The 57,671-nt window shown below is 44.8% G+C and carries 40 protein-coding genes and 1 pseudogene (2 of these 41 cut by a window edge); 33 read left to right on the top strand and 8 right to left on the bottom strand.

Annotated elements, in window-relative coordinates; genetic code table 11:
• The 6 genes from I2G42_RS07965 to I2G42_RS07940 form a co-directional block, all read left to right on the top strand.
• Window positions 1-242 carry the final stretch of a hypothetical protein gene (locus I2G42_RS07965; RefSeq protein WP_195530936.1) on the top strand. 1,009 nt of this gene lie to the left of the window's left edge, so 242 of the gene's 1,251 nt are visible here — the last part of the coding sequence; its start codon lies beyond the left edge, outside the window; its stop codon occupies window positions 240-242.
• A gap of 110 nt (window positions 243-352) precedes the next feature.
• The gene (locus I2G42_RS07960) at window positions 353-931 is read left to right on the top strand and encodes a YbjN domain-containing protein (protein WP_055226108.1); all 579 of its coding nucleotides are present in this window, start codon (window positions 353-355) and stop codon (window positions 929-931) included.
• 268 nt (window positions 932-1,199) lie between these two features.
• The gene (locus I2G42_RS07955) at window positions 1,200-1,451 is read left to right on the top strand and encodes a hypothetical protein (RefSeq protein WP_167622755.1); all 252 of its coding nucleotides are present in this window, start codon (window positions 1,200-1,202) and stop codon (window positions 1,449-1,451) included.
• A gap of 125 nt (window positions 1,452-1,576) precedes the next feature.
• The gene (locus I2G42_RS07950; protein WP_118595223.1) at window positions 1,577-2,281 is read left to right on the top strand and encodes an ABC transporter ATP-binding protein; all 705 of its coding nucleotides are present in this window, start codon (window positions 1,577-1,579) and stop codon (window positions 2,279-2,281) included.
• Window positions 2,282-2,288: 7 nt separating this feature from the next.
• Window positions 2,289-6,554, top strand: a complete 4,266-nt coding sequence (locus I2G42_RS07945; RefSeq protein WP_195530935.1) for an FtsX-like permease family protein — start codon at window positions 2,289-2,291, stop codon at window positions 6,552-6,554.
• Window positions 6,555-6,737: 183 nt separating this feature from the next.
• Entirely contained in the window at window positions 6,738-7,850 is a 1,113-nt protein-coding gene (locus I2G42_RS07940) for a Gfo/Idh/MocA family protein (RefSeq protein ID WP_022461249.1), read from the top strand.
• Window position 7,851: 1 nt separating this feature from the next.
• On the opposite strand, the gene I2G42_RS07935 is transcribed toward I2G42_RS07940, so the two are convergent.
• A complete protein-coding gene (locus I2G42_RS07935; protein WP_022461248.1) occupies window positions 7,852-8,724 on the bottom strand; it encodes an AraC family transcriptional regulator in 873 nt (290 codons plus the stop codon).
• Between the two features lie 252 nt (window positions 8,725-8,976).
• On the opposite strand from I2G42_RS07935, the gene I2G42_RS07930 reads away from it, so the two are divergent.
• Both I2G42_RS07930 and I2G42_RS07925 read left to right on the top strand, forming a co-directional pair.
• Window positions 8,977-11,001 carry a right-handed parallel beta-helix repeat-containing protein gene (locus tag I2G42_RS07930; RefSeq protein ID WP_195530934.1) on the top strand — a complete coding sequence of 675 codons (2,025 nt, stop codon included), beginning with the start codon at window positions 8,977-8,979 and terminating at the stop codon, window positions 10,999-11,001.
• 125 nt (window positions 11,002-11,126) lie between these two features.
• Window positions 11,127-13,115 carry a right-handed parallel beta-helix repeat-containing protein gene (locus I2G42_RS07925; protein ID WP_195530933.1) on the top strand — a complete coding sequence of 663 codons (1,989 nt, stop codon included), beginning with the start codon at window positions 11,127-11,129 and terminating at the stop codon, window positions 13,113-13,115.
• 86 nt (window positions 13,116-13,201) lie between these two features.
• Here I2G42_RS07925 and I2G42_RS07920 read toward each other — a convergent pair whose 3' ends face one another.
• Entirely contained in the window at window positions 13,202-14,398 is a 1,197-nt protein-coding gene (locus I2G42_RS07920) for a cation:proton antiporter (protein WP_022461245.1), read from the bottom strand.
• Window positions 14,399-14,655: 257 nt separating this feature from the next.
• On the opposite strand from I2G42_RS07920, the gene I2G42_RS07915 reads away from it, so the two are divergent.
• The 8 genes from I2G42_RS07915 to I2G42_RS07880 all read left to right on the top strand — a co-directional run bounded on the left by I2G42_RS07915 (window position 14,656) and on the right by I2G42_RS07880 (window position 25,841).
• The gene (locus tag I2G42_RS07915; RefSeq protein ID WP_195530932.1) at window positions 14,656-16,494 is read left to right on the top strand and encodes a six-hairpin glycosidase; all 1,839 of its coding nucleotides are present in this window, start codon (window positions 14,656-14,658) and stop codon (window positions 16,492-16,494) included.
• Window positions 16,495-16,930: 436 nt separating this feature from the next.
• Window positions 16,931-17,860, top strand: a complete 930-nt coding sequence (locus I2G42_RS07910; protein WP_055226130.1) for a calcium/sodium antiporter — start codon at window positions 16,931-16,933, stop codon at window positions 17,858-17,860.
• Between the two features lie 122 nt (window positions 17,861-17,982).
• Window positions 17,983-18,348 (top strand): BlaI/MecI/CopY family transcriptional regulator, encoded by a 366-nt coding sequence (locus tag I2G42_RS07905; protein ID WP_022461242.1) that lies wholly within the window; start codon window positions 17,983-17,985, stop codon window positions 18,346-18,348.
• A gap of 29 nt (window positions 18,349-18,377) precedes the next feature.
• On the top strand, window positions 18,378-19,592 hold the full coding sequence (locus tag I2G42_RS07900) for a M56 family metallopeptidase (RefSeq protein ID WP_195530931.1): 1,215 nt from the start codon (window positions 18,378-18,380) through the stop codon (window positions 19,590-19,592).
• A 109-nt stretch (window positions 19,593-19,701) separates the two neighbouring features.
• Entirely contained in the window at window positions 19,702-20,058 is a 357-nt protein-coding gene (locus I2G42_RS07895) for a hypothetical protein (protein WP_055220368.1), read from the top strand.
• A 90-nt stretch (window positions 20,059-20,148) separates the two neighbouring features.
• Window positions 20,149-21,417, top strand: coding sequence for an extracellular solute-binding protein (locus I2G42_RS07890; protein ID WP_055267228.1), 1,269 nt, complete (start codon window positions 20,149-20,151; stop codon window positions 21,415-21,417).
• Window positions 21,418-21,802: 385 nt separating this feature from the next.
• Window positions 21,803-23,596 carry a family 43 glycosylhydrolase gene (locus I2G42_RS07885; RefSeq protein WP_195530930.1) on the top strand — a complete coding sequence of 598 codons (1,794 nt, stop codon included), beginning with the start codon at window positions 21,803-21,805 and terminating at the stop codon, window positions 23,594-23,596.
• 91 nt (window positions 23,597-23,687) lie between these two features.
• A complete protein-coding gene (locus tag I2G42_RS07880; RefSeq protein ID WP_117813125.1) occupies window positions 23,688-25,841 on the top strand; it encodes a glycoside hydrolase family 3 N-terminal domain-containing protein in 2,154 nt (717 codons plus the stop codon).
• 298 nt (window positions 25,842-26,139) lie between these two features.
• Here I2G42_RS07880 and I2G42_RS16990 read toward each other — a convergent pair whose 3' ends face one another.
• Both I2G42_RS16990 and I2G42_RS07875 read right to left on the bottom strand, forming a co-directional pair.
• Window positions 26,140-26,433 (bottom strand): helix-turn-helix transcriptional regulator, encoded by a 294-nt coding sequence (locus I2G42_RS16990; RefSeq protein WP_416388228.1) that lies wholly within the window; start codon window positions 26,431-26,433, stop codon window positions 26,140-26,142.
• Window positions 26,434-26,440: 7 nt separating this feature from the next.
• Entirely contained in the window at window positions 26,441-27,019 is a 579-nt protein-coding gene (locus I2G42_RS07875; protein ID WP_117813121.1) for an AraC family ligand binding domain-containing protein, read from the bottom strand.
• Window positions 27,020-27,254: 235 nt separating this feature from the next.
• Between I2G42_RS07875 and I2G42_RS07870 the strand changes: the two genes are divergently transcribed.
• From I2G42_RS07870 to I2G42_RS07835, 9 genes and pseudogenes are all read left to right on the top strand, one after another.
• Window positions 27,255-28,607 carry an extracellular solute-binding protein gene (locus I2G42_RS07870; protein WP_117801810.1) on the top strand — a complete coding sequence of 451 codons (1,353 nt, stop codon included), beginning with the start codon at window positions 27,255-27,257 and terminating at the stop codon, window positions 28,605-28,607.
• Between the two features lie 91 nt (window positions 28,608-28,698).
• Window positions 28,699-29,634, top strand: a complete 936-nt coding sequence (locus I2G42_RS07865; RefSeq protein ID WP_195530929.1) for a carbohydrate ABC transporter permease — start codon at window positions 28,699-28,701, stop codon at window positions 29,632-29,634.
• A 14-nt stretch (window positions 29,635-29,648) separates the two neighbouring features.
• A complete protein-coding gene (locus tag I2G42_RS07860) occupies window positions 29,649-30,488 on the top strand; it encodes a carbohydrate ABC transporter permease (RefSeq protein WP_117801812.1) in 840 nt (279 codons plus the stop codon).
• Window positions 30,489-31,145: 657 nt separating this feature from the next.
• The gene (locus I2G42_RS07855) at window positions 31,146-33,914 is read left to right on the top strand and encodes a glycoside hydrolase family 31 protein (RefSeq protein WP_195530928.1); all 2,769 of its coding nucleotides are present in this window, start codon (window positions 31,146-31,148) and stop codon (window positions 33,912-33,914) included.
• A gap of 123 nt (window positions 33,915-34,037) precedes the next feature.
• Window positions 34,038-35,705, top strand: a complete 1,668-nt coding sequence (locus I2G42_RS07850) for a glycoside hydrolase family 66 protein (RefSeq protein ID WP_195530927.1) — start codon at window positions 34,038-34,040, stop codon at window positions 35,703-35,705.
• A gap of 38 nt (window positions 35,706-35,743) precedes the next feature.
• Window positions 35,744-37,084, top strand: a complete 1,341-nt coding sequence (locus I2G42_RS07845; protein ID WP_173813455.1) for an alpha-galactosidase — start codon at window positions 35,744-35,746, stop codon at window positions 37,082-37,084.
• A gap of 1 nt (window position 37,085) precedes the next feature.
• Window positions 37,086-37,427: pseudogene (locus I2G42_RS16985) on the top strand (alpha amylase N-terminal ig-like domain-containing protein); the annotation flags it as partial.
• Window positions 37,428-37,457: 30 nt separating this feature from the next.
• The gene (locus I2G42_RS07840; RefSeq protein ID WP_243277160.1) at window positions 37,458-38,795 is read left to right on the top strand and encodes a glycoside hydrolase family 13 protein; all 1,338 of its coding nucleotides are present in this window, start codon (window positions 37,458-37,460) and stop codon (window positions 38,793-38,795) included.
• 25 nt (window positions 38,796-38,820) lie between these two features.
• Entirely contained in the window at window positions 38,821-42,189 is a 3,369-nt protein-coding gene (locus I2G42_RS07835) for a glycoside hydrolase family 31 protein (protein WP_195530925.1), read from the top strand.
• 229 nt (window positions 42,190-42,418) lie between these two features.
• On the opposite strand, the gene I2G42_RS07830 is transcribed toward I2G42_RS07835, so the two are convergent.
• On the bottom strand, window positions 42,419-43,876 hold the full coding sequence (locus tag I2G42_RS07830) for an alpha-L-fucosidase (RefSeq protein WP_117801818.1): 1,458 nt from the start codon (window positions 43,874-43,876) through the stop codon (window positions 42,419-42,421).
• 434 nt (window positions 43,877-44,310) lie between these two features.
• Here I2G42_RS07830 and I2G42_RS07825 point away from each other — a divergent pair, with 434 nt between their 5' ends.
• From I2G42_RS07825 to I2G42_RS07815, 3 genes are all read left to right on the top strand, one after another.
• Window positions 44,311-45,303, top strand: a complete 993-nt coding sequence (locus I2G42_RS07825) for an energy-coupling factor ABC transporter permease (protein WP_055267214.1) — start codon at window positions 44,311-44,313, stop codon at window positions 45,301-45,303.
• 23 nt (window positions 45,304-45,326) lie between these two features.
• Window positions 45,327-46,097, top strand: a complete 771-nt coding sequence (gene cbiQ, locus I2G42_RS07820) for a cobalt ECF transporter T component CbiQ (protein WP_055267212.1) — start codon at window positions 45,327-45,329, stop codon at window positions 46,095-46,097.
• Between the two features lie 110 nt (window positions 46,098-46,207).
• A complete protein-coding gene (locus I2G42_RS07815; protein ID WP_195530924.1) occupies window positions 46,208-46,948 on the top strand; it encodes an energy-coupling factor ABC transporter ATP-binding protein in 741 nt (246 codons plus the stop codon).
• Between the two features lie 210 nt (window positions 46,949-47,158).
• Here I2G42_RS07815 and I2G42_RS07810 read toward each other — a convergent pair whose 3' ends face one another.
• Entirely contained in the window at window positions 47,159-48,499 is a 1,341-nt protein-coding gene (locus tag I2G42_RS07810) for an MATE family efflux transporter (RefSeq protein ID WP_195530923.1), read from the bottom strand.
• 225 nt (window positions 48,500-48,724) lie between these two features.
• On the opposite strand from I2G42_RS07810, the gene I2G42_RS07805 reads away from it, so the two are divergent.
• Together I2G42_RS07805 and I2G42_RS07800 are read left to right on the top strand one after the other, a co-directional pair.
• On the top strand, window positions 48,725-49,147 hold the full coding sequence (locus tag I2G42_RS07805; RefSeq protein ID WP_055226165.1) for a MarR family winged helix-turn-helix transcriptional regulator: 423 nt from the start codon (window positions 48,725-48,727) through the stop codon (window positions 49,145-49,147).
• Window positions 49,148-49,287: 140 nt separating this feature from the next.
• Window positions 49,288-50,049 (top strand): sulfite exporter TauE/SafE family protein, encoded by a 762-nt coding sequence (locus I2G42_RS07800; protein WP_117801823.1) that lies wholly within the window; start codon window positions 49,288-49,290, stop codon window positions 50,047-50,049.
• Window positions 50,050-50,336: 287 nt separating this feature from the next.
• Here the strand turns inward: I2G42_RS07800 and I2G42_RS07795 are convergent, their stop codons facing one another.
• Window positions 50,337-51,083: an SDR family NAD(P)-dependent oxidoreductase gene (locus tag I2G42_RS07795; protein ID WP_199696581.1), complete on the bottom strand. Its 747-nt coding sequence runs from the start codon at window positions 51,081-51,083 to the stop codon at window positions 50,337-50,339.
• Window positions 51,084-51,559: 476 nt separating this feature from the next.
• On the opposite strand from I2G42_RS07795, the gene I2G42_RS07790 reads away from it, so the two are divergent.
• The gene (locus I2G42_RS07790; protein ID WP_195530922.1) at window positions 51,560-52,597 is read left to right on the top strand and encodes a helix-turn-helix domain-containing protein; all 1,038 of its coding nucleotides are present in this window, start codon (window positions 51,560-51,562) and stop codon (window positions 52,595-52,597) included.
• A 7-nt stretch (window positions 52,598-52,604) separates the two neighbouring features.
• On the opposite strand, the gene I2G42_RS07785 is transcribed toward I2G42_RS07790, so the two are convergent.
• Window positions 52,605-53,750 carry a substrate-binding domain-containing protein gene (locus tag I2G42_RS07785; RefSeq protein ID WP_195530921.1) on the bottom strand — a complete coding sequence of 382 codons (1,146 nt, stop codon included), beginning with the start codon at window positions 53,748-53,750 and terminating at the stop codon, window positions 52,605-52,607.
• A gap of 301 nt (window positions 53,751-54,051) precedes the next feature.
• On the opposite strand from I2G42_RS07785, the gene I2G42_RS07780 reads away from it, so the two are divergent.
• Window positions 54,052-56,802: an alpha-mannosidase gene (locus I2G42_RS07780; protein ID WP_195530920.1), complete on the top strand. Its 2,751-nt coding sequence runs from the start codon at window positions 54,052-54,054 to the stop codon at window positions 56,800-56,802.
• Window positions 56,803-56,980: 178 nt separating this feature from the next.
• On the top strand, window positions 56,981-57,671 hold the start of the coding sequence (locus I2G42_RS07775; RefSeq protein ID WP_195530919.1) for a glycoside hydrolase family 36 protein. 1,520 nt of this gene lie beyond the right edge of the window; 691 of the gene's 2,211 nt are visible here — the first part of the coding sequence; its start codon is at window positions 56,981-56,983; its stop codon lies off the right edge, out of view.

The raw sequence follows: 57,671 nt of genomic DNA, 5'->3' as shown, positions 1-57,671 counted from the left end.
AACCGATGCCGAACGCGGTAAAACCGCCTGCATTGCTTTTTACTTTTCAAAGGGCTGTGAACTGGCAGATTCAAAGTGAGGAAAGGCTCAGAGTGAGAAGCGAGGATCTTTCTGCACGTCCGGGGATTTTTGGAAGGCAGTCAGATTATCTTGCTGTAAAAACAACGGCGAACAACAATATTTATTTCATTCATACAGCAGATTTCCTGAAGAATACGGGATATGGTCTGACGGTTGTCTGATATCAAAAATAAAAGCTGAAAACGGTTAAGGTTAGATTTTTATTTCTCTATATAAAGATGAGACGTCTCTTACAGGAAAAAAGCAACAGAAAGAAAAGGTGGGTAAACATATGAAAAAAAGTACATATTCCAATGAAATCGCAAAGGCTGTAGAACAGTTTCTGAAAGAAAAGAACTGGCATTTTGATTTTCTTGAAAAAGCAGGATTGTTCAAGTTTGATTTAAAAATAAGCAGTAAAATTCGTAAAATCAAGTATGTAATAGATGTTAAAAACGATGAACTGGTTGTTTACGGAATCTGCCCTGTTCATGCGGATGAGAAAGATGAGGAGATGATGGCTCAGATGAGCGAGTTTCTTCATAGAGCGAATTATGGTTTGAAAAATGGCTGTTTTGAGTTTGATTACGAGGATGGAGAAATCGGTTTCCGAAGTTATATTGATTGTGACGGCAGACTTCCGTCTGCAGAGAATGTGAAAAACAGCATTTATTGTACGGCTGCCATGTTTGAACAATATGGAGATGGGATTACGTCCATTGTTTTTGCCGATTACTTGGCGCAGGAAGCAATTGCAATGTGTGAGAAGCCGCTGGAAGAGCAGTTTTCAGATGATGAACTGGATGAGGCGGAATTGGGAGAGGCGTTCGCACGTCTGGTAGGCGGCCTGGGAGGAGTGGTTAAGATCTGAGAGGAGAGTGACAGAGGATGATGCGTTCTGGAAATATTTTTGAACGGGAAGGCGGCAGAGGGAATGGCATGAGAACCGTATCGGGAGTGACGATTGCTGTGATAATCTGTTCTCTGCTGTCAGGGATTGCAGCAATTGGAATTATTTTGAATTTTGAAGCGGTAACGGCCAGAATTGCCGTTTTTGTTGTCAGGCTGTTATCATCTGCGTTTCCTGTTTTGTTAGTTGTTATAGCAATTCTTTATTTGGCGGCACGGCTGCGGTGGAGATGGCACAGAGATTACAGGAGGTGGTGATCTGCATGGATTTTGGTACAGTGACAGTATGGACAGTGATTAAAAGATTTTTACTCGGATGGATTGCGGCCGGAGGTCTGCTGGTAATTGCCAGTTGTGTGAAGTACAGAGAATTTATCGTTACGGTATTTTTAAATAATACCTGGGCATGGATCAATGCACTGATGCCGGTGGTGATTATTCTGGTTGGGATAAGATGTATGATCAGGGCAGTATTGAAATAAAGGGGGGATGCCATTTATAAAAAAACAGTAAATTCGCCCACTTAGGACTAGCCGCCGCGGCTGTAGATTGATACAATAAAAGAAATAGGAAATATCGATTTTTTACATAGGAGGAACACGGCGGCATGGCGGGATATGTGAGTCTTCAGGATGTAACCAAGACCTATCAAATGGGTGAGATTACCATCAAGGCTGCGGATGGGATCAGCTTTGATGTGGAAAAGGGTGAGTTTGTGATTGTTGTTGGACCGAGCGGTGCGGGTAAGACGACGGTGCTGAATATTTTAGGCGGAATGGACACAGCGACTTCAGGAAAGGTGTTGGTGGACGGGGCGGAGATCAGTAAGTACCGCGGCAAGAAGCTGATCCAGTACCGGCGGGAGGATATTGGATTTGTTTTTCAGTTTTATAATCTGATGCAGAACCTGACGGCGCTCGAGAATGTGGAGCTGGCGATGCAGATTTGTAAGCATCCGCTGGATGCGTCGGAGGTGCTTGCGGAGGTTGGGCTGGAAGAGAGAATGAATAACTTCCCGGCGCAGCTTTCGGGCGGAGAGCAGCAGCGTGTGGCGATTGCGCGTGCGCTGGCGAAGAATCCGAAACTGCTGCTCTGCGATGAGCCGACCGGCGCGCTCGATTATGTGACGGGAAAAGCGATCTTAAAGCTGCTGCAGGATACCTGCCGGGAGAAGGGGATGACGGTCATTGTCATCACTCACAACTCGGCGCTGACACCGATGGCGGACCGCGTGATTAAAATCCGAAACGGAAAAGTGGCGGGCATGAAAACAAATGAGAACCCGACGCCGGTGGAAGAGATAGAATGGTAGGTGGACGATGAGAGCATTTCGAAAAGACTTTATCCGGGAAATCACAAAGAACAAGGGGCGGTTTCTGTCAGTCTTTTTCATCGTGCTTCTTGGCGCGGCGTTTTTCTCGGGCATTCGGTCGGCGGAAGGAGATATGAAGGTTTCGGCGGACCGGTATTATGATGAAGTAAATTATATGGATTTGAAAGTCCTTGGAACGCTGGGGCTGACAGACGATGATCTGGCGGATATCGCGAAGACGGACGGTGTGAAAGCGGTTTACGGCGGAAAGACGGTGGAAGTGCTGCATGACATCGGCGAGAGCGAGCAGGTTGTGAAACTGATTGCGCTGACGGACGGTGTGAATGAGCCGCGCGTGGTCGAGGGACGGATGCCGGAGAAAGAGGATGAAATTCTTGTTGATACGCAGTTTCTGAAAAGTTCCGGCTGTGAGATCGGAGATCAGGTAACGTTCACTTCCGGAACGGAGGATCCGCTCTCAGATTCGCTGACCGGGGATACGTTTACGATTGTTGGTTCGGCGACGCTCCCTTATTATATGGATCTGAACCGCGGAACGGGCTCGATTGGAAATGGAAGCATCAACAGTTTTGCACTGCTGCTTCCGGAGACATTTACCTCGGATCTCTATACAGAGATTTACGTCCAGGCGGACGGCGCACAGGAAGAGGCGAGCTACAGCGATGCATATGATGAGACGGTGAAGGCTGTACAGACGAAGATTGAAGCGCTCGAGGATGCGGCGTGCGACCGGCGGTATACGGCAGTCAAAACCGAAGGACAGGAAAAGATTGATGATGCAAAACAGCAGGTCGCTGATGCAGAGCAGAAATTAGCGGACGCAAAAACAGAGCTGGATGACGGTGCACAGCAGCTTGCCGACGCGAAAGTGACGATTGCGGACAAAGAGCAGGAACTTCTCGACGGCGAACAGACGTTAAAGGACAAAGAACAGGAGCTTCTTGACGGAAAGCAGACGATTGCTGAGAAAGAACAGGAACTCCTTGACGGAAAACAGACCATTGCAGACAAAGAGCAGGAACTTCTCAGTGCGAAAGCAACCATCGCCGACAAAGAGCAGGAACTGGCATCCGGCAAGGCAACGCTGAAAGATAAAGAGGCGGAACTTGCGAGCGGAAAAGCGACGCTGGAAGCAAAGGCGGCAGAGCTGGAAAGCGGAAAAGCGGAGCTGAATCAGAAAGCCGATGAACTTGCAAGTGGAAAAACCACACTTGAGGCAAAAGCGAAAGAACTTTCCGACGGAAAAGCACAGCTTGCAGAGAAAGAAACAGAACTGGCATCCGGCAAAAAAGAGTTAGAGGAAAAAATGACGCAGCTTTCGGCGGCAAAAACCGAACTGACTCGGAAGCAGACGGAGCTGAATACTGCAAAAGAGCAGCTTTCCGAAAAAGAAACGGAATTGAATATTGCAAAGGAGCAGCTTTCCGCTGCACGCGAGGAACTGGACAACAAGAAAGCAGAAACCGCTGCAGGACGCACACAGTATGAAGCGCAGAAGGCAGCGTATGAAGAACAGAAGAGTCAGTATGAGACAGCCAAGGATCAGTTAGCCCAGATTTCCAGGCAGCTTCCGATGGTGGAGGCTGCGCAGACAGAAGTGACTGGTCAGATCGAGGTGATTGAGGCTCAGCTTGACGGACTGACAGAGGAAGATGAAGCATATGTATCCCTGTTGGAACAGAAAACTGCGCTGGAAGCAAAGCAGACAGAGTTAGCACAGCAGCTTTTCACGATGCAGGAGCAGAAAACATTTCTGGAACAAAACATCGCAGCGTTTGAAGCAGCAAGCGCTGATGCGGAAGCCCGGCTTGCGGCTGCAGAAGCTCAGATTACCGACGCAGAAAGTCAGCTTGCCGCTGCAGATGCACAATTAACAGAAAAAGAGCAGGAATGCGCCGCAGGCGAGGCACAGATTGCTTCTGCAAAAGAAGAACTGGAAAGCGGCGAAGCTCAGATTACAGAGGCTCTTGCCCAGCTTCAGGATGGAGAAGCACAGGCAGAAGCTTATCAGAAACAGATTGAGAATGGCGAAGCCCAGCTTGCCTCTGCCAAAGCAGCGATTGCCGACGGAGAAGCTCAGATTGAGACGAACCGCAGTAAATTAAAAGACGGAGAAACTCAGCTTGCGGCTGCCAGAGCCCAGCTTGCTGATGGGGAACAGCAGATTGCATCGTACCGACAGACGATTCAGTCGGGTGAGGCCCAGCTTGCGGCTGCAAAGCAGACAATTTCCAGTGGAGAAAGTCAGCTCGCCGACGCGAAACAGACGATCGCCGACGGCGAAACCCAGTTAGCAGAAGCAAAGCAGACGATCGCCGATGGAGAAAGTCAGCTCGCCGAAGCAAAGCAGACGATTGCCGACGGTGAAACCCAGCTTGCCGACGCGAAACAGGAAATCGCCGACGGAAAAATCTCCCTTGCGGATGCGAAACAGGAAATTGCCGATAAAGAAAAAGAACTTGAGGACGGCAAAGCCGAATACGAAAAAGCAAAAGCCGACGCCGAACCAGAAATCGCAGATGCGAAGCAGGAAATTGCGGACGGTGAGAAAACACTCGCAGACCTGAAAAAACCAACGTGGTACGTCTGGGGACGGGATAAGGTAACGTCAACTGAGAGCTTCGGTCAGGATGCCGGCCGTATCTCGAATATCGGAAAATTCTTCCCGGTTATCTTCTTCCTCGTGGCTGCTCTCGTCAGCCTGACGACGATGACACGAATGATCGAGGAACAGCGTCAGCAGATCGGAACGTTAAAAGCCCTCGGCTATTCCGACGGCGTGATCGCCTTTAAATATTTCGCATACGCGATGCTCTCCACCGTATCCGGCGCTCTCGCGGGCGTGGTGGTTGGAGAAAAAATCCTGCCCTGGGTTATTATGAATGCCTACGGCATGCTGTATACCGGACTCCCGTATTACATGACCCCGCTGAATTGGGAGCAGGGAGGCCTTGCGATTCTGGCGAGTGCAGCCTGCACCGGCGTGGCGACGATCGCGGCATGCTACAAAGAACTCGCCGCAGGTCCGGCAGAGCTGATGCGGCCGGAAGCACCGAAAAACGGCAAACGGATTTTCCTGGAACGCATCGGCGTACTCTGGAAACATCTGAACTTTACGCAGAAATCAACCGTGCGGAATCTGGTGCGGTATAAAAAACGATTCTTCATGACCGTTATCGGAATCGGCGGATGCATGGGTCTGATCCTCGTCGGTTTCGGCCTTCAGGATTCCATCACCGCGATTGCGAAAAACCAGTTCGTCAGCCTCTTTACCTATCAGGCGAATGCTGTGCTGAATTCAGACGTGGATGAATCCGAAAAAGAAGCATTGCAGACCGATCTGGAAAACTACAGCGGCATCGATGAGCTGCTGGAAATGTACTGCCAGAACATCGAACTGCAGACCGACAAAAAGACCGTGGATGCAGTGCTTGAAGTGCCGAAAGAACTGACGAATTTCAATGACTTCTATGCCTTCCGAGACCGGAAAAGCGGAGAAGTTTACGAATTCCCGACCGACGGCGGCGCAGCCATCAGCGAAAAGACAGCAACGATGCTCGGCGTAAAAGCAGGCGACACGGTTCAGCTGAAAAAAGGCGACGATATTGTGGACGTAAAGATTTCGATCATCGTCGAAAACTACGTGCGCCATTACCTGTATCTGGCCCCGGATCTCTACGAGGAGCTGTTCGGCGGAGCGCCGGATTACAACCAGCTTCTGATGAAATATCAGGACACGTCGGGCAATTATGAGACAGCACTCGGAGAAAAAATCATGACGTACGACGGTGTAGCGGCAATCTCGTTCACATCCGACCTGATTGATCAGATTGACAACATGCTTCGTTCCCTCGACATCGTCATCGTGGTGCTGATCGTATCGGCGGGCCTGCTGGCGTTTGTGGTGCTGTACAACCTGAACAACATTAACATCACCGAACGACAGAGAGAGCTGGCAACGCTGAAAGTGCTCGGCTTCTTCGACGGCGAGGTGGCATCGTACGTGTACCGGGAAAACATGGTGCTGACACTGTTCGGCGTTATCGCGGGCATGGGAATTGGAACGTTTTTACATCATTGCGTAATTCAGACCGTCGAGGTCGATATGATGATGTTCGGACGAAACGTGTTCCCGCGGAGCTACGGCTGGAGCGCCCTGATTACCCTGGCGTTTGCTCTGTTCGTCAACTTTATGATGTTCTACCGGTTAAGAAAAATTGATATGATTGAATCACTGAAAAGCGTGGAGTAAACAACAGAAAAAGGCCGTCCGCGGTGATGCAGAGAATCTGCAGAAACCGTGGGCGGTTTTTTCATTTTGAAAGTGAAATATGAGCCGGAATGCTTGTTTTTTCAGACATTTCGTTGTATAAAAAAGATAAGGGTTTTTATCAGAACAGAATCAAAAAACAAAGAGTAAAGGGGATTTTTACAAATGGGAACAACAGAAACGAAAAAAATGAGAGTCGGCGTTGTCGGCTGCGGAGCGATCAGTGATATTTATCTGACGAACATGATTCATAACTTTGAGAATCTTGAGGTAGCAGCATGCTGCGCAGGCCATCTTGAACATGCGAAAAAGAAAGCAGAGCAGTATGGCATCAAGGGCTGTACCTACGAGGAAATTCTGGCAGACCCGTCGATTGAAATGGTAGTCATTCTGACACCGGCACCGACCCACGAGGGGCTGATCCGTCAGGCACTGGAAGCCGGAAAACACGTTTACACTGAAAAAACAATGACCCTCGCACCGGAAACGGCAGCGAAACTGATCGAGCTGGCAGAGGAGAAACATCTCTATCTCGGTTCCGCACCGGACACCTTCCTTGGATCGGCACTGCAGACCGCAAGAAAAGCGATCGACGACGGGCTGATCGGCGAGGTGACATCTTTCGAAGCATGCGCAAACCGCGATCTTGATTTGCTGGCGAGCATCTTCCGTTTTCTGCGGATGCCGGGAGGCGGTATCTGCTACGATTTCGGTGTTTATTATCTGACCGCCATCGTCAGCCTTTTCGGCCCGGTGGACCGTGTCGTTTCCTCCGTGCGCAACCTTGCGCCGAAGCGCGTCAATGTCGTCCCGGACAGCCCGGAATACGGCCAGGAATTTGACTACAGCAACGAGAGCCAGGCTTTCACGATTCTGGAAATGAAAAACGGCGTGACCGGCACATTCTGTGTCAATGGCGACAGCACCATCAACGATCAGGCGGTATTCACAATTTACGGCAAAAAAGGTATTTTAAAGCTGGTGGACCCGAACAATTTCGGCGGCGATATCGTCTACATTCCGGGCGTGAAGGACTGGACACAGCAGGCAGTTCCGGAAGTGCTGGATTATGGCTTTGCCTACAGCGAAAACAGCCGCGGCCTCGGTCCGTCCGAGATGGCAGAAGCAATTGCAGAGGGCAGACTAAACCGTGCGAATGCCAAAATGGCATATCACGTACTCGATACGATCGATCAGATTATGAAGAGTGCGGAAACGGGTGCATTTGAGAAGGTTCCATCCACCTGCGAAAGACCGGAGGCCATGCCGAATTCATAGCCTATTTCTGATAGGATTGCAGGTACATCTGACGGAAGTCGGTAGGGCTTACATTTTTTGATTTCAAAAAGACTCTGTTAAACGTAGAAATACTGTTAAAACCGGATTCGAGCGACACTTCGGTGATCGTGAGATCCGGTTTTTTTAACAGGTTTTCGGCGATATGGAGCCGTTCCCTGGTGACGAAATCCGTGAAGGAGAGGCCGGTGTATGCGCGGAACAGCTTGGAAAAATGGCAGCGGGAGAATCCGGCGACCTTTGATGCTTCTTCCAGGGAAACCGGTTCGGTGCAGTGACTCGAGATCCAGGTACATGCAGCAATCATCTGGCGGTGTACCTGTGCGGAATGGCCTGTTTTTTGCGGTGCGGCAGTTTCGGTCGGCACGGAGAGATTTTCGCCGAGCAGAATAAAAAACTGATACAGCAGAACGCATCCGCGCAGCTCGGAAAAACTGATACCGGAGAGGGAGAGCCTGCGCAGCTCTGTCAGAAATCCGCGGAGTTTTTCGATTTCCGGGAAGTTGTTCTGATTTAGAAGACGGATCTGATAAAAAAGATAAGCAACAGACTGGAAATCCACGCGTTTTTCCAGAAAATCTGCATCGAGTTGAAGCATGATCAGGCGATGTTCTCTGTTGATTGTGGAAACAGCGTGCAGCTCGCCGGGCCAGATAAAAAGAAGATCACCGGGCTTCAGCGGAAAGGTTTCTCCATTTACTTCATAGATAATGCCGTCATCCTGTGCAAGCACAATTTCAATATAGTGATGCCAGTGCAGACCGAAATAGGCGGGGACATGCGAAATAGAGATATCGTAAACATAGCTGTTAGCAAAATGATTGTTTTCGAAAAAAGAAGTCGAATCGTTTTTCATGGCAAAAGAATCCTCCGTATCTGATAAACGGTATTATACAACAGAAGAGAGAAAAAATATAGAAAAAATCGAAACATCTGGGCAATGATCGGCAATATATAAGTAGTGTTTTACTAGGATCTGTATTATGGTTAAGATATGAAAATTGTGAAGAACGGCAGAAATCGGAAAAAGAGTGATGTGATTTTGGCGAAAATTCACAAAAAACAATAAAAGTTTATGAAGAGTGAAGAAGTGAGAGGTAAGCGAAAAATGCAGATTTATGTAGATGGAAATGCTGTGCGAAGCGGAAATGGGCAGAAGGAATATCCATTTCGGACGATTTCCGAGGCGGCAAAAATTGCAAGGCCCGGCGACGAGGTGCTTGTAGCGCCTGGCGTATATCGGGAATATGTAGATCCGGCGAATGCGGGATGTGAGGATGCAAGAATTGTGTATCGTTCTGTGGAACCGGGAAAAGCTGTGATTACCGGTGCGGAAATTGTGGATAACTGGGAGCATTTGGAAGGTGATGTGTGGACAGCGCGCGTTTCGAACGGATTGTTTGGGGATTACAATCCATATACGACACTGGTCAGCGGTGACTGGTTTATCGCATCCTACACGGCACATACCGGAGAAGTGTATCTGAATGGAAAATCCATGTATGAGGTGACAAGTCTGGATCAGGTGAAAAAGCCGGAGATCTATAAAAAATCCTGGGATCAGGCATTCACGGTTTACACCTGGTATGTGGAGCAGGACGAAGAGAAGAATGAGACCGTTTTCTATGTGAATTTCCAGGGGAAAAACCCGAATGAGGAAACGGTGGAAATTAATGTGCGCGAGAATTGCTTTTATCCATCGAAGGAGGGCATCGGTTATATCACGCTGTCCGGCTTTGTTGTAAAACAGGCGGCAACCCAGTGGGCTCCGCCGACGGCATATCAGGAAGGAATGGTCGGCCCGCACTGGTCAAAGGGATGGATCATCGAGGATTGTGAGATTTCAGATTCGAAGTGCTCGGGCATTTCACTTGGAAAATACAGACAGCCGAACAATGACAATAAATGGCTCAAATGGAAATTCAAAGATGGTACACAGACGGAGCGTGACTGTATCTGCCAGGCGCAGCGGGAGGGATGGACAAAGGAAAACATCGGAAGCCACATCATCCGCCGGTGCAACATCCACGACTGTGGACAGACGGGTATTGTAGGCCACTTAGGCGGTGTGTTCTCGATTATTGAGGATAACCACATTCACCATATCAATAATAAACAGAACCTTGCGGGTGCGGAGATCGGCGGCATCAAGATGCATGCAGCAATCGATGTGATCATTCGAAGAAACCATTTCCATCACTGTACGAGAGGCCTCTGGCTCGACTGGCAGGCACAGGGCACACGTGTTACGCAGAACCTGTTCCATGACAATACGCTGCCGAACGAGGAAAATGCAAATCCAGAAGGTATGGACGGTATCGGCGAGGATATCTTTATTGAAATTTCCCACGGACCGACGCTGGTGGATAATAACGTACTGCTTTCGGACCGCGCTATGAAGCTGGCAACACAGGGTGTTGCGGTAGTACATAACCTGATCGCGGGATCGTTTACTGCTGTCGGCCGAGGTGTCAACAATGGCTCCGACAAGCTGCCGTCGCCGCGCTACACACCGTACCATGTGCCGCATCGCACGGAGATCAACGGATTTATGACAGTTCTTCACGGTGACTGCCGGTTCTACAATAATATCTTCATCCAGAAGCCGGTTCGTGCGGGAATGGAAGAAATCCGTAAACTGACCGGAGATAATGAGTGGGATGACGGAAATCTGACAGCAGGAACCGCACCGTACAGCGGATATCCGACATTGGAGGAGTACGTGGCAAGATTTGAGGGCTACTGCGGAATGGGCTCCGGAAAGTCGCCGGATCTGTATTACGAGAAGCTGCCGGTATGGCTTGGCGGCAACGTTTACTTCAATGGGGCGAAGCCGGCGGAGCAGGAACAGGACGCTGTAGTGGATACCGAGCATGAAATCACCATCGGTGTAAAAGAAGAGAACGGAAAATGGAAACTGGAGACCAATGTTTACGATTATCTGCCGCAGAATGCCTGTGCAGTGATCTCAACGGAGACGCTTGGCATGGCATTTGAGCCGGAACAGAAATATGAGAATCCGGATGGAACGCCGATCGTGTTCCGATATGACTACTTCGGAAACCGTCAGGGCATTCATCCGCTGCCGGGCCCGTTTGCATCAAAAGAGGCTGCGGAAGAAGCATTATCGTAAAGAAATTCTATAGACCCGCAAAAAAATAGCGTAAAAAATTCAGCGCCGCAGAGAGTGAATGATTGCGTCACAGCCTTTTTTGCAGTGTTTTCGGGTTTTACTATAACAAAAAGGAGTATAGAGAAATGATTTACTATGTCAATAATTCCGCTCCGAAGAATGGAAACGGAACAAAAGAGATGCCGTTCAAGTTCATCAACGATGCGGCAAAAATTGCAAAGGCAGGAGATGAAGTTCTGGTTGCACCTGGTATTTACCATGAATATGTTGATCCGGTCAACGGCGGAACCGAGAATGAAAGAATCATCTATAAGAGTGAGAAGCCGCTCGGCGCAAAGATCACCGGTGCGGAAACGATGAATGACTGGGAGCATTACAAAGATAATGTGTGGGTATGCCGTGTAGACAACGGAGTTTTTGGCAATTATAACCCATACACGACAATGGTCGGCGGTGACTGGTATTTTGCACCGGTGGTACGCCATACCGGCGCGGTTTATCTGAATGACCGCCAGTTATACGAGGCAGAGACGCTCGAGGAGTGTATCAAGGGCGAGGTTTATGCGCCGTCCTGGGAGCCGGAGTGGTCGGTTTACAAATGGTATACCGAGCAGGACAAAGAGAAAAATCAGACGGTCATCTACGCAAACTTCCAGGGTAAAAACCCGACGGAGGAAAAAGTAGAAATCAACGTGCGCCGGAACTGCTTTATGCCGTCGAAAACAGGCGTAAATTACATTACGTTCAGTGGATTTGATGTCAGCAAGGCAGCAACGACATGGGCGCCGCCGGCTGCTTATCAGGACGGTATGATCGGTCCGCACTGGTCGAAGGGATGGATTATTGAGGACTGTGAGGTCAGCAACAGCAAGTGCTGCGGTATTTCGCTCGGAAAATATTACGATCCGGAGAACGACCATTACTTTACCAGAAAACACGTAAAAAGCCCGACCCAGATGGAGCGTGATGCTGTGTGCCGCGGCCAGTATCACGGCTGGACGAAGGAGAACATCGGAAGCCATATCATCCGCCGCTGCCACATCCATCACTGTGAGCAGACCGGTATTGTCGGACGGATGGGCGGTGTGTTCAGTATTATCGAGGACAACCACATTCACAACATCAACAATATGCAGCAGCTTGGCGGAGCCGAGATTTCCGGTATCAAGATGCATGCAGCGATCGATGTTGTGATGAGAAGAAATCATATTCATCATTGCACGATGGGCATCTGGTGCGACTGGGAGGCACAGGGAACACGCCTGACCCAGAACCTGCTGCACGACAACTGCCCGCCGGAGGGAACACCAAAGGCAGAGGGCGCAATGATGAGTCAGGATATTTTCATCGAGGTTGGCCATGGTCCGACACTGATCGATAACAACATTATGCTCTCACCGGTCAGCGTTCGTATGGCGACCGATGGTATTGCCTGCGTACACAATCTGATGCTTGGCTCATTAACTGCAGTTGGCGGCGGAACAGGAGACCGTTACACGCCGTATCACATCCGTCACCGTACCGAGGTTGCCGGATTCATGACATTCCTGCATGGCGATGACCGGTTCTACAACAACATCTTTATCCAGAATTACCCGGTTGAGGAAACAGAAACGGTTGAGGACATGGGCTTCAAGATGGAGGATAACCAGGAGGTCGGAACGCATGTGTTCGACGAGTATCCGACCTATGACGAGTGGATCAGCCACTTTGAGCTGGACAAACCGGCCGACATGAGCAAGCTGGAGCCGTATCACAATAAATGTCATCTGCCGGTTTGGGTAAACGGAAACGCTTACTTTAACGGAGCAAAGGCGTGTGTGAATGAAAAAGAAAATCTTATGGATAACGAGAATCAGGTTAAGGTGGAACTTGTGGAAAAAGACGGCCACTATTCCATCAAGACGAACGTGTATGAGTTCCTGAAGGATTTCCGGACGGGAATTATCAACAGTGATATTTTAGGATACGCCTTCGAGCCGGAGCAGAGATTCGAAGATCCGGACGGAAGCACGATTATCTTCGATCAGGACTATCTTGGCGAGCACCGCGGCGTGGCAGCAATGCCGGGACCGTTTGCGGATGGAGCTGAGGCAGAGAAGATTCTGTGGTAGAAGAAATCAGAACTTACCGGTTGATACGAAAAAAACAGGGCGCTGTGCAGGAAATGGCACAGCGCCCTGTTTTGGTAAAAGGAAAGTCAGGATGCCTTTGCAGAATCTTTTGCCGTCGGCATTTTCTCGTATAAGATTTTCAGCATAATCGGTGTTGCAATACTCGAGAAAAGAATCAGCAGAATCACGGCACTGAAGAAATCGCCGGATAAAAAGCCTGCATTCAGACCCTTTTGCGCAACGATCAGACAGACTTCACCGCGGGTCATCATACCGACACCGATTTTCAGGCTGTCGCCCCAGGTAAAGCCGCATCCCTTTGACATCAGGCCACAGCCGATGATTTTTGCGGCAAGGCCGACGATGACGAAACAGATGGCAAAGAGTACGAATTTCTCGTTCATGCCGCTGAGCGTTGTTTTGAGTCCGATACTTGCAAAGAAAATCGGTCCGAAAATCATATAGGAGCTGATATCCATTTTTTCTTCGATGTAATCGGAAGAATCGAGGGAACACAGGATAACGCCCGCAACGTATGCACCGGTAATATCGGCGATGCCGAAATATTTTTCGGAAATGTAGGACAATCCGAAGCAGAGCGCAAGACCCAGAATCGGGAGACGGCGGGTGTGCGGAAATACGGAGTTCATGCGGTTGAACAGCTTAAAGCAGAGAAAACCGAGCACAATCGCAAGGGCAAAAAACAGAATGGTGGAGGCTGCTACTTTCAGCGGATTGGATGTCGGATCTTTAAAACCGATGACAACAGTCAGCACAATGATACCAATGACATCGTCGATGATGGCTGCATTTAAGATGGTTGTTCCAACCTCTGTTTTCAGCTTGCCGAGTTCTTTCAAGGCCTGTACGGTGATGCTGACCGATGTCGCAGTCAGAATAACACCGATAAAAACAGCGTGGTAAAATTCTTCCGTTCCGACAGCAGAGAAGCCATAAAAGCTCATGTATAAGATGGCTCCAAGAACGAGAGGAACAAAAACACCGGCACAGGCGATCAGCAGGGATTTCACTCCGGTGCGGAGCAGATCCTTCAGGCTGGTGCCAAGACCTGCGGAGAACATCAGCAAAATGACACCGATCTCAGCCATCTGTGCGAGAAAGTCAGACTGCTGAACAAGTCCCAGCACACTGGGTCCAAGGACAATACCGGCAATCAGCTCGCCCACAACCTGCGGAGCCTTGCATTTTCTGGCAAGAATACCAAACAATTTTGCGAATACGATAATGATTGCCAGGTCTTTTAAAATGACATACGTATCCATGAAAAAGATACCCCCTTTTATGAATTTTATGTATGTGTCGGCAGCTTGAAAGAGCAATGCCGGAGTTTGATACGCATACATTTTCAGTATAACAAAAATTGAGAAAAAATACTATCGGCAAGAAAGAAAAAATAAAGTAAAACGGAAAAAGAGATATAGAAAAGAGCATGTAGATATAGTATGATCAAAGCAGCAAATAAATTTTACATGGAGTTCAAAAAGCGGGATCAAAGAAAAAACGAAAGGGGAAATAAAAAATGAGAGTTGGGAATGTGAAAGAAATTGTATTTTCCAAAGATCCAAAACAGATGAACTGGCTGCGGGAGGATTTCCCATACGCCGAGGTAAAATGCCCGCCGGAGTTTTCGGCTGAGGTGCAGAATGAGAAAGACGGAGATGTGCTGACAACGAAGATTGTGGTTTCTTACAACGGTGCGCATCCGTATTTTACAAATGCCGGAAGTATTGGGGTTTCATTTCCATTGCAGGATCGTTACACGGACAGTGCGACCTGCCGTGACTATCGGTGTCATGCACATGTTTTCTGTGGGGAGAATACCAGTTATATTATGGCGCTCCGCATGGGCGGTGCGGCTCCGCATCTGGGAATGGTGCTCACAAAAGGCAGTCTTTCCGCTTACAGCGTGGAGCGCGATCTGAAACTGCAGAGCAATGACAGAGGCTGCTTCTGGCTGCATCCGTCCGCACAGGAATTTGCGCCGGGAGATACAATGAAGCTGGAGTGGAAAGTATTTCCGCATCAGGGACGTGAAGATTTCCGGGAGAAATTAAGAGCATTTTCCCAGGTGATTCTGGTGGATGCGGAGCAGTATGTGATTTATCCGGGAGAGACGAGTAAGGTAACCATTGAACCGGTATTTCAGGCAGAAAATGTAACGGTAAACGGAACATCGCTGGAAAAGACGGAAAATGGTGTTTATGAATATCTGTTTGAAAATGAAAAAACAGGGGAGTATGTACTTTCGATCTGTGCCGACGAGGTGAAAACCATCTGCCGTCTTCTCGTGCAGGAGCGGCCGGAAACACTGGCGGCAAAACGGTGTGCGTTTATCGTCGATCACCAGCAGTATCATGGAAAGATCAAAGAACTGCAGGGTGCCTATCTGCCGTATGATAACGAAGAAAAAATTCTCGTCTGCACGCCGGAAAACGATTTCAATGCCGGACGGGAGCGTACCGGTATGGGTGTGCTGATTGCACGGGCACTGCAGCAGAATCTTTTAAAAGACCGGGAAAAAGCGGAGCAGAGCCTTCGTGAGTACCATGCATTCTATCTTCGCGAGCTGGTAAATGCAGCAACAGGTCTTGTTTGCAACTGCTCAGGAAAAGACAACAGCTATTTCCGGCTTTACAACTACCCATGGGCAGTGACATTCTTTCTTGAATGCTGGAAGCTGTGGGGAGAAAAAGAAGATCTGAAGACAGCAGTTCATATCACAGAGAAATTTTATGAACAGGATGGATTCCGTTTTTATCCGATTGAAATGCCGATTGTGATGCTCTGTCAAGAGCTGGAAAAGGCAGGAGAACAGGAGGATCTGAAAACAGTAAAAGATCTGTTTCGATGTCATGCTGATCAACTGATTGAGATTGGAACGGCTTATCCGGCTTCGGAAGTAAATTACGAACAATCGATCGTACAGCCGGCGGCCGAAGTCATTCTTCAGGTTTACGAAGTGACAGGGGAAGAAAAATACCTGCGCGGAGCGGAGCAGCAGATCGCCGTCCTCGAACTCTTCGACGGCCAGCAGCCGGACTACCATCTGCATGAAACTGCAATCCGCCACTGGGACGGCTACTGGTTCGGAAAACGCAGAGTCTTCGGAGATACTTTCCCGCACTACTGGAGTGCAGAAAACGGTCGAACCTTCAAGCGCTACGCTCGCCTGACCGGAAACGAAGAATATAATATTCGCGGTGAGCATTCCCTGCGCGGCGTGCTGTCCATGTTCTTTGAGGATGGAACAGCGACCTGTGCGTACCTGTATCCGTATTCCGTCAACGGCCAGAAAACCGATTTTGCCGATCCGTATGCCAATGACCAGGATTGGGGATTGTGCATGAACCTGGAATAAAGAATGACCAGAACCTTCAAACTGAAATCATACAGAGTGATTCAGTTTGGAGGTTTTTTGGATTTGCAGAAGATGGATTCCGGCATGGTGTAAGAATAATGATATGATTTTCCTCAATGATGATGTAATAAAACCAGAACCAGACAAAGGATTTGTGAAAATCAAAAGGGTATGGAAACAATCCATACTCTATTTTTTCTTTTAACAAAGAGAAATAAAAAACGTTGACGAAAAAAAAGAAATTTGATAAACTGGAAAAATAAAAGGGAGTAGCTAGCCAACCGTGTTCACTTCTTCGTCAGTACAGCTATTGATATTCAATAACTCGGAAAGTGATTAAATAGCGAGACTTTTACTGTAGATGCAGTAGGAGTCTCTTTTTTTATGCCTATAACACCTGCTGCAAAGAATGCAAAAGAAAGAGAGGAAGATACGTATGATGTTACAGGCAGGGATTTTGATAGTGGGTTTCCTTTTTCTGGTAAAAGGAGCAGACTGGTTTGTGGAAGGGTCTGCAAGCATAGCAAGAAAGTTTGGAATTCCCCAGCTGATTATCGGACTTACCATTGTTGCAATGGGAACGAGTATGCCGGAGGCTGCTGTAAGTATTACCGCAGCGATGCAGCAGAACGCAGGAATTACGATAGGAAATGTGGTTGGAAGCAATATTTTGAATATTTTTATTATTCTCGGACTTACGGCATTAATAACAAATGTGGCAATACAAAGGTCTACCTTGTTTTATGAAATACCGTTTATGATGTTTGTTACGGTAGTTTTAATGATATGCGGAATCACAGGAGGAAAAGTAACGTTTGCCGAGGGCATAGTCTTATGGGTACTGTTTCTTGTATATCTTGGCTATTTGTTTGTAATGTCAAAAAAAGGGGAAAATCCGGAAGAAGAGGAAGCGAAAAATTATCCTGTCTGGAAATGTCTTCTTTTGATGGTGGCAGGCGGCGTCCTGGTTGTAAAAGGAAGTGATTTTGCCGTCAGCGGGGCAACCGAGATTGCACGATACTTTGGAATGAGTGAGCGTTTTATCGGACTGACGATTGTTGCTCTCGGAACATCCCTTCCGGAGCTGGTAACATCTGTGACAGCAGCAAAAAGAGGGAATGCAGGAATTGCAATCGGAAATATTGTCGGAAGCAATATTTTTAACATTTTATTTGTAATTGGAACAGCCGCACTGATCTGTCCGGTGCCATTTGAAACTAAATTTATCGTAGACACAGGAATCGCAATTCTGGCAGGTCTGGTTTTATGGATTGGGACGTACAAGAACAGGGAATTACGGAAAACGTGTGGTGTCGTTATGCTTTTATGCTATGCAGGATATTTTGCATATTTATGTGTGGTATAAGATGAGCCATTTTTGATGAAACCATTATTTAAGCACCGACCATTTGGCCGGTGCTTTTGAAGTGCATTCTTCTGGAACATATGCTATAATCTGATCAAAGTAGAGAAAAGCGGAGAGTAGAAATGAAAAAATTACCAGAATCAGAACAGGAAATTATGATGATTATATGGGAATATGAGGAACCTGTCAGTCGATTTCAAGTTGAAGAAAAGTTGAATGTAGAGAAAAATGTTGCACCGAGTACCATTTTAACATTGCTTACTCGTTTGGAAAAAAAAGGATTTATTCAAAAAGTGAGGAACGGGAAATCAAATCTTTATGTACCATTAGTAGAAAAAGAAAATTATATAGGCACGGTTGGAAAAAACATGTTAGATAAAATGTTTCAAGGGTCATTAGCAAAATTCGCATCGGCACTGTATGATGGAGAAAAACTTAGCTCAAAAGAGGTTAAGCAATTGCAGGAATTTATTGACAGACAAAAATAGAAAAAGTGGTGTAGAGGATATAGTTACAGATGGCATTTATCATAAAGTGGAATCTTTCAATAGGCATAGTCGCATTTATGGCATATGTTGTACAAAAAATAATGGGGAAAAGGCTCGGTCATTACTGGAGAAAGATAGTCTGGATACTTCTGACACTTAAAATGTGCTTTCCATTTTGGAGTGTGACAGAGAAATTTCGGCAACATCCTTTTATGATTTCTATGCCGGCATATTATATCGGGGAACAAAATCAAAAGACCGCGATCATGACGAAAATGGGAAACGTTTCAATTCGAAGGTGGATGTCAGGCGAAAAATTTTTGCTGTATATATGGATTGCAGGGATGATTTTATGTCTTTTGTTTCACGCAATACAATATAGAATATGGAAAAAAAGAATATTTGCAGAATGTAAAAAGATGCAAAAAAATTCCGTATTAGAAGCTCTAAAAAAAGCAAGCGAAGTTTGTAAAATAAAAAAAACAGAAATATGGGTCTGTGAAAATCAAGATTTTTATTCTCCTATGTTGTTTGGTGTACGAAATACAAAAGTATTGATTCCACAAGAAATGCTGGAAACGGAAAATTACTCCTATGAAGAATGGTATTTGATTTTTTTACATGAATTGACACATCAGAAAAAACACGATTTATGGTATAAAAGGTTTCTTCAAATTATAAGGGATGTTTATTGGTTTTGTATCCCGATGCTATGGGTGCAAAAAATGGCAAATATAGACATGGAATGTGTCTGTGATGCAACTGTTACAAAATATATGAATCTGACACAACGGAAAGATTATTGCAATGTTATTTTGAAAGTGGCTTCAAAACAAACGAGAAAAGAATTGTCTGGAGTTGTTTCGATGGTATCAGAAACAAAGATACTGAAAGAACGATTTTACAATGTGTTTTTAGCAAGAAAAAAACTTCGAATATATATCACTGTTTTTCTTTTTGGAATAATTATCTTGAGCTTTTCGGAAATGCAAATAGCGCGGCAAATATGGTCATCATCGTGTATAGAAAATTGTCCCAAATGCAAAGCTGCGGTACAAGGAGAAGTGGTTTGGGATGGATGGGAAAATGAAAAAAATGTAGTATGTACACATCAATATGCATGGGGAGATGACTTACAGAAAGCCAGATATGGAGTAGAAAAAATCAGGTGTAATGAATGTGGAAATTTTTTTGAGATAAAGATCAGGCAAGAAAAAATAGTCTGCCATGGGTATAATGATTAATTAGACAAATGTAGAAAAAGATTGACAAAAAGTAGGAAGTATGGTATTTTTTGTTATACAAATGTAGAACGTACGTTGACAGGTATAATAAATTTTTAAGGAGAAAAGTATGAAAGCGGTAAAGAAAAAAATTTCCATTTTTCTAATGACCTTAATGTTGGCCAGTACATTTTCTGCCAATGTAACAAAAGCGGATGTTATCGAAAGTAAGAATACTTTTGCGTATGAAGAAATTATGCCGTATGCTGCAGTTTGCCCGAGATGTGGAGGAAGAATAACATCGTCAACCGTATGGGGAAGCTGGATAAGCAGTGGTACAGTTACATGTACTCATGGTCACGCATGGGGAACTGATTTGAAGCAGTATAGAACAGGAATAAAAACTACAAAATGTTTAAATTGTAACGCAGGAAATACTGCTAATGTGAAAGAAACAAGAACAATTTGTCACGGATATGATAATTAATGGTTAAAACACAAGGCTGTTGTATGATATGTAAAAAAACAGAAGTCATGCAATAGCCTTGTGCTATATAGAAACATAGGGGGTAGCATAATGATGGGAAAAAGGTTGAAAGAAATTTTTGGTTTGATTCTGATTAACATCACATTAGTCAGTGGGAGCTTAAATGCAGAAACGGTATATGCAGATACACAAGCCAAGATTGAAATTGAGAAAACGGAAATGCCATTAAAAATTTGTGTTGATGAAGAAAATAAAAAAACGGTACTTCAAATAGTGGCAGCCTGGAAGAAAATATATAAAAATAATGGAGTGGAATTAATGGTAATCCCATCAGGGCAACAGGCTTCGGAAGAAAAAGTACAGGAGATCCAGAATGAAATTACGATGGGAGAAGGACCGGATGTATTTTTGGCAGAGGGGCCGAATCCGACCTGGAGTGAGCAAAGAGCAGTTGTTTTTGAGGATCCCCAAAAAGAAATATATCAGGGAACCTTTCTTTCGTTGAAACCATACATGAAATATTTTGATATAGATATTTTAGAAGAGAGGATTTTGTCTGCAGGTATGGCTAATGAGGAACAAATACTGCTTCCTATGACATACGATTATTTTCTATATGCATTTACAACACAGGATTTACCGGAAAATACAGAAATATCAAGAAATTGGCTGGAATTAGCCAGACAAAAAGAAAAAGCAATTCAACAGATTGTAGGGCAAAGAAGTGGGGTTCAATTTTTTGATACATTTAGTGAGGTAGTTGATTATAAGAAAAAAACACTTCTATATTCGGAAGAGCAGATAAAAAAAGTTTTGGATGAAACAGTAGCATTAAAAACAAGATCATTAGCTTTAAACTGGAAAATAAAAGATACAGGAGTAGTAAGTCTAAATGATTTGGAAGAACTTGGAGGTGAAAAAACAGTTCATACGGTATTTGCAATGCCGAATCAGGAAAGCGGATTCACTGCAAATGTTACACTTTATGCAGGAATTAATAAGAACACAAAGCAACCTTTAAAAGCAGTCTCCTTTTTACAAGTGCTATACAGTGAAGAAGTTTTATCAGGAAAAGGAATAGAGTTAGAAGATAGGAGAGAGGCAAGTAATATAAGATTTCCGCAAGGAGTTTCTATTTACAAAAAGGAACTGGAAAAACGAATGCGGAGTCTTTCAAGACAAGATCAAAAACAAATCAAAACGATACAGGAAGAAGTAAAAACCGTTCGATTTTATTCGATATGGGACAGGGAACTTAATTCCTTACTATCTAAGTATGAGGCGCAGGAAGATGAAAAGCAAAAAGAGCATGTCTTTACAGAAACAATACAGAAATGGAAGGAAAAGATACAAAAATGACATAAAAAATCAGTTCTGTGGAGTGAGAGTTGCAAGAAACAGATTTTCCGGAATACTGTGGAACAGTCTGTAAATGAAATCGTTGTTCTATGATATTCAAGGGTGAGAGCTCAAAAAATAGGCTTTTCACCCTTGCTTTAGAGATCAGTTAATGATCTGCGCTGTTTAAATGCTAAGCAACATATATAAAGATGCATATCAAAGAGTATTATTTTTGACAGGAATTTGTCCAATACATGAGACAAAAAACAGTCCAAAAAGTGCAACAAAAAAGTCAAATCAGAACATTTTCTTTCTTTGCGGGATATGCTAAACTTTTTCTATCATAAGAAAAAAGGATGTACGAACAGGGGTTTTTACGTACCGTCCGGAAAGAGGAATTTTGATGAAAAAACAGTATTTCTGCAATCCGTTAAATATGGATTACCGTTACCAGTTCATTCAGGATATGAGAAGCGGTGAGGACAAGATTTCCCGCGAGGCCGCCGATCCGTCGATGATTTTATTTCAGGGAAAATATTATATTTTTGCATCCATGACGTTGAGCGTCTGGGTTTCGGAGGATATGGTACACTGGGAGAGCCACCGGCTGCCGGAGAGCCTGCCGCTGTATGACTATGCGCCGGATGTGCGCGTGGTCGGCGATTACGTCTATTTCAGCGCATCCCGCCGCGGCACGATCTGTGATTTTTACCGCACAAAAGATATCCTGAACGGCCCGTTCGAGCGCATCCCGGGAACTTTCGATTTCTGGGATCCGAATCTGTTTCTCGATGATGATGGAAAACTCTATTTTTACTGGGGCTGCAACAACGTGACGCCGATCTGGGGCGTCGAGCTCGACAAAGAGACAATGGTGCCGAAGACCGAGCGGATCGAGCTGATTTACGGAAATCCGGAAAGAATCGGATATGAGCGTGTGGGAGAAAACCATTCCAAAATGCCGCTCAGCGAAGAGGAAGCTGTAGAAAAATTTAAAGAATTTCTGAAAGCACAGGGAAAACCGGTCGATGAACTGACGGAGGAGCAGATTGGATTTGCCAAAATCATGTTCAGCCAGAGACCATTCATCGAGGGCGCATGGATGACGAAACACGACGGAAACTATTACCTCCAGTACGCTGGTCCGGGAACGGAATTTAACGTTTATGGCGATGGTGTTTACGAGAGCGATTCTCCGCTCGGCCCGTTCCATCTGGCGAAGAATAATCCGTACTCCTACAAACCGGGCGGATTCCTGCGCGGTGCAGGCCACGGTTCGACGATGGAAGACCGCTATGGAAACTGGTGGCATACCGCGACAATGCAGATCAGCAAAAACCACGATATGGAGCGTCGCGTCGGCATCTGGCGGGCAGGCTTCGACAAAGATGGTGTCCTGTTCTGCAATCAGCAGTTCGGCGACTGGCCGATGGCGGTGGAGCAGGCAAAAGAAGACCCATGGGCAGAACCGGAGTGGTATCTCTTAAGCTATCAGAAAGCAATGACGGCATCGTCCTCGGAAGAAGGCAGAGAACCGTCGTTTGCGACAGATGAAAATATCCAGACCTGGTGGCGCGCAGCCGGAAATCAGCCGGGTGAGTGGATTTCGATGGATCTTGGTGAGGTAAAAGATGTCCGCGCCGTACAGATCAATTTTGCAGATGACAAAATCGATTCACCTCTGCCGGGCGAGCGTCAGGGGGAACGATATATCGACCCGAGCCAGCATAAGACCAGATGGCTGCTTGAGGCATCCGCCGATGGAACAAACTATTTTGTTCTGGCAGATAAATCAGACGCAGAAACCAATTTGCCGCATGATTTCATCGTAAAAGAAGAGGGTGTACAGATCCGTTATCTGAAACTCACTGTTTTTGAAGTGCCGTACAACCAGAATCCATGCATCTCCGGCCTTCGTGTTTTCGGCCTTGGCAACGGCGAAAAACCATCCGCACCGCAGTACCAGGCAGAGCGGACCGGAACTATGGATATGCGCATCACCATCGAGCCACAGACAGACGCTGTCGGATATAACGTCCTCTGGGGTTTTGCACCGGACAAGCTGTATCACAGCTGCATGACCTTTATGCCGGAGCAAAATATTGGAGCGCTGGTAGAAGGCGAAACGGTGTATGTGAGAGTCGATGCGTTTAATGAGAATGGAATTACGGAAGGAACCGTAAGGCCGCTTGCATGATACAATTATATTGAAAAAGCAGAAAAACAGCTCAGGTGCTCTTTGGAGAAATGAACATTAGAAATAAACGGATTGAACATAAGGAGTATTTATGGAAATACATGAATTACAGCAATTGCTGTCAGAAATGTCATTACAGGAAAAAATAGGACAGATGGTGCAGCTCACCGGTGTATACTTCGATAAAGAGGCAGTACTCACCGGTGTTGTTGGCGAACAGTTACCACCGGAATGGATCATTCAATATGCCGGTTCAGTGCTTGGAGTGATCGGTAAAGATAAAATTTATGATATTCAGAGCAGATATATGGAACAGCATCCCCATCATATTCCGCTTCTTTTTATGGCAGATGTTATCCATGGATGTCGGACGATTTTTCCGATTCCGTTGGGGCAGGCGTGTTCATTTCATCCGGAACTGGTGTCTGAGGCGGCTTCTATAGCTGCCTCAGAGGCATCTTCAGAAGGGCTCAGAGCAACATTTTCTCCTATGATTGATGTTTCAAGAGATCCCAGATGGGGAAGGATGATGGAATCCTTTGGAGAAGATCCATATGTAAATGGGATCATGGGAAAAGCAATGGTAGATGGCTATCAGCAGAAAGATGATGCCGGAATAGCGGCATGCCTGAAGCATTTTGCGGGTTATGGGGCAGTGAATGCAGGAAGGGAATATAATGATGTTGAAATATCCAAGCGGACATTTCTGGAACAGTATGTAAAACCTTTCCGTATGGCATTAAAAGCAAAGCCTGCTATGGTCATGACAGCTTTTAATGCTATTGACCGTAAACCGATAAGCGGAAATAAGGAACTTCTTAAAGGGCTTCTGCGGGATAAGGAAGGATTTGAGGGAACTGTAATTTCAGATTGGGGCTCCATAGGTCAGCTGGAAGAACAGGGAGTGGCAGCTGATATGGAAGAAGCAGCAATCCAGGCTTCAGAAGCCGGTGTAGACATTGATATGATGAGTCCTGCTTATATGCTGTGTCTGGAAAAACTGGTAGAAAGCGGAAAAATCCCGAAAGCGTTTGTTGATGAAAGTGCATTCCGGGTCCTGATGATGAAAAATCAGCTGGGGCTTTTTGAAAATCCGTTTGCCGGTCTTGGAAAGAGTGGAAAACTGACTTTGCATAACCGGGAAAAGGCATATCAGCTGGCGGGCGAAAGCTGTGTCCTTTTGAAAAATGAAAAGCTGCTGCCATTAAGCAGGAAGAAGAAAGTTATCTGGGCAGGTCCTTATACAGCGTCAAGAGAACTATTAAGCCGCTGGTCAATTTTTGGAGAACATGAGGCAGTTGAAACAATAGAAGATGTTTTGCAAAAAAAGCAGATAGAAGCAGAATGTATTACAGGATGCAATATTCTTTCTGATGAAGAGTGTAAGGTATGGCAGGTGGAACAGGAATTGTCTGACAAGCCAAGGGATGAGCAGTGGCTGGAAACGATAACCCATGAAGATACGGTTGTATGTGTACTGGGTGAACATGAGTCCCAGTCAGGAGAGGCTGCCAGCAGGGCATTTCTGACTTTGCCGGAGGAACAGCAGGTGTTATTTGAAAAAATAGCAGAACGTACAAGTAATATTGTGACTGTGGTAATTACAGGAAGACCATTGGACCTGCGGAGGATATCGGAAAGATCCAAGGCTGTCATTATGGCATGGAGACCCGGCACTATGGGAGCTGAAGCAATCATAGATATTGTGTATGGCAGATTAAACCCTTCCGGCAAATTATCTGTGAGTATCCCATGGTGTGTGGGGCAGGTGCCCATAAGCTACTGGGATGTAAAAACCGGGCATGTGCTTACTGCAGATAACCTGGAGAACCGTTTCACCAGCAGATATATGGATATTCCCAATACACCATTATATCCATTTGGTTTTGGATTATCCTATACAGAGTTTGATGTTTCGGATGTTGAAGTTCGGATGGAACAGGACAAAAGAGTGCATGTACATTGTAAGGTAAGTAATACAGGCAATATTGCGGGGGCAGAGGTCGTTCAGTGTTATTACGAAACATTACATGCATCTGTGGTGCGTCCGATGAAAGAGCTTGTCCGTTTTCAGAAAGTCTTTCTGGATCCGGGAGAAAAGAAGGATGTAGATTTCTTTATTGACCAGGAAGAATTCTCATATTATGGCAAAAACATGGAAACCGTCAGCAGCGGAATGAAACTGCGTATCAGTATTGGAAACAGTAGTGACCACCTTGTTTCTGAGAACATTATACAAGCATAGGAGAAAAGAGACATGAAAGATTTTGAAAAGGATTTGATTTATGGCGAAACGGTGTATGTGAGAGTCGATGCGTTTAATGAGAATGGAATTACGGAAGGAAGCGTAAGGCCGCTTGCATGATGCAATTATAGTTGAAAAAGCAGAAAAACAGCTCAGGTGCAGAAATGCACTTGAGCTGTTTTGACGTTAGGCATATCAACGTCTAGCGTAAAAGCCTTTTTCAGACACGCTCTAGGATACGGAGAAACGTCGGTGCAGTATTAGAAGAACCACATGCCTGCACGTCAGAAGAAAAAAATCAGTCATTGGAGTGATGCACTTTTTTGTGCTCGTTGCATTGGTCCCTGTATTGTTTTGGCGTGAGTTCGTTTACTTTTTTAAACATTTCAATAAAAGCGCGGGAACTGGAAAAACCACTTTCTTCTGAAATATCAGGAATAGAAGAAGTCGTAGTTTCAAGGAGGTGGGTCGCATGGTCTAATCGGAGCGAAGAAAGATAGACATTAAAATTGCGACCTGTTTTTTTGGCAAATATTCTGGAAAAATAGGTCGGATTGAAGCCAAAATGTTCGGAAACACTTTCTAGAGTGATATGTTCTCTATAATGTGCTGCCAGATATTCGGTAAAAGAAATCGAATCCTCTAATTTGGATCGGGGGGGGGGTAGTACAAGTCGGAGCAGCCATGCTTTCAGAGAGAAGGATATGAAAAATTTGGAGAACACAGGCATTCATCCCAAGGAGATCAACCGGTTTTTCGGATCGTGAATATCGGTAGATATCCATAAGAAGTTCTATGATTTCTTTCCGATGTCTGTTCACAACATCCTGTTCTATAATAGGGTAGTTTTTACTATCTGGGTTAAAAAAAAGCTGTATGATAGAGACAGGAACAAGCACTGCAAATCCTAGAAAGGAGGCAGAAACTTCAAGTGACTTATGAATAACATTTGGGTTCACAAAAAGAAAATCATTATCTTTTGCATAAGTCATAGTAGAGCCGATTTCACAGCGCAGTGTTCCCGAAATAGAACAGTTAAATTCAAAACTGTTATGCCAGTGAAAATGCGGTGCTGAATTTACATCTTTAGGTTTTTCTAACTGAATCCAGTCAGAATGAAATACCTTGCAAAAGCGTCCGTCATACAAATTGATTGGTTCATATTCGATAATTTCCATATGCTTTGCCCTCTTTTGAATTGTAGATTAACCATGAATAAAAAAGGAAAAATGATCACATACCATAAAGATTGCACAATAACATATTAATCGAAATTCGTTAAAAAGTCTATAAAAAAGTGATATAAAGTAAAAATACTGTATAGATTAGATAAGAAAGCGTCTTGAGAAAAGATAAGAAAAAGTATAAAAATAGATTATAACAAAAACGAACTTTTCTAAAGGAGGAAAAGAGATGAAAAGAAAAACATTAGCAGTTTCACTATCAGCAATCCTTGCAGCATCCGTGCTTTTTGGATGTGGAAGCAATTCCAAAAGTGGGGATACGAAGAGTTCTTCTAACAATGGTAGTGCCAGTGCCAGCGCATCTGATACATCCAACACGGGCTCAGATACTTCTGGTTCAGGTATCCAGTACGATGGAGACGATGTAACGATTACCTATTGGCATACACATGGTGATTCAGAGGAAGAGGTTCTTGTAGATACCATTATTCCTGAGTTTGAAAAACAGTATCCAAATATTCATGTTGATGCTGTAAGAATGCCATACGATGGATTGATGCAACAGATTATTACCAGCCTTTCCAGTGGAACAGGCCCGGATCTGATGCGAATGGATATTATCTGGGTTCCAGAACTTGCTGAGATGGGAGCACTTGCAGCAGTTGATGATCTGGAAGGATTTGCAGATCTGAAAGATAATCTGTACGAAGGACCGCTGAGTACTAATTATTACAATGGAAAATATTATGGATTGCCATTAAACACAAACTGTCTGTCAGGCGTTTACAGTAAGACCATGATGGAGGAACTGAATATTGACAGTATTCCGACAACTTACGATGAAGTTGTTGCATTGAAGGACAAGCTTGGCTCAGATCAGTATCTGATCGCATGCGAGGGGGCAAACTCTTGGGCTATGGCTCCATTGTTTCATTCTCTGGGCGGCGTTTATACCAATGAGGACTATACGAAAGCATCTGGTTATGTCAACAGTGAAGATAGTGTAAAGGCACTGGAGACTATCGTTGAGTGGTATGATGAAGGAATTATTGGACCTTGCTTCACAGGTGGAAAGCCGGATGCAGCAAATGGTCTTTACGATGGAAATTATCTGTTTAGTTATCAGGGTCCATGGTTCTTCACAAATGATGATGAAGAAAATCTGGCAAAAGTAGAAGTAGGACTTCTGCCGGCTGGTAAAGCCGGATCTCTTACCGTTAACGGTGGCGAGGATCTGGTTATGTTTGAGAGTAGCGATAAGAAAGAAGCATCCTGGGTATTTGCAATGTTCTTAATGAGTGAATTCTCTCAGACAGCACAGGCTGTAGGCGGTGGACATCTGATCCCGACTGTAAAAACAATTGCCGAATCTGAAGAAGTACAAGCAGTACCGAATATGAGTACGTATATTGAACAGCTTGAGGGAGCTGTATCCCGTACCCCATCTCCGGCATGGGAGAAAATTTCAGATAAACTCTCTGTAGCATTCCAGAGCGCAGTTCTTCATGAGGATACGGCACAGTCCGCACTCGATAAGATTGCTCCGGAACTGGATGCATTGCTTGCAGGTGAGGCATCATAATTCAAGAAAGATGAAACAAATTTCCACAGGCTTTCTTGCCTGTGGAAATTGTTTATAGGGCGATAAAAAGCAGCCCGGAAAGGTATCTGTTATGAAAAAACCTTTATCAGAAAGATTTTCCAAAGGTCTGAAACAATGGTTGGCCGTTTTGCCCTTCCTTGCAGTGGGAATGACCTTATTTATTGTCTTTGTATTATATCCACAAATTAAGAATATTTATATTGCACTAACAAATTATAGCATTATGCCAGGTTCGGAAAATACATTTGTTGGAATAAGTAATTTTGCTAAAATGTTCAAAGATATTTCAACAAAAGGATCTGATGCCTATTTTTTCTGGATTGCATTTCGAAATAATATTTTAGCAGTTCTGGTTACTGTGCCAGGACAGTTGGTTCTTGGCCTGATCGTTGCCGTTTTGATTCATAACCTGAAAACAGGAAAAAATGTATATAAAGTACTCTTATATATTGCAGTTATTTGTGACTGGGTTGTTTTCTGTAATATCATTGATTATATTTTCCAACCGGATGAAGGAAGTCTTGTAAACTACTGTCTGACTACCATCGGAATCTTAAAAGAGCCGGTAGCATGGTTGAAGAATACATGGACAGGAAACTTTGTTATCTGGATCTGCTCAATCTGGAAGGGCTATGGCTGGGTTATGATCATTTACACCGCCGGTCTTCTTGGAATCCCATCAGATCAGTATGAAGCTGCAACGATGGATGGAGCCAATGCGGTTCAGAAATTCTTCCACGTTACACTTCCGGGATTAAGAGGAACTACACTTTATCTACTGATTAATCTGATTAATGGTGCGATGAATATCTTTATTCAGGTATTCCTGTTAACGAAAGGAGATCCGCTCGGAACAACAGATGTAGTTATGGATTATATTTACCGGAGGGCTTTCAACTATTTCGATTTTGGGTATGCGGCCGCTTGTGGTATTGTCATGGGTATTGTTGTATTTGCTATTTCCATGGGACTGAAGAGATTCCTTCGCTATGGTGAAAATCTTTAAGGAGGAGAGCAGTAATGAAGAAAAAGAAAATAATCAGTCAGATCTGTATTCATGTGATTTTAGTAGCGTTGACAGCAATATGTCTTCTTCCTTTTTTGTCAATGATTTCGACTTCATTTATGAAGGTAAAGGGTGTTCTGCCGAACGAGCCAATTTTATTTCCGAATTTTCCACTTTATCTGGAAAACTATGTAAAAGCGTGGACTGCAAACCATTTTCAGACGTACTTTTTCAACACACTATACGTGTCTGTAGTGGGCCTTATCGTAAATCTGTTAATTTCGATCACGATGGCATATTCTTTCTCACGATTCCAGTTTCCAGGAAAGGAGCCTATTTTTAACTTGCTGTTGCTCACAATGATGATTCCGGCACAGCTGGCTATGATCTCCCAGTACACTGTTTTAAACGGATTGAAACTGATTGATACCTATAAAGGAATTTGGCTGCTGTGGGGAGGCACTTGTGTGGCAGGAAACACCTTCTTCTATAGAGGTTTTTTTGAAGCAGTGCCGAAAGAGCTGGAAGAGTCCATGTACCTTGATGGTGCAACTAGGTTTCAGACCTTGTTACATTGCATTATTCCGTTAAGTAAACCGGCAATTGCAACACAGGCAGTATTGGCGTTCAATGGATACTGGTCGAACCTATTTGATATTCTTACCTTTACAAAATCGACAAACAAGAGAACACTTTCCGTTGCACTGCAACTGTTCCGTGGGCAGTATACGACTAACTATGGACTGATGTTTGCTGCCAGTGTTATTGTTATTATTCCGATTATTGTATTGTTTGTTATTTTCCAGAAACAGTTTATGCAGCAGGGCATTACAGACGGTTCCATAAAAGGATAATATCGGATTCTCTGCAAAATTTTAACCTAGAGGTGAAGTATGATTACAACTAGAAAAAAACAGTCGTTTGGTATTGCAGCAGTTGAACTTGGTGCACCGGTTTCGACAGTACCTTCCATTCCGGTGAATTTAAATGAATGGGAACATGCGGTGTTAATGGATACTTTTTACAGCGCAGGCGGAAGAGAGACCGTTTCAAGTACAAACCTACGGATGATGTGGGATCAGAAAAATCTGTATTTGTATCTGATTTGCTATGAAAAAGAGGCAAGGGTTTCCCGTCCGTCCGATGAAAATGTGCTGAAGACAGAATGGATGCTTCGCAAAGATAAGATAGAAATTGCATTGAGCAGCGGAAATTTTGGAGAGCGAGACTACGCAGTATTTTGTGCAGACACAGAGAAACAGGCGGGAGCCAGGACGGAAAAGGGAATGACCTATTTCGGTGGCGATAAAGCAATTTTAAATGATTACTTTACCGAAAAAAATGATGCGGTAAAAACAGAAATCCCATCATGGAAATATACATGCAAAATTGCTGTAGAAAAAAACTGTTGGCGTGTCATGTTTGGAATTCCATGGGAGCTGTTCGGTGGATTTCCGGAAAAATATTTTAAGTTTCAGGTTTACCGGAAAAAGAATCAGACCAGTGAAGTTTTGGCTTTAAATCCGTTGGATTTAAATGCAAATTACGAGTCCAGATTTGATTTTGATCCGGAAAGCTTTATTGAGTGCACACCTGGAGGAACACCGCAGGTTATCTATTCCAACAGTGCTTGCGTGATCCTACCGGATGGAACGATGCATTGGCAGCGGCCGGCGACACTGGAATGGCCATCTATAAATGAGCGGGCTGAGATTCTGCATCTGCAGAAATCGCTGACGCCGACAACACCGGATGAATTGCCAGATCGGATTATAACCGTACAAAGATGGCAGGATGTGTTAATGTTGGAAGGAATGGATTTCTTCCCAAATGCAAGATGTGAAAACTCTTTTGATAAAGTGGATCCTTGGGTACAGAGACGTCTCTGCAACGAAGCACTTCGAAAAGGAGATACTGCGACAGCCTGCAGAGAACTGGATGTCTTGATTGGCTATTTCCGAACGCTCACGGCATGGTGGTATGCAGATCACACACTTGGAGATGCAGACGAAGACAACTGGATTGGATTCACACATCTGAAATCTGTTTCAGATCAGGGGAATCAGATTGTATTAAAGTATGAATATGGTTTGAACACCTGCGATGCCGTATTGATTCCACAGAATCGTGGTTTTCGCTTTTATACAAGAGAAAAAGGAGATTTTGACAGCGAAGCAGTTTCATATACATTTTCAGAAATAGAGGGAGAATATCAGATCAAAACAGCACATTCTGTGATTGTGATTACAGCGGGAGATGATTGGAAAATCTGTGCAGATGAAAAATTTGTATTGGATGCAGATAACTTCAAGCTCTATGATTATGCAGGAAGCAAAGGTTTCGATGTGTGCCAACCACTTCTGGAAAGAGAAATGGTGTATGGATTCGGTGAACGATTTGATGCCGTAAACCAGAGAGGTCGGGTACTTTCTTTGTGGCACAGAGATGCATTTGAAGGTTGTAATTGTTCTATTGGAAATCAGTCCTACAAAAATGTATCATTTTTACACTCTACAAAAGGTTACTCTTTGTTTATTAACAGTTTTTACAGAATTAGAGCAGATATTGGAAGAGTCAGTAAAGGGCTTCGAATCACAACAGCAGGACCCAAAGCAGATATTTATGTTTTTACGGGAAGCGTCTTAGAAAACATGGAGGAATATACAGCCTTAACCGGAAAACCGCTGCTTCCGCCTGCGTGGGTGTTTGAACCGTGGGCCGGCGGTGGGGTAGGCAGATGGATGGACGGACCGACGCACGATGTAATCCAGGAGATGGAAGGTGTTGTACGGAAGTTTAAAAATCTTGATATCCCACATTCTGGCCTGTATGCAGAGGGTGCTGGTTGGAAATGGGAAGACCATTACAACAAAGAAGAAATTTATAAGATTGCTGCGTTTACAAAACAACAGAAGATGCGGGTTTTTTCGTGGCAGTTTTCACATCTGGATATGGAGCAGGCAAAGGAACTTCTGCCGAACTGTGCGGAAGAAGATCTGCCAATTACAAGAACGCCGGGTTATCGTGGAGAAAAAGTTCTTCCATGTGCTATTGATTTTTCACATCCAAGAGCAGAGGAACTTCTGGAAAATCAATGGCATGATCGAATGGATGCAGGTTTTGATGGAACTATGGTGGATTTTGGAGAAATTATTCCAGATGAAGCAGTGTTTTACGATGGTCGTACGGGAGATGAAATGCACAACGCTTACGCGCTGGATTATACAAAAGCGTATCGAAAACTCTTTGAAAAATATAAAGGAGAAGATCACGTGCTGTTTTCAAGATCTGCGGCAGCGGGTGTTCAAAAGTATTCCTGCCAGTTTGGTGGAGACCAGCTTTCAAGCTTTAGAGGCCTGACTTATGCAATGAATGGAGGTCTGACACTGGCGGCTTCCGGTTTTCCATTCTGGGGTGTTGATGCAGGAGGTTATTCAGGATTTGCAGACGAAGAAACGTATCTCCGTTGGACGGAATTTGCAGCCTTCTCACCGATTATGCGTTTCCATGGAGTGACCCCAAGAGAGCCGTGGGTTTACAGTCGATATGCAGTGTCTGTTTATAAATTTTATGCATGGCTAAGAGAAAATCTTCTGAAATATTCGGTTCATACAGCGGAAGAGGCACATAAAACAGGCATACCAATGATGAGACCGTTGCCAATAGTATTTCCTAATGATAAAGAGGCTGTCTATTGGGAAGATGAATATTTTTATGGTTCAGATCTGTTAGTTGCTCCGGTTCATCAAGAAGGGGAAAAGAGGAGAATTTATTTCCCATCAGGAAGATGGATCAATTTATTGGATTTCAGAAAGATGGTTGGTGGAAACCGAATTTTTCAGGTGGATGTTCCAATTGACAAAATTCCTGTTTATATTCGGGAAGGAGCGTGCATTCTGTCTGTTATGAATGGAGAATTGCAGCTTGGACAAAGCATGACATATGAAAAAAAGAATACAGTTCTTATGAGCCGAGCTTTAAATGAAACTTCAGGCAAACGGTATGCAGATGGAAAAGAAATTGAATACAATATTTTGGGCAAAACGGGTGAAGATTTCTTTATGCTTCGCCATGCATCTGAGACAGAATTTATTGTTCTCCTTGGTTTTGACAGAAAGCCAGAAAGTCTGGAGTTGAATGGGATTTCTCTTCCAGAAGGTGCATCCTTGAATGCGTTGAATTATGGTTCCGGTTGGTATTGGAGAGAGGATACAGCAGTTATTGTCAGTGTTCCGAAATTGGAAAAAACAGAAATTCATGTAATTCACAAAGAACAATAGTATCAAAATGACGAAGTGATCCCCGCGAAGATTCTTGAGAAAAAGTCCCGTCTTCGGTTTAATTTCGAAGATGGGGCTTTCTCAAAAACAAACGAAACATTTCATGGAAAGAGAGGGTGGAAGATGGAAAATACAGGGTTTTATGTAATACCTAATAAAACGCAGTATGAAATTGGGGAAAGAGTCTGGCTGGAAATAAAAAAAACAGGGCCGACGAAAGCAAATCACGTGATAGTTTCGTTGTTTACGTATCAGGGAGAAAATCTGAAAATGGAATGTACCCTGGAACAAGGAGTGTATATTCCACTTGCGGAAAGCATTTCAGAAAAAACGGGTGGATATCTGGTAAAAATAGAATTCTTTCAAAAGACTGAAAAACTAGGGAGCTGTTACACGGCATTTGATGTTGTGAATTGCTGGACAGAAGCTCCAAGATATGGATTTCTTAGCAGTTTTTCTGAGGAAGATAAACAAAAAGAAGAGTATCAGGAATTTTTCAGGGAAATGCACTTAAATGTGATTCAGTTTTATGACTGGATGTACCACCATGATGAGTTTTATCCGGAGAGTGATATTTACACAGATATCATGGGAAGAAAAGGTTCGATGACTGCTGTTGCGAAAAAAATCGAAGGAGTGCACGCTTGCGGTGCCAAGGCAATAGCATATGGCGCTGTTTACGGTGCAGAATCATTTCAGAAAGAACATCCGGAATGCAGCTATCGGTACGATAATGGAGAACCAATGATTTTCATTGACAAAATATGGTTGATGGATATTCACAGGGGAACGGCGTGGAGAAAACGGATTTTACAGGAATATGGAAAAGCGCTGGAAAAAGGTTTTGATGGCGTACATATGGATCAATACGGAGATCCGAAAGAGGCATTAATTCTGGAAAATGGAAAATATGTCATTCGAGATCTGGCAGATGATTTTGGTGATTTGATCAATGAAACAAAAGAAAAATACCCGGAAAAACAACTCATTTTTAATGCAGTAAATAACTGGCCGGTAGATTCGGTAAAAAAGAGTCGCGAAGATTGTATTTATATAGAGGTCTGGTCGCCGAATGATACTTATAGAGATCTATATCGTTTGATTGCGCATGCTCGGGAAACAAAAGATGAGAAGAGGGTGATTCTGGCAGCGTATTTGAATCCGTTTAAAACAGAACCAGAAAGAAATCTGAAGGGATCTACAGCGCAGCTTGCAATGGCAACAATTTTCGCTTCTGGCGGATACCATCTTCTATTGGGCGAGGAAGGAAGTGTTCTGACAGAGGCATATTATCCGGACAACTGCAGAATTGGGGAACATTCGTTCCGAAAAACATTGAAAAAATATTATGATTTTATTACCGCGTACGGCGGACTTTTATTTCCGGAAAATTGGACGGATCTGACGATGCAGTATGCAGGAGGAATCAACTCAGAATTTATATTCGAAAATGTTGATTGGTCACCGTATCCGGAAGCAGGAAAGGTATGGATTCAAATTTATAAGAGAGGACGAGAATTTTCAATACGATGTGTGAATTTTACGGGAATTTCGGACATGAACTGGAATAGAACACATGAGGAATTCCCACAGCGTGTAGAAAAGATAAAAGTGAAGGCAAAACTTCCGGGAGAAAAGAAACAAATATACGTTGTGACACCGGACGGTGAAATTCAGGAGCCAGAAGAAGTGTATTATAAAGTAAAACTAGGGGATGATCAAAGACAGGAAATTACATTTGAATTGGACAAATTATTGGTGTTTTCTGTTATATATCTGCGTTTGGAATAGGATTCTGAGCGTAGGTAAAAAAATAGGAGGGTTTTTACATGAGATTGAAATTAGATAAAAGAACAGGACCCCTTTACTGGTGTACCTATGAGAAACAGTTTACTGAAAATACTTTTATGCCAGAAGAACGGTTCAAAGAAAATATTGATTGGGTAGCAAAGGAATTTGTTCCATATGGATACGAGATGGTATGCACAGATGGATGGATCGAGGATTCTTTCTGCATCAATGAAAATGGATATCTAACTCGTCATCATGATTCATGGAAACATGATTGGAAATATTGGGCAGACTATCTGAATGAGAGAGGAATGGCTCTCGGCGTTTACTACAATCCGACCTGGATCAGCCCGGCAGCGGTAAAGAACAAAGAAATTTTGGTCAAAGGAACAAATATTCCGGTGCGGGAAATTACAGATTTGTCGTATGTTTATAATGGAGAAAATGAGAAAAAAATAACGGGGGATCGTTTTTCTTATCCAAATGGAGAAGATCGAGCATTGTATTGGGTGGATGTAGATCGTTCTGGAGCAAAAGAGTATGTGCAAGGATATGTAAAGTATTTTATTGACTGCCATGTAGCTTTTTTACGAATTGATTTTCTTTCCTGGTACGAAGATGGAATGGATAAAGGAAAGCAGATTGGCAGAAATCATGGATCAGCAAATTACCGAAAAGTTCTCGAATGGATCAAGGAAGCAGCAGGGGATCAGATAATGATCAGTCTTGTTATGCCGCATTTGAAAAACAATGGTGAGAATGAGTTTGGCATGGGACAGATGGCGCGTATTAACGAAGACTCCGGTACGGGAGGCTGGGATACTTTTAGTGATCGAAACAGAGGACTGCATTTTGATTATTGGTCTCAGTGCACGACAGCATTTGAAGGCCTGATTTACTGGTCAAAAATTTTTGCTGACCACAACATGATCATGGATGCGGATATGCTTCGCCTGAATACCTTTGCAAATGATGAGGAGTGCAAATCGGCTGTATCGCTGGAACTGATTGCGGGAGCGCCGCTGGATATCGCAGATCAGTATGATACGATCAAAGATCGGGCATGGATTTATCAGAATGAGGAACTTCTTGCGTTGAATAAAAAAGAAATTTTATCCTTCCCATTATCAACGGATACCAAAAATCCGGACAGTACCATCTGGATTGGAAAAGAAGCAACAGGAGAGATTATTCTTTCCGTATTTAATAGAGATGCAGAAGAAAAAGAAGTAGAGATTGATTTTAAACAAGTGTTGTTGTGCAGAGCTGCCAGTGTCAGGGATCTTTGGATGCATGAAGATCTCGGAGAAATGAAGAGCTTTCATACCATGCTTCCGCCACATGGATGCCGGGTACTGAAACTTTCGGAAAGGAGTTAGTATGAATCTGGCTGCTTTTTATCACAGCGGGATGTACCCGGAAATTTATGCACCGGATCGGTTTCATCTGAGATTTTCTTTCCGGGCCGCAAGTGGGGACATAGAAACGTGTACCTTGGTTTATTTTCATAAAAATCACAGAGACGAAACAACGAAAGAAGAAAGGATGTCAGAGCAGTACCACTTAGGAACATCGGTTGTCTATGTGGCAGTGGTTTCTTTTCAAAAGCCGGCGAGATATCTTCAGTATTATTTTCGAGTGACGGGAAAAGACGGGGATACGCGCTGGTATAATGCGTGGGGCACAGTCGAAAAATGTCCGGATTCCGGTTTTTTCGAATATGCATATGCCAATAAGTGTTTTGTGGAGTATATGCCACCCAAATGGAGTCAGGGAACGATTTACTATCAGATATTTCCAGAGCGTTTCCGCAAAGAAAATCCGTTTTATGCGCCGGAGAACTGTGTGGCGTGGGGAAGTAAACCGACAGCTTCCAACTTTATGGGTGGAAATTTGAATGGAATCCGAAAATCGCTTGGCTATCTGGCAGAACTTGGAGTGGAATGCATTTATTTGAACCCAGTGTTTGCGTCTCCCTCAAACCATAAATATGACACGACGGACTATTATAAAGTAGATCCTCATTTTGGAAGCAATGAGGATTTGCGAATTTTGGTCAAAGAAGCACATGAAAAACATATAAGGGTTATTTTAGACGCTGTGTTTAACCATACTGGAACAGATTTTTTTGCATTTGCTGATCTTTTAAAAAAGCAAGAAAAATCAGAGTATCAGAGCTGGTATCATATTACTCGTTTTCCGGTAAGGGAAGAGGCAGACTGTTATGAATGTTTTTTTGGATTTGCTGGCATGCCAAAACTGAATACAGGAAACGAGAAGGTACAGGAGTATCTTTTGAATGTACTGGAATACTGGGTACGGGAAGTACAAGTGGATGGATATCGCTTTGATGTGATTGATGAAATTGATGAGAATTTTGTTCTCAAAATCAGAGATCGACTCAAACGCTTGAACCCGGAACTTGTTCTGATTGGTGAAACATGGGCAGAGGGAAAACGACTGCTGAACGGATGTGAAATGGACAGTATTATGAATTATTCTTTCCGCCAGGCAATGCTGGACTTTTTTGCAGAACGGAGTATTAACGCCGAAACATTTGGCCATCGGTTGGAAACTGCATTGTCGCGACATCCTGATGAAACTAATATGGCTATGTTTAATGCATTGGACACACATGATACCAAGCGTTTTATCAACAGTTGTAGTCATCGGTTAGATTCCTTTAAACTTGGTGTTGTTGTGCAGATGATGTTTCCGGGTTCGCCGTCCATTTATTATGGGGACGAAGTAGAAATCGACGGAGAAAATGATCCGGACTGTCGAAAGTGTATGACGTGGCAAGAAAATCCGGAAGAAAAAGAGAGTTTTCGTTTTTATCAGAAACTGATTCAGTTTCGAAAAAAACATTCTGCCATACGAAACGGTTCGTTCACAACGGTTTTGGCGGATGAACGTGTATATGGTTTTGCGCGTGAAAATGAAAAGGAGATAATAGAAATTTTTGTAAATGACGGTGATAGCGCAGCAGAGATTACAGTCGAAAACGCTAGATCAATTTTGATTCCAAAGGGAAATTTTTACATTGTGTGCAGAAAAAATGGAGAAATAATAGAAGAAATCTGCAGTTGAAAAAACTGCGGGAAAGGAGTTCTTTATGGGGAAACTGAAATTTGGGGTTTCATCAATTGTTCTGGGAAAAGAACAGAAAACAGAGAATCTGAGATATGATTCTGTGGAGTGGGGAGAAGCGACTACGATACAGGATTTTTTCCGCGCGGGGGGAAATACGTCCTCTGTTACACCAACAAGATGTAAGTTTCTGTATACAGCAGAAAAACTGTTTGTTTTGTTTGAAAACATGGAAGAAAAAGCTCATCATATCTTGAAAGAGGAAAATACCGTTACAGAGTTAACAGTAAAACGAAAAGATCAAGTAGAAGTTGCACTTTCAGGAAAAGAGTTTTCAAGAAGAGATTTTGCGGTTTTCACAGCAAAACGGGATGGCAGCAACAGTGCTTTTGTAGAAAAAGGAATGACATATCTTAGCGGAGATCAGGCATATCTGGGAGAGGGAAAAGACCAGGGAGAAAAAACGGCGATTTCGAAAGAGCAGTATTCTGTAACAGTAGACATTCTGCAGGACAGATGGTACGCTTTATTTGCAATACCGTGGATGCTTTTTGGCGGAAAGCCGGAGAAAGAGAAGTCTTTTGATCTTCAAGTCTATCGAAAAAAACATCAGTCAAGTGAAGTTCTCTGCCCAACACCATTAGATCTGAATGTGAATTATTCGGATCGATTTGAATATGATCCAGAGACTTTTCTTGAGGTATCTTTTGGAGAAAAGGGGGAAACGAAAACGGAGAACGGCATTGTATTTGTCATGCCGTCCGGAATTTGCCACTGGCAGAGACCAGGAGTGTTGGAAAAAACTAGTACGGAAGAACGGAAGGAAATTTATCAGCTACAAAAGAGTGTAGAACCAACAACGAGAGAAAATCTGACAGATAGAATCCGAATTGCACAGCGCTGGCAGGACAGTCTGACATTGGAGGGTTTTGACTTTTTCTTTAACCAGGAAGTTGCAAATCCATGGAAGCCTATGGACCCATGGGTAGAAAAGCGTTTAGTGAATGAGCGGTTAAGAGAAAACCGATGGGAGGAAGCAGCTGCTGAGCTGGATCGTTATCTTACGTTTTTAAGAACTTGCAGTGCATGGTGGTATGCGGATCACAGCTTTGGAAACCAGGATCTGGAAAAATGGACATCATGTAGTGAAATTGGACATGTTCTGGAAACAAAAGATCATGTAACGATTTGTGTTGAATCAAAAGAGAGAACATGGGAGCTCATGATTTATCCTGTGGTCGGTGGTTTCCGAATGATCTCTGGAAAGAAAGGCTTCTTTGATGGACAGCCGGAAGCATTTTCTGTGGAAGAATCCGAGCATGCATATATAATCAGAAGCAAAGAGCATGAGATGATACTCCAGAAAGAAACACTGGAAATTTCTATTGATAGAAAAGCAATTACAAATCTGAAAAATATTTCGTTTATATTTGAAAAGGAAAGTGTTTCGGCTTCGCGAATTCAATTTTCAATTCATGAAAACAGCGCCATTTATGGATTTGGAGAGCGTTTTGACAGCGTGAATCAGTATGGAAAAACCGTTGCGCTGTGGCAGAGAGATGCTTGTGAGGGATGTCTTGCATCCATTGGAAATCAGGCGTATAAAAATATTCCGTTGGTACATACAAGTGACGGTTTCAGCTTTTTTGCAAATACTTCGTATCGGATGCGGATGGATGTGGGAGATGCTGTGCAAGACTATCTTTCGGTGGAAGCACTTGGAGATGTTTTTGATTTTTATATTTGGAGCGGAACACCACGTGAGGCGATGACTGCTTACGGAACGCTCACAGGGCTTCCGATTTTCCCACCGGAATGGGTATTTGAACCATGGGCTGGCGGTGGCGGCGGAAGATGGAGAAACGGTCCGTTACAGGATATTGCGCTGGAGCAGATGGCGGCAATGAAAAAATTCCATGAACTCGATATTCCGCATTCCGGCTTTTATGCAGAAGGAGCAGGAGCTACCTTTTATGGAGAATATAAAAAAGAGGAATTATACAAAGTTGTATCGTTTGGAGAACGTCATGGATTCAAGGTGTTTTCCTGGCAGTTCCCTAATATGACGCAGGAATTGGCGCAGGAATTGTTGCCGGAATGCCCGAAGGAGGAGCTTCCGATTACGAGAAATAAAAATGATGAGGAAGAAAAACTTCCGGTGTATATCGATTTCTCTCATCCGCGTGCGAAAGAGCTTCTGGCAGCACAGTGGAAGGATCGTCTGGATGCAGGTATTCGTGGAAGTATGGTTGACTTTGGAGATGTTGTACCGGACGAGGCAGTTTTTTATGATGGAAGACGCGGCGATGAGATGCATAACGCGTATGCCTATCAGTATGCGAAAAATTATAGAGAGTTATTTGAACAAAAATATGGAGATGACCATGTTCTTTATACAAGAGGCGCTGCACCCGGATCTCAACACTTTGCGTGTCAGTTCGGCGGGGATCAGCTGACCAGTTTCCAGGGACTGAAATATGCGATTGCAGGAGGCCTTTCTGCAGCTGCTTCTGGACTTCCATTCTGGGGTGTTGATGCGGGAGGTTATGATGGATTCCCAGATCAGGAAACATATCTCCGGTGGACAGAGTATGCTGCATTTTGTCCATTGATGCGTTTCCATGGAACGGAGCCGAGAGAGCCGTGGGAATACGATGCTTTTACAGTGAAAGTTTATCGTTATTATACGTGGCTGCGGGAAAATCTTCGTCCATATATTGTAAGTGTAGCAGCAGAAGCTCACAAACTGGGAATACCGATGATGCGTCCGCTTGCGATGATGTATCCAGAAGATCAGGAAGCAACAAAGGTGTGGGACGAATATCTTTTCGGAGAAGATCTTCTGGTTGCGCCGGTTTCTGATGAAACAGAAGAGCGGGAAATCTATTTTCCTGAGGGACGGTGGATTAGTCTGTGGAATTTAAATGATGAAATTTCCGGTCCGGTGCAGAGGAGCGTTGAGGTGCCAATTGATAAAATACCGGTGTACGTTCGAGAAGGAAGTTTTCTTCCACTTCGACTGAATGAGAATCTGAAACTTGGAGAAAGCATGAGCGAATCGGAAACAGAAATGATTTTGGCTGTGGTGCCGCAGAATGACAGCATCGTAAAAGAAACACTGTATGAGAGATCCGGTGCCAAAACATGTTGTGGCATGGAAAAAAATGGCGAAACTATACAGCTCCAAATTTCAGGAAAAACAGTAGAGCTTTATGTAATGCTGGCGGGAATTCATTGGAAAAATACAGAAGCTATCGTAAACGGAAGAACATTAACAAAAGTGACTGCGAGAGAAGGTCTGTATTTCACGGAAGGTTATCTGGAGTTGGAAGAGGGTATCCTGGTGAAAATTAATCCATCTGCCGAATCGGTGATAAAAATACAAAAAAAATAAGATAAACATTAAGGAAAATCTGATAAACAGTAGGGTGAGAACAGAACATATAAGTCGCTGATTTGAAATCAGAACCCCTTTGTTTGGGATACATCAAGCCTTTTCAGACACGCTCTAATGAAAAGCAAATTTTAAATTGTAAAAAGTAACAGGTTTTTCCAAGGTATCTTAATAATTATGAAAAGGGCTGAACAGTCACACTGTACAGCCCTTTTCGATTATTAAAAATTTACCGCTCTTTCTTCATCTCAAACACCAGCGCAATCGGTGCGGAGCCTCGTCTGAATCCTGCCGGGACGGTCATACAAATGCCGCCTTCGACTTCTTTGAATGCAACATTTTCTCCGTTTTCCACCATACAGATCTCCGAAATCTTCGCCTCGGTATACGGTACGAAAATTTCTGCCTCTACCGATTCCTGTACCGTCGGATATAACCGGAATACATAGACAGAATCACCTTTCTGTGTGAACGAAAGGGTTCCGCTCTGGTACGGCGCGCAGACGCGGGTTCCGTAGATAGCATCGCCGAAAGTTTTCATCCACTGGCCAAAACCGTTCAGGCTGTCCCAGGCATCGACCGGGATGCGGCCGTCTGGCTGTGGGCTGACGTTCAGTGCCATGTTGCCGCCTTTGGCAACGATGTTGACAAGCATGCCGACAAGCTCACGCGGAGATTTATAATGGTCGCCGTATTCGTACGTAAAGTCAACGCCGAGGGTAAGGCAGCTTTCCCACGGAACGTTCAGCGGTTCTTCCGGAATGCAGAGCTCCGGTGTCACGTAGTTTTCGTAAGCACCGCCGATTGTACGGTCAACGGAGAGAATCCACGGCTGAATCTTACGTGCTTCCTCAACGATCTTTCCAAGCTCAATATCCTGGCCGTTGCTCTCAGAGACCCAGCCCGCGTCGAACCAGAGAATATCCAGCTTACCGTAATTCTCACAGAGCTCCAGAACCTGATTTTTTGTATATTCTTTAAAACGGTTCCACACCTTGGGATATTCCTTCGGATCGTAGGAAGGTCCGCGGGATGTCAGACCATCTTTTCTCAGATCTTCATTCCAGTAGTCCGGGCAGTGCCAGTCGGCTTTGGAAAAATAAGCACCGATGCCGATGCCTTTTGCACGGAATGCATCAAACATGGATTTTACGATATCCGCATTTTTATGTTCATGGAACGGGCAGTCCTCTGCAGTTGTTTTATAATCTGTATATTTGGTGTCCCAGAGGCAGAATCCGTCGTGATGCTTTGTGGTCAGAAGAAGATAACGGAATCCGCAGTCCTCTGCCATCTGCGCCCATTCCTCCGGCTGAAAGCGGACCGGATTAAACGAACGATTCAGGCCGAAATACTGTTTTTTAAAGGTTTCGCCGTCCGTCCAGTTTACCTGGTGGCGGGACCAGTCTGAATCCTTGTCGCTTAATGCCCAGGAGGCAACCATGCCGGGCTGGCAGTACAATCCAAAATGCATCATCAGCGCAAGCTTCTGATCCCGGAACCATTCGAGCTGCTGCAGAACAGCCGGATCGGTCGGACACACATACGTTTCAGCGGCGCTGTAGTTGTGGACACCTTGGGAAACAATTTCCTGTTCTGGATCAGAGGGCGCTTCATTGCCCAGGATATCGATGATCGGTTCCGTTGTTCTGTTTTGATCTTCGTGTTCTAAGTTCTCTGTGCTCATAAGAGAGTCTCCTTCTCGTCAAGATGAAATTCACACCAATACTCGAAAATACAGCCAGAACCCGTTAAAGAGCCGGTTTTGGCACTAAAATAAGAAAGAATCCTGCCCGGAGGGCTTTTTTCTGTAGAAAAAACCGCGGCGACCCGATGACGTGCAGGCGGCCGCGGATCGGACAGGAATCCTGTCCTCGAGATAGTGTGTGTACGGACTCCCGACACCGGGATATCCGTCTGTGTTGTCTATAGAATACCATATAAATGTTAAAAAGTCACCCTTTAAATTTAAACAAAATGTTCATAAAAAATCGGTAAAAGTGAACAAAAAGGATCATAAAAAAATCCCAAAAAATAACCCCCACGGGGGCTTGCAGGACGAATTTTAGCGTAGTAAAGTAAAAAAAGAAAAAAACAGAAACCAAAAAGGAGGAGAACATTATGCATATGGCTGATGCGCTGGTTGCGCCTGCAGTGGCTGCAACAATGTATGTCTGTTCCGGCGGAGTAGCTGGCTTTTCTGTAAAAAAAGTACGCCTGGAGAGCGACCCGAAAAAGATCCCAGTGATGGGAGTGATGGGTGCGTTTGTCTTTGCGGCGCAGATGATTAACTTTACAATTCCGGGCACAGGCTCGAGTGGTCATCTCTGCGGCGGTATGATGCTGACCGCGTTGCTCGGACCGTATGCCGCGTTTTTAACAATGATCGGTGTGCTGCTGATCCAGTGTCTGCTGTTTGCGGACGGCGGTCTTCTGGCGCTCGGGTGCAACATCTGGAATATGGCGTTTTATGGGTGCTTTCTCGGTTATTTCCTGTTCTGGCGTCCGATGATGAAAAAGGGAATGTCGCGCGGAAAGATTGTAGGTGCTTCCATCCTTGGGTGCGTGGTGACGCTGCAGCTTGGCGCTTTTAGTGTGGCACTGGAAACACTTGCATCCGGCATAACGGATCTGCCGTTTTCGGTATTTGTGGCAACAATGCAGCCGATTCATCTCGTGATTGGTCTTGTAGAAGGCCTGATTACAGCGGCCGTTCTGCTGTTCGTCTATGAAGCCCGCCCGGAGATGCTTTCGTGCAGCGAAGAAAGGGCAAAGAGCCGATTTTCTTTCAAGAAGACAATTGCGATCTTAGGAATCGCAGCACTGGTGATCGGCGGAGCCGTTTCTCTTGCGGCATCCTCCAATCCGGATGGACTTGAGTGGTCTATGGAGCGTCTGACTGGTTCGACGGAACTGGAAAACGACGGAACCGGCGCACATGCAGCGGCGGAAGAAATTCAGGAAAAAACGGCACTTCTGCCGGACTATGGATTTAAAAATTCCGATTCCACGTTTGGAACCAGCTTTTCCGGAATTGCGGGATCCGCAGTTGTTCTTATTGTCTGTGTCGGTGCATGCTATGCATTCCGTTTCTTTAAAAAGAAAAAGTCATAAGCTGCACGGAACAGGAGAAAGAAATGAATAAACTTGGCAATGCACTATATGAAATCCATCATATGGATATGCTTGCGGCGAAGGACCAGTGGGTGAACAGGCTTCATCCACTGGTTAAACTTGTTTTAACGATTGTTTTTCTGACCGTAACCATGTCCTTTCAAAAATACGATCTGACCGGCCTGCTGCGCATGGGAATTTATCCGATTGTACTCTTTATCGTCGGCGAAATTTCATTCTGCGACAGTATCCGGCGGCTTCGGATTGTTCTGCCACTTGTCTGCTTTGTGGGGCTGTTTAATCCGATTTTTGACCGTCAGGTAATCGGGTATATTGGTACCGTTCCGCTGACAGCAGGGATGCTTTCCATGGTGACGCTGATGATCAAAGGCATTTACAGCGTACTGGCGGCATATCTTCTGATTGCGACAACATCCATCGAAAAAATCTGTTATGCACTGCGTCTGCTTCACATCCCTGCCATTCTGGTGACACAGGTGCTGCTGACGTACCGCTATGTTACAGTGCTTCTCGAGGAGGCAAACCGCATGACCCAGGCGTACAGTCTGCGCGCGCCGAATCAGAAGGGTGTTCATTTCAAGGTATGGGGAACACTGGCCGGCCAGCTGCTTCTGCGCAGCATGGACCGCGCAAATGAGGTGTATGAAAGCATGACTTTGCGCGGCTATCGGGGAGAATTTTACTATACAGCGAAGGAGCCGTGCAAAGCGAAGGACTGGCTGTATCTGGGCGTGTGGCTTGCACTTTTTGCCGTGCTGAAGGTAACGGGATGAAATGCTGCGTGGGGAGACATCTATTTGCAACGAGTCGGAAGATGTAGAAAAGCAACCCGGTGCAGTGGCCTGCACGCGGAAGAGGAAAGAATTGTCGGGAGATATCAAAAATGAGCCATATTCACATCAATTTTGAACATGTTAATTATTCTTACGAAAAAACAGTCCCGATTCTGCAGGACATCACATTTACCGCACACGAAAATGACAGCATCGGGCTGATTGGAGCGAACGGTGTCGGGAAATCCACGCTGCTGAAATTGCTGGTCGGGCTAAATCCGGACTATGAGGGCAGCATTCGTGTGGAGGAGATGCCGGTTGTGAAGGAGATGCTTCCGAAAGTGCGCGAGAAAATCGGATATGTCTTCCAGGATTCCGACAGTCAGCTTTTCATGTCGACGGTATTTGAGGATGTTGCATTTGCTCCGCGAAATTACGGGCTGCCGGAGGAAGAGGTGGAAAAACGTGTAAACCATGCACTGAAACAGATTCACATCGAGCATCTGCGGGACAAACAAATTTACAAAATGTCGGGCGGAGAAAAAAAGATGGCATCGATCGCGACGATTCTCGCTATGACACCGGATATTATCCTGATGGACGAGCCATCGATTGCACTCGATCCCAGAAACCGCAGATCACTGATCCACATTCTGAACGATTTTGAACATCTGAAAATCATCGCATCGCACGATCTCGACATGATTCTGGAAACGTGCAGTCGCGTGATTCTGATGTCCGGCGGGTGCATTGTCTGCGATGGAGATGCAAAAGAAATTTTGACGAACCAGGAACTTCTCGAGGAAAATGGACTGGAACTGCCGTTCTGCCTGCAGAAGCCGGTGTGGTAGAAAAGGCCGAAAAAAACAAAAGAAAACAACACCCGGGGATATCTGAAATCAAAAAATCAGATATTCCCGGTTGTTGTTTTTAAAAAGAATCCGAAGGTCGAATCGGGATTCGGATTTCTGTTACAAATTTTTCTGGATCGCTTGTCATTCCGTTGTCAATTAAGGTGATTTCCTGCGATCGTCTGTCATAAAGATATCTCCAAAGAAAATTTATACAGCAGTACGAATCGGTTTCTTCTTTAAGTACCGAAACACCAGCAGGCAGAGGATAATAGAGGTCAGAGATCCACATGCCGTTGTAATGCCCATCGGGAACAGCGTGTCCGGGAACCAGATGGAAGTCAGATACACACCGGGGATTCTAACAAGCAGAATGGCAATGATATTGTGCAGGAAGGAAAATTCCGACCGTCCGCAGGCACAGAAATAGCCGCTGAAGGTGAAGTGGACTCCAGCAAAAATGCAGTCCCAGATATAACCGCGGATATACTGACCGCCGAGGCGTGCAACCTCCGCATCTGTTGTGAAAAGACCGACCACAGGAACGGAAATAAACTGAATCGTAATAACGACGATCAGTCCGAAAACGACAGTAATCAGTGCAGCACACCACATGGTCTGTTCGGCACGCTTCTGCTTTCCAGCACCGATGTTCTGCGCGCCGAGCGCCGAAACAGTGGAAAGCATGGAAGATGGAATCAGGAACAGGAAGCTGATGATTTTCTCTACAATACCGACTGCAGCCGCTGCTTCCAGACCGCGCCGGTTAGCGATGATGGTAATGATGATAAAGGCGATCTGAATAAAACCATCCTGCAGGGCGATCGGAACACCGATTTTAAGAATCTGTCCCATCACAGCTGTCTGAGGGGAGAGATCCGACCGGGTAAGACGGATGCCGGTATCACGTTTGCGGATCGCAATCAGTGCCAGAATGACGCTGAGTGTCTGGGAAAGCGTGGTTCCAAGCGCGGCACCGGATGGACCAAGATGCAGGGCGCCCATAAAGAGATAGTCGAGTGCGATATTGGCCGCACATGCGACTGCGATGAAGTACATCGGGCTTTTCGAATCACCAAGTCCACGGAAGATGGAACTGATGATATTATACGCGGTGATGAATGGAATACCAATGAAACAGATCGTCAGATAAGCGACGGTGCCGGAAACGGCTTCGGATGGTGTGGACATCACAAGTACGATCGGCTTTACCAGAAGAAGCAGGATTACCATCAGCACGACGGAAACACCGAGAAATAAAGTGATGGTATTTCCTGTGCAGCGTGATGCCTGCTTTTTATCTTTTGCGCCGACGGCCTGCGCGATGCTGACAGTCGTTCCCATGGCAAGTCCCACGATGATAACGGTAATCATATGCATAACCTGACTGCCGATGGAAACGGCTGTTGTACCGGCCGCACCGTCAAACTGACCGATGATGAAAAGATCTGCCATGCCGTAGAGCGTCTGCAGAAAATACGATAAGAGATAAGGCAGCGAAAAATAGAAAATATTTTTCCAGATACTGCCGGTTGTTAAGTTTCGTTCCATGATAGGGAAACCTCCTGTTGTAGAATGTTACGATTATAGTAAACCCTACAATAATTATAGAGTCAAGAATATAATTTTCTGCACTTTATAAAAATACTTTAGATTTATAAGTTCGAACGTTTTCCGTGTACACTCCTTGACAAATGTTCAAAAAAGAACTATTATACAAAAAAGTTCAAAATAGAACAAATAAGAATATCAAGTTAAAAAAGAAGGTGAAAAAGTATGTTTGATGAACAATGGCAATTTGCAGTGGAGGTAGAACGAAAATACAACCAGTACCGAAAAAAGGTCATGGTGCGTTATGATCTGTCAGCTGCGGAAGTGGATGTTCTGCTGTTTCTTGCGAATAACAGCCAGTTTGATCTTGCAGTGGATATTGTGCGTGTGCGGAAAATGCAGAAATCGCATGTTTCACTGGCAGTGAACAAGCTGTGTGAAAAAGGATACATTCAAAAAGAAACAGATGCGGCGGATCGCAAGAAAGTGCATTTGAAGCTAGAAGAAAGTGCATCAGAAATTATCCGCTTTGGACAGGATTGCCAGAGAGCGTTTGGAGAATCGTTGTTTTCCGGAATTTCCAGAGAAGACAGGGAAGAATTTCTCAGATTATGCGAGCTGATTCGGAGGAACGTGACGGAAAAATAAAAACGCTGAAAGCCAGAGAGAAGAACATAATAGAAAAATAAGACAAAACAAAAACAGAAAGAGGAGGAAAACAGTCATCTGCCCCTAAATGGCAAAGTACAGGAAAAGTGCAACGGATCTAAGCGGATGACAGAAAAACTATGACAATAACACAACTTATCGTATGTATTGTGGCTGGTCTTGGCGCCGGCCTTGGCACGGGACTTGCGGGACTCTCCGCAGCGGCCGTTGTTTCACCGATGCTGATTACCTTTTTACACATGCCGGCTTATCAGGCGATTGGCATTGCGCTGGCATCGGATGTGCTGGCATCAGGAGTAAGTGCCTGGACTTATAAAAAGAATAAAAACATTGATATCCGCCATGGCGTGATTATGCTGATATCTGTTCTGATTTTTACACTGGTCGGCAGCTTCGTATCTTCGCTGGTGCCAAATGGAACCATGGGCGGATTTTCGAAAGTGATGACACTGTTTGTCGGACTGAAATTTATCATCCGTCCGATCATGACGACGAAAGAAGTACAGGCAAATAAATCAGAAAAACAGAAAATCCAGCAGTCGATTCTCTGCGGTGTTGTGATTGGATTTATCTGTGGATTTGTCGGAGCAGGCGGTGGCATGATGCTGCTTCTGGTGCTGACCAGCGTGCTCGGATATGAACTGAAAACAGGAGTTGGAACGAGCGTCTTTATTATGACCTTTACAGCTCTGACCGGTGCGATCTCCCATTTTTATATCGGCGGCGCGCCGGACATTCCAATTCTGATTGCCTGTGTCATCAGTACCCTGGTCTTTGCACAGATTGGAGCGAAATGGGCCAACGGGGCAAATGTGAAAATGCTGAACCGCGTGACGGGAATTTTGCTTTGTGCGCTGGGAGTGGTGATGCTGTTTTTCTAACTACGTCAACTGACACTTTAGAAGTTTCCAAATATGATTTAACCAAATCAAGGAAGTCCTTTGCTTCCATGGTGAAAAACAATAAGCAGCGAATCGGATTGAGAATATCTGCTGCTATATAGGAAAAAATCCTGTGGGACATGAACGGCCTCCCAATCTTCAAAATGAAAAGCGGAAGGTTGAGAGATAGTTTAACGTCTTGCAGGATTTTTTCTATTATAAAACTATAGATTTTATGCAGATAACCCCAAAATCAGAAAATGGTGTACAACTGGATGAAAAATAAATCAGGATCTCATCGCCCCATCCACGGAAAGAATTTCTCCGGTTACATACGAAGCCATATCGCTTGCCAGGAAGAGGAAAGCGTTTGCAATGTCTTCTGCCTCACCAATTCTTCGAAGAGGAATGCGGTTGATGAGTGGATCAATCATTTCTTTTGGAAGTGCGGCAACCATATCGGTACGGGTGATGCCAGGTGCAACCGCGTTTACACGGATATGGAAAGGACCAAGTTCCCGTGCGAGGGACCAGGTCAGACCGTTGACCGCATATTTACTGGATGGATAGGCAACGCCGCCCGGCTGGCCGCAGATGCTGACCATTGAGCTGGTATTTAAAATACAGCCGCCGCCCTGTTCTTTCATAATAGCAACGGTTGGAAGGATGCCGTTCATCATGGCGTTGACATTTAGATCCATGACACTAGCAAAGCGCTCTGCGGTATACTTGTCAATTGGTGTACTGTCTGAGACACCGGCGTTGTTCACAAGAATATCGATTTTGCCGTATTTTTCTTTGACTTTGTTGATCTCATCTACCATGGCAGCTGCATCGGTCAGCTTTGGCCATGCACCGGAAACTTCCCAGTCCGGGTTTTCTTCTTTTAAAGATGCAACCGCTTTTACAACGGTCTCTTCCCGGGATCCGAACAGGACGACTTTCGCGCCGTTCTGCAGAAATTTGTGCACAATGGCATAGCCGATTCCTCTGGTTCCGCCGGTAACAATTGCAACTTTATCTTTTAACATCATACCATTCACCCGATCCCGTTTTTTCGTATCAATGAAAACTGATTATGCAGGCTGTAGTTTTTATTTTTTTAACGATTCGGAGAAAAATGAATTTTGCATGAAAAATCATTTGACTCTGAATGACGATTCGTTTTGGAGAATACAAAAAACGGGATATTTCCTTTCTCTTAAATTTTGTTGCAAATCTTTTCCTTTATTATACGGGATATCGTTGGTGGACAGTCAATGCAAATTTTTTCAGAAATAAACAGCATTCTTTTCTCAAAAGCAGAAGATTTCTATGGAAAAAGAGAATTGTTACGTGGCTTTTTGAGGGAAAACAGGATATAATAGGAAACAAAAGTATACACCAGGTGTATGCTTTTATAAAATCAAAACGAAAAAAGCGGAAAAACAGAAAGAAAAAGAGTGAAAAAAAAGAGAAACAGTCAGAATGCGGGGGAATGACTGGACAAAAGGAAAAACGGGGTGCAACAATGAGAATTCAGGAAGTAATCAAAAAAACAGGATTGTCCAGGAGGACGGTTTATTATTATATCGATCAGAAGATGATCTCGCCTGTTGTTGATGAACATAACGGTTACCATGATTTTTCAGAAGCAGATATTCAAAAACTTTTTATCATCCGCAAGCTGCGCGAGGCAGGACTTTCACTGGCGGATATCCGCGCGATTCTTCACAAGCCGCGCACAACACCATTTTATCTGCATAAACAGCTGAATGCACTCCAGTCGCAGATGCTTACCATTCAGCAGACGATCAGCGAAATGGATCGTCTGAGCGGACAGCTTCCTGTGTGCCAGTCGCTTGAACAGCTTGCGGGGATGCTTGCAGATACCGATTTTTGCCCGGAGGATCCTACCCGGAATCAGATGGAATCCCGGGATGCCCGGCTGCTGGCACAGTATTTGTGGATGGCATATCTGGATACGCCGGTTACGGAATATCAGCAGTTTTTGTGGCAGAAAATCACACAGCATACGATTGAGCACGCCGGTACGGATTTGAAAATGATGTCTCGTTATTTACAGTACATTTCTCCGGAGCAGATTGATGCGACGAACATCAACCAGTATCTGCGCAATCAGAAAATTATCTCTCTGACGGAGGAAGATTATCCGGGTTTTGTGGAAGAGCTGAAAGTTTCTTTGCTTGCGTTTGCGGCAGATCCAGTACAGCAGGAAAAATGGCGTCTTCTTTATCAGCCGGTGATCCATCCGACGGCGTTGTTCTGTGTATCCGTGAGCGGATGGATGCGGGAATTTCATCCGGCATACCGCCGCTATTATGAAAACACGCACACCTGCTGCCGGATGCTGAAAGATTTTATGGACAGTGATGAGGGAGCAGCGCTGAATGCGATACTGCGGGAGGCATTCCAGGGAAATTGTGATGTGCGTACAGGATATTACGGAGAACTGGAAGTGGCGGCAACATTCCATAAAAGTATTTATGCATTGCTGCCGCCAGAGAAGATCCGAAAATTTCTGGAAGAAAATTCAGATGAAAAATGATCTGGTTTTAGGATTCTGTTTTTATCATTCGAAGCGAGGATGCCCGGGGAACAAGTGTCACCGGCAGTACAATTTTTTCCGGTTCCGCCGCAGGGTTTTCCAGTGCGGAAAGGAGAATCTGGCTGGCTTCCCGTCCGATGCTTTCAAAGTCCTGATGAATAGAGGTAATTTCAAGACTTCGACTGAGACTCGTGTCATCAAAACCACAGAGACAGAGATCTTCCGGAATCCTAAGGCCAATGGTACGGCAGGCAAGGAAAATAAGTTCGGCAACCTGGTCATTTTCTGCGAGAAGAGCAGTGATTCCATTTTGATGCAGAGCAAGGAGCTGCTGCTGAAAAGAAGTCAGTTCTGTGGAAAGGGCATCCTCTTCAGAAAGAGAATGGGGCCAGGTGACAAGCTGCTGGGAATCGGGCATGATTCCGGCAGCTTTCATTTCGTGCAAAAATCCGCCGAAACGATCACGGACCGACGAGGTTTCGGAAAGGGGAGCTGTTGTGAAAAAGGCGATGTTGCGATGCCCCTGTTCCAGGAGGTGACGGGTGAGCTGCCGTCCGCCATCGTAATTGTCGCAGACAACATTGTTTAAATACGGACAGTCGGTCTGCTTGTCGATGATGACAACCGGGCGGTTTGCAAACAGGAAATCGTTTAACTGTTCCAGGTGGATATTGTCACGCTTGGGATAGTAGACAAGTCCGGCGATGTTCTGAGAACGGAGCAGTTCCAGTGTCGTACGTTCCTTCGGAGAGGAAGAGCCGGTGATATGAATGCTTAAAAAGTATCCTTTTTCCGCCAGTGCGGCACTTAAGGAACCAATCGTTTCCGAAATGTTTCCCTGTGTTGTGGCAAAGGGAAGCAGCAGGGAAACCATTTTTGATTTGCTGTCGGTTTCTGATGCGGAGGAGGAAACCGGTGGGATTTTCTGCGAGACAAAGCTTCCAACGCCGCGTTTTCGATACAGGATTCCCTGCTGTTCCAGATCTTCAATCGCCCGCTTTGCTGTGATGCGGCTTACCTCATATTGCTCCGAGAGCATTTTTTCCGTGCAGAACACGGCATCGGAAGAAAACTGTCCGGTGCGGATGCGCTCTAAAAGAGCTTCTTTGATGATTTCATATTTGGGTTTCGTTATTCTTTTATTTCTATCCATGTCTGTAAAATTCCTCAAATAGTATGATTGGTGACAACTGTATTTGTAAAAGTGTGATGTCGACTTGTTTTGTATTATAATCTCGGGAAAAAGATAAGTCAAACTAAAAATGATATATCAAGCAAAAAGAAAATGATATAAAATCATGGAAAAACATAGGAAAAATGCAGAAATACTTGACAGAAGCATTGCGTTTTTTTATGATATGATATATCAAATCAACATGGCAATACAGGAACAAGACTTAAATAGAAAGAGTTTTAAGTTTGAAAATCATTTTTATAACAGGAGGAAACACATCATGAAAACAACTGTTCATATTATTTCCCATTCCCACTGGGACAGAGAGTGGTATCAGTCTTTTGAAAAACACAGAATGAAACTGATTGAGCTGGTAGACAATATTTTGGAAAAAGCAGAGAACGATCCGGAATTTGGCGGATTTTTCCTGGATGGACAGACGATTGCCCTGGACGATTACCTGGAAGTGCGCCCGGAAAAACGCGAGCAGGTGGAAAAATGTGTCCGTGAAGGAAAAATCCAGACTGGCCCGTGGTACATTCTGCAGGATGAGTTTCTGACCAGCGGTGAGGCATGTGTCCGCAATCTTCAGGTCGGCATGCAGGAAGCAGCGCGTTACGGAGCGATCGGAAATGTCGGTTATTTCCCGGATGCATTCGGAAATGCGGGACAGATGCCGCAGGTGCTGAAGCAGGCGGGCATGGATGCGGTTGTGTTCGGACGCGGCGTAAAACCGATCGGACCGAATAATGAGGTAACCGGAGGACAGTATGAGTCCACGTATTCCGAAATGATGTGGGCATCCCCGGACGGAACGAAACTGCCGGGTATTCTGTTTGCAAACTGGTATAACAACGGAGTGGAGATTCCGGTGGATGAGGCAGAAGCAAAAGTTTACTGGGATAAAAAACTGGCCGATGCGAGAAAATTTGCGGCAACACATCAGCTTCTGATGATGAACGGATGCGACCATCAGCCATTGCAGAAGGACATTACCGAGGCAATCCGTGTCGCACGGAAACTATACCCGGACATGGAATTTATTCATTCGGATTTCAAAACCTATGTAAAGGCAATGGAAAAAGAAATTTCCGAGAATTTCTCTACGGTAAAGGGCGAGCTGACAAGCCAGGAAACAGACGGAAGATGGACCCTGGCAAACACCGCTTCTTCCTGGATGGGACTGAAAGTGGACAACCGTGCCGGCGAAACAGCACTGGAGCGGAAAGCAGAACCGGCGGCAGCCATGGCAGAGGTGCTTGGCAAAGCATACCCGGAAGACCAGATGATTTACAGCTGGAAAAAGCTGATGCAGAATCATCCGCATGACAGCATCTGCGGCTGCAGCGTCGATGAAGTAAATGAAGAAATGAAAACCCGCTTTGCGAAGAGCAGACAGGTGGCGGATGCGATTTACGATGAGAGTGTAGAATATCTGACCGATCAGGTGAATACCGCGGCACTTCCTGGAAACAGCGAAAAGATTCCGTTCGTTGTATGGAATACTTCTGGCACCGCGAAAAAACAGGTCATTGCAAAAGAACTGCATCTGTTCCGCGATTACAATCTGTTTGTATGGGATGGTTATGAGGCGGCGGAGGCGGTAGAAATGCCAAATCTGGTGCTTCGCGATGCAAACGGAAATGCAGTTCCGGCAAAAATCGAAAATGCAGGAATTTCCTTCGGGTACGATCTGCCGGATGACCGGTTCCGTCAGCCATATATGGCAAAGAAGGTGCTGGTAACGTTTGAGGCAGAAGTTCCGGCGATGGGATATGCAACATATTATCTGGAGCAGGCAGAGCCGGATCAGAACCAGGAAACCTCTGCAGATTTTGCGAATGAGCGCGTTCTGGAAAATGAAAACCTGAAAGTTACGGTCAATGAGGACGGTTCCTACCAGATTCTGAATAAGGAAACCGGAAGAACGTATGAAAATCTGGGATTCTATGAAGATACCGGAGATATGGGAAATGAATATATTTATATTCAGGACTCTGGAAAACAGACAATCACAACGAAAGGCATGAAAGCTGAGATTCGCTGTGTGGAGAAAAATGCATTCCGCACGGTAGTTGAGATCTGTCACGAAATGATGATTCCGTCTGGTATGGGAGAGAAACTGCAGAGACAGCGTGAGATGTGTATTGACCCATATACGCGTGTGGCAAACCGTTCGAAGGAACTGGTTCCGATGGAAGTAAAGACGGTTCTGACACTGGAAAAATCGGGAAAAGGCCTGCACGTTGCAACGACAATCTGCAATCAGGCAAAGGATCACAGAGTCCGCGTTGTAATGCCGACGGGTCTGAATACGTCTACGCATCTGGCAGATTCTGCCTTTGAGGTTGTAAAGAGAAATAACCGTCATAATGATACCTGGACGAATCCCTGCGGATGTGAAAGACAGCAGTGTTTTGCTGCAATGGAAGATGAGACCAATGGTATTCTTGTGGCAAACCGCGGATTGTATGAATATGAGGTTCTGGCGGATGAGGAGAATGCGATTGCGGTAACGCTGCTTCGCTCCGTTGCGGAGATGGGCGACTGGGGTTATTTTCCGACGCCAAAGGCGCAGCAGATCGGAACGTTTACCCTGGAGTTTGAAGTTGTGCCGTATGCAGCTGGTAAGACAGGCGAGGCATTTGCCGAGGGTTATGCATTCCAGCAGGATCTGACAGCAGCACAGGCCGGTCTTTCAAAGGCATGGCTCAGAAAGCCGGGTCAGGTAAAACCGGAACTCGTATCGGGCGAGATGCCGCTGGAAATGAGCTTCCTCCGCTTTGAAGGGGAAGGAATTCATCTGACGGCGTTTAAGAAGGGACTTGCAAAGGACGATCTGTTTGTGCGGTTTGTGAACAATATGCCGCAGGATGAGGTGCTTTCCTTCCGAAAGGAGAGCTGGATGAAAGAGGTTTACCGCAGTAATGTAGTGGAAGAGAAGGGTGAGGTACTTTGCCCGGATGAGAACGGGGTGTATCATGTGACACTCCGGGAGTTTGAGATTGCGACGTTTGGGGTTGTGAAATAACGGCTGGCGCGTGAGATAGGAGTGAGAACGGGAGGAAAGTCTGGATCCGCCTGAAGGGCGGATCGGCGCAAGATGGTTGAAAAGAATAGGATGGAAAAAGCAAGAATGTGCTGGACTTTAGAGGGGACAAGTTATATGCTGGAAATATGAGAAAAATTTCCAAAGGAGGGTTTTTAAGATGCAGAAATGGACGAGCAGGATTGAGACCCCGATCAAGGCGGAGCTGATTTGTTATGATGTGAATGGAATTCATATTGTGTTTGGGGTGACGGAAGAGAATCAGCTGAAGCTGTTTCATTTTTCACATGCACCGTTTGACGCGGAGAATCTTTGCCGGAAGCCGGATAACTGGTGGCCGATGGAAGGGATGCGCGAGGCTCAGATTAAGGAGAGTTTTCAGCTGGTGCAGGTGAATTTTTCCGGGTATAACCGGCCGTATGAGAAGCATGGTAATAAGTACATTGTGACGGCTCCGGGCTTTATGCTGAAGTTTGATTCGATTTCGGAGGAGAGAAATGAGAACGGGGATCTGCTTCGGATTGTGCAGTCGGATGATGTGACGGGCGCGAAGGTGGAGTCTGTGATGCAGTTTTTTGATGGGATTCCGGTTGCGAGAATGTACAATACAGTGACGAACGAAGGAAAGGAAGACCAGACACTGGAGTACATTTCGAGTTTTAGTTACTGGGGTATTGAGAAGGAACAGAAAGAGGGAATTCCAGAGCTTGTCAGCTCGGATGACAAGATGTCGATGGTTGTGGTTCACAATGGATGGCAGAAGGAGCTGACGGTGAAGAAGTACCGGTTTGCAGATCTTGGCATGGCGCAGACACAGCCGCATAATTATCAGAGGACTTCGAAGACGATTG

The organism is Fusicatenibacter saccharivorans (genome assembly GCF_015557635.1).
In the GTDB taxonomy this organism is placed as follows: Bacteria; Bacillota; Clostridia; order Lachnospirales; family Lachnospiraceae; genus Fusicatenibacter; species Fusicatenibacter saccharivorans.
This window is presented reverse-complemented; position numbering and strand designations above follow the sequence as displayed.

Coding starts and splice junctions, on each gene's coding strand:
- I2G42_RS07815 (WP_195530924.1), top strand. CDS start 46,208: ATGAGCCATATTCACATCAATTTTGAACATGTTAATTATTCTTACGAA.
- I2G42_RS07940 (WP_022461249.1), top strand. CDS start 6,738: ATGGGAACAACAGAAACGAAAAAAATGAGAGTCGGCGTTGTCGGCTGC.
- I2G42_RS07810 (WP_195530923.1), bottom strand. CDS start 48,499: ATGGAACGAAACTTAACAACCGGCAGTATCTGGAAAAATATTTTCTAT.
- I2G42_RS07915 (WP_195530932.1), top strand. CDS start 14,656: ATGAGAGTTGGGAATGTGAAAGAAATTGTATTTTCCAAAGATCCAAAA.
- I2G42_RS07785 (WP_195530921.1), bottom strand. CDS start 53,750: ATGGATAGAAATAAAAGAATAACGAAACCCAAATATGAAATCATCAAA.
- cbiQ (WP_055267212.1), top strand. CDS start 45,327: ATGAATAAACTTGGCAATGCACTATATGAAATCCATCATATGGATATG.
- I2G42_RS07960 (WP_055226108.1), top strand. CDS start 353: ATGAAAAAAAGTACATATTCCAATGAAATCGCAAAGGCTGTAGAACAG.
- I2G42_RS07870 (WP_117801810.1), top strand. CDS start 27,255: ATGAAAAGAAAAACATTAGCAGTTTCACTATCAGCAATCCTTGCAGCA.
- I2G42_RS07830 (WP_117801818.1), bottom strand. CDS start 43,876: ATGAGCACAGAGAACTTAGAACACGAAGATCAAAACAGAACAACGGAA.
- I2G42_RS07780 (WP_195530920.1), top strand. CDS start 54,052: ATGAAAACAACTGTTCATATTATTTCCCATTCCCACTGGGACAGAGAG.
- I2G42_RS07790 (WP_195530922.1), top strand. CDS start 51,560: ATGAGAATTCAGGAAGTAATCAAAAAAACAGGATTGTCCAGGAGGACG.
- I2G42_RS07950 (WP_118595223.1), top strand. CDS start 1,577: ATGGCGGGATATGTGAGTCTTCAGGATGTAACCAAGACCTATCAAATG.
- I2G42_RS07905 (WP_022461242.1), top strand. CDS start 17,983: ATGAAAAAATTACCAGAATCAGAACAGGAAATTATGATGATTATATGG.
- I2G42_RS07805 (WP_055226165.1), top strand. CDS start 48,725: ATGTTTGATGAACAATGGCAATTTGCAGTGGAGGTAGAACGAAAATAC.
- I2G42_RS07945 (WP_195530935.1), top strand. CDS start 2,289: ATGAGAGCATTTCGAAAAGACTTTATCCGGGAAATCACAAAGAACAAG.
- I2G42_RS07880 (WP_117813125.1), top strand. CDS start 23,688: ATGGAAATACATGAATTACAGCAATTGCTGTCAGAAATGTCATTACAG.
- I2G42_RS07865 (WP_195530929.1), top strand. CDS start 28,699: ATGAAAAAACCTTTATCAGAAAGATTTTCCAAAGGTCTGAAACAATGG.
- I2G42_RS07895 (WP_055220368.1), top strand. CDS start 19,702: ATGAAAGCGGTAAAGAAAAAAATTTCCATTTTTCTAATGACCTTAATG.
- I2G42_RS07840 (WP_243277160.1), top strand. CDS start 37,458: ATGCCACCCAAATGGAGTCAGGGAACGATTTACTATCAGATATTTCCA.
- I2G42_RS07920 (WP_022461245.1), bottom strand. CDS start 14,398: ATGGATACGTATGTCATTTTAAAAGACCTGGCAATCATTATCGTATTC.
- I2G42_RS07845 (WP_173813455.1), top strand. CDS start 35,744: ATGAGATTGAAATTAGATAAAAGAACAGGACCCCTTTACTGGTGTACC.
- I2G42_RS07955 (WP_167622755.1), top strand. CDS start 1,200: ATGGCACAGAGATTACAGGAGGTGGTGATCTGCATGGATTTTGGTACA.
- I2G42_RS07930 (WP_195530934.1), top strand. CDS start 8,977: ATGCAGATTTATGTAGATGGAAATGCTGTGCGAAGCGGAAATGGGCAG.
- I2G42_RS07925 (WP_195530933.1), top strand. CDS start 11,127: ATGATTTACTATGTCAATAATTCCGCTCCGAAGAATGGAAACGGAACA.
- I2G42_RS07795 (WP_199696581.1), bottom strand. CDS start 51,083: ATGATGTTAAAAGATAAAGTTGCAATTGTTACCGGCGGAACCAGAGGA.
- I2G42_RS07885 (WP_195530930.1), top strand. CDS start 21,803: ATGAAAAAACAGTATTTCTGCAATCCGTTAAATATGGATTACCGTTAC.
- I2G42_RS07860 (WP_117801812.1), top strand. CDS start 29,649: ATGAAGAAAAAGAAAATAATCAGTCAGATCTGTATTCATGTGATTTTA.
- I2G42_RS07910 (WP_055226130.1), top strand. CDS start 16,931: ATGATGTTACAGGCAGGGATTTTGATAGTGGGTTTCCTTTTTCTGGTA.
- I2G42_RS07825 (WP_055267214.1), top strand. CDS start 44,311: ATGCATATGGCTGATGCGCTGGTTGCGCCTGCAGTGGCTGCAACAATG.
- I2G42_RS07835 (WP_195530925.1), top strand. CDS start 38,821: ATGGGGAAACTGAAATTTGGGGTTTCATCAATTGTTCTGGGAAAAGAA.
- I2G42_RS07900 (WP_195530931.1), top strand. CDS start 18,378: ATGGCATTTATCATAAAGTGGAATCTTTCAATAGGCATAGTCGCATTT.
- I2G42_RS07875 (WP_117813121.1), bottom strand. CDS start 27,019: ATGGAAATTATCGAATATGAACCAATCAATTTGTATGACGGACGCTTT.
- I2G42_RS07800 (WP_117801823.1), top strand. CDS start 49,288: ATGACAATAACACAACTTATCGTATGTATTGTGGCTGGTCTTGGCGCC.
- I2G42_RS07935 (WP_022461248.1), bottom strand. CDS start 8,724: ATGAAAAACGATTCGACTTCTTTTTTCGAAAACAATCATTTTGCTAAC.
- I2G42_RS07890 (WP_055267228.1), top strand. CDS start 20,149: ATGATGGGAAAAAGGTTGAAAGAAATTTTTGGTTTGATTCTGATTAAC.
- I2G42_RS07850 (WP_195530927.1), top strand. CDS start 34,038: ATGGAAAATACAGGGTTTTATGTAATACCTAATAAAACGCAGTATGAA.